This is a genomic window from Pseudomonas sp. UYEF17 (genome assembly GCF_040546125.1).
Lineage (GTDB): Bacteria > Pseudomonadota > Gammaproteobacteria > Pseudomonadales > Pseudomonadaceae > Aquipseudomonas > Aquipseudomonas putida_Z.
Genome location: NZ_JBEPNE010000012.1, coordinates 56834 through 114504 on the forward strand (window position 1 = coordinate 56834; position 57671 = coordinate 114504).

At 63.9% G+C, this 57671-nt stretch carries 48 protein-coding genes, 1 pseudogene and 1 riboswitch (2 of these 50 running past the window's edge); of the genes and pseudogenes, 20 read left to right on the forward strand and 29 right to left on the reverse strand.

The genetic code is table 11. The annotated features are described in order from the left end of the window. On the forward strand, positions 1-511 hold the 3' end of the coding sequence (locus ABIB24_RS17820) for an AhpA/YtjB family protein (protein ID WP_025340837.1). Its footprint begins 947 nt before the window's first position; the window shows 511 of its 1458 coding nt (coding positions 948-1458); its start codon lies off the left edge, out of view; its stop codon occupies positions 509-511. 160 nt (positions 512-671) lie between these two features. Here the strand turns inward: ABIB24_RS17820 and ABIB24_RS17825 are convergent, their stop codons facing one another. The 9 genes from ABIB24_RS17825 to ABIB24_RS17865 form a co-directional block, all read right to left on the reverse strand. Beyond that, positions 672-1382, reverse strand: coding sequence for a PqiC family protein (locus ABIB24_RS17825; protein ID WP_025340838.1), 711 nt, complete (start codon positions 1380-1382; stop codon positions 672-674). Positions 1383-1554: 172 nt separating this feature from the next. Further along, positions 1555-3813, reverse strand: a complete 2259-nt coding sequence (parC, locus tag ABIB24_RS17830; RefSeq protein ID WP_274078198.1) for a DNA topoisomerase IV subunit A — start codon at positions 3811-3813, stop codon at positions 1555-1557. Positions 3814-3823: 10 nt separating this feature from the next. After that, entirely contained in the window at positions 3824-4342 is a 519-nt protein-coding gene (locus ABIB24_RS17835; RefSeq protein ID WP_025340840.1) for a retropepsin-like aspartic protease family protein, read from the reverse strand. After that, entirely contained in the window at positions 4339-5325 is a 987-nt protein-coding gene (locus ABIB24_RS17840; RefSeq protein ID WP_025340841.1) for an esterase-like activity of phytase family protein, read from the reverse strand. The genes ABIB24_RS17835 and ABIB24_RS17840 overlap by 4 nt, the downstream gene beginning before the upstream one ends. Further along, on the reverse strand, positions 5322-7226 hold the full coding sequence (gene parE / locus ABIB24_RS17845; protein WP_015272020.1) for a DNA topoisomerase IV subunit B: 1905 nt from the start codon (positions 7224-7226) through the stop codon (positions 5322-5324). Before parE ends, ABIB24_RS17840 begins: the two co-directional genes overlap by 4 nt. Positions 7227-7261: 35 nt before the next feature. After that, positions 7262-7870, reverse strand: a complete 609-nt coding sequence (locus ABIB24_RS17850) for a YqiA/YcfP family alpha/beta fold hydrolase (RefSeq protein WP_025340842.1) — start codon at positions 7868-7870, stop codon at positions 7262-7264. Positions 7871-8145: 275 nt separating this feature from the next. Continuing rightward, positions 8146-8946 carry a 3',5'-cyclic-AMP phosphodiesterase gene (gene cpdA, locus ABIB24_RS17855; RefSeq protein ID WP_137162520.1) on the reverse strand — a complete coding sequence of 267 codons (801 nt, stop codon included), beginning with the start codon at positions 8944-8946 and terminating at the stop codon, positions 8146-8148. Positions 8947-9031: 85 nt separating this feature from the next. Then, positions 9032-9484: a DUF1249 domain-containing protein gene (locus ABIB24_RS17860; protein WP_016501905.1), complete on the reverse strand. Its 453-nt coding sequence runs from the start codon at positions 9482-9484 to the stop codon at positions 9032-9034. After that, positions 9475-10092, reverse strand: coding sequence for an NUDIX domain-containing protein (locus ABIB24_RS17865; protein WP_137162521.1), 618 nt, complete (start codon positions 10090-10092; stop codon positions 9475-9477). Before ABIB24_RS17865 ends, ABIB24_RS17860 begins: the two co-directional genes overlap by 10 nt. A 185-nt stretch (positions 10093-10277) precedes the next feature. On the opposite strand from ABIB24_RS17865, the gene ABIB24_RS17870 reads away from it, so the two are divergent. Continuing rightward, positions 10278-11024 (forward strand): RsiV family protein, encoded by a 747-nt coding sequence (locus ABIB24_RS17870; RefSeq protein ID WP_025340845.1) that lies wholly within the window; start codon positions 10278-10280, stop codon positions 11022-11024. Here ABIB24_RS17870 and cytX read toward each other — a convergent pair. Continuing rightward, complete coding sequence (gene cytX, locus ABIB24_RS17875) at positions 10993-12276, reverse strand: putative hydroxymethylpyrimidine transporter CytX (protein WP_274078199.1); 1284 nt, start codon at positions 12274-12276, stop codon at positions 10993-10995. The genes ABIB24_RS17870 and cytX overlap by 32 nt on opposite strands. Positions 12277-12449: 173 nt before the next feature. Next, a complete protein-coding gene (gene thiC / locus ABIB24_RS17880; RefSeq protein WP_025340847.1) occupies positions 12450-14330 on the reverse strand; it encodes a phosphomethylpyrimidine synthase ThiC in 1881 nt (626 codons plus the stop codon). Positions 14331-14484: 154 nt separating this feature from the next. Then, a riboswitch (TPP riboswitch) is annotated at positions 14485-14591 on the reverse strand. Between the two features lie 160 nt (positions 14592-14751). Here thiC and ABIB24_RS17885 point away from each other — a divergent pair. Beyond that, positions 14752-16188, forward strand: a complete 1437-nt coding sequence (locus ABIB24_RS17885; protein ID WP_025340848.1) for a TolC family outer membrane protein — start codon at positions 14752-14754, stop codon at positions 16186-16188. 60 nt (positions 16189-16248) lie between these two features. Here ABIB24_RS17885 and waaA read toward each other — a convergent pair whose 3' ends face one another. Together waaA and ABIB24_RS17895 are read right to left on the reverse strand one after the other, a co-directional pair. Then, positions 16249-17520, reverse strand: a complete 1272-nt coding sequence (waaA, locus tag ABIB24_RS17890; RefSeq protein WP_137162523.1) for a lipid IV(A) 3-deoxy-D-manno-octulosonic acid transferase — start codon at positions 17518-17520, stop codon at positions 16249-16251. 11 nt (positions 17521-17531) lie between these two features. Continuing rightward, positions 17532-18422: a LysR family transcriptional regulator gene (locus ABIB24_RS17895; protein WP_137162524.1), complete on the reverse strand. Its 891-nt coding sequence runs from the start codon at positions 18420-18422 to the stop codon at positions 17532-17534. An 87-nt stretch (positions 18423-18509) separates the two neighbouring features. Here ABIB24_RS17895 and ABIB24_RS17900 point away from each other — a divergent pair, with 87 nt between their 5' ends. The 4 genes from ABIB24_RS17900 to ABIB24_RS17915 all read left to right on the forward strand — a co-directional run bounded on the left by ABIB24_RS17900 (position 18510) and on the right by ABIB24_RS17915 (position 22045). Further along, positions 18510-18842, forward strand: coding sequence for a DMT family transporter (locus tag ABIB24_RS17900; protein WP_137162525.1), 333 nt, complete (start codon positions 18510-18512; stop codon positions 18840-18842). Positions 18843-19041: 199 nt separating this feature from the next. Further along, positions 19042-20217, forward strand: coding sequence for an NAD(P)/FAD-dependent oxidoreductase (locus ABIB24_RS17905; protein ID WP_137162526.1), 1176 nt, complete (start codon positions 19042-19044; stop codon positions 20215-20217). Continuing rightward, entirely contained in the window at positions 20214-21026 is an 813-nt protein-coding gene (locus ABIB24_RS17910; protein ID WP_013974470.1) for an aldo/keto reductase, read from the forward strand. Before ABIB24_RS17905 ends, ABIB24_RS17910 begins: the two co-directional genes overlap by 4 nt. A 50-nt stretch (positions 21027-21076) precedes the next feature. Continuing rightward, positions 21077-22045 (forward strand): metal ABC transporter ATPase, encoded by a 969-nt coding sequence (locus ABIB24_RS17915; protein WP_075046548.1) that lies wholly within the window; start codon positions 21077-21079, stop codon positions 22043-22045. 143 nt (positions 22046-22188) lie between these two features. On the opposite strand, the gene hldE is transcribed toward ABIB24_RS17915, so the two are convergent. The 3 genes from hldE to ABIB24_RS17930 form a co-directional block, all read right to left on the reverse strand. Further along, the gene (gene hldE, locus ABIB24_RS17920; protein WP_025340854.1) at positions 22189-23610 is read right to left on the reverse strand and encodes a bifunctional D-glycero-beta-D-manno-heptose-7-phosphate kinase/D-glycero-beta-D-manno-heptose 1-phosphate adenylyltransferase HldE; all 1422 of its coding nucleotides are present in this window, start codon (positions 23608-23610) and stop codon (positions 22189-22191) included. 130 nt (positions 23611-23740) lie between these two features. Then, complete coding sequence (gene msbA / locus ABIB24_RS17925) at positions 23741-25549, reverse strand: lipid A export permease/ATP-binding protein MsbA (protein WP_137162527.1); 1809 nt, start codon at positions 25547-25549, stop codon at positions 23741-23743. A gap of 15 nt (positions 25550-25564) precedes the next feature. Continuing rightward, the gene (locus ABIB24_RS17930; protein WP_085614726.1) at positions 25565-26740 is read right to left on the reverse strand and encodes an O-antigen ligase family protein; all 1176 of its coding nucleotides are present in this window, start codon (positions 26738-26740) and stop codon (positions 25565-25567) included. A gap of 101 nt (positions 26741-26841) precedes the next feature. Between ABIB24_RS17930 and ABIB24_RS17935 the strand changes: the two genes are divergently transcribed. Continuing rightward, positions 26842-27447, forward strand: coding sequence for a serine/threonine-protein kinase (locus ABIB24_RS17935; protein ID WP_015272032.1), 606 nt, complete (start codon positions 26842-26844; stop codon positions 27445-27447). A gap of 3 nt (positions 27448-27450) precedes the next feature. Here ABIB24_RS17935 and ABIB24_RS17940 read toward each other — a convergent pair whose 3' ends face one another. From ABIB24_RS17940 to putP, 9 genes are all read right to left on the reverse strand, one after another. Then, positions 27451-28542, reverse strand: coding sequence for a glycosyltransferase (locus ABIB24_RS17940; RefSeq protein WP_137162528.1), 1092 nt, complete (start codon positions 28540-28542; stop codon positions 27451-27453). Positions 28543-28575: 33 nt separating this feature from the next. After that, the gene (locus ABIB24_RS17945; protein WP_137162529.1) at positions 28576-29349 is read right to left on the reverse strand and encodes a glycosyltransferase family 2 protein; all 774 of its coding nucleotides are present in this window, start codon (positions 29347-29349) and stop codon (positions 28576-28578) included. 66 nt (positions 29350-29415) lie between these two features. Beyond that, entirely contained in the window at positions 29416-30372 is a 957-nt protein-coding gene (locus ABIB24_RS17950; protein WP_025340859.1) for a glycosyltransferase family protein, read from the reverse strand. A gap of 48 nt (positions 30373-30420) precedes the next feature. Then, positions 30421-31824 carry a PIG-L deacetylase family protein gene (locus tag ABIB24_RS17955; protein WP_137162530.1) on the reverse strand — a complete coding sequence of 468 codons (1404 nt, stop codon included), beginning with the start codon at positions 31822-31824 and terminating at the stop codon, positions 30421-30423. Then, positions 31821-32717 carry an antimicrobial resistance protein Mig-14 gene (locus ABIB24_RS17960; protein WP_354316956.1) on the reverse strand — a complete coding sequence of 299 codons (897 nt, stop codon included), beginning with the start codon at positions 32715-32717 and terminating at the stop codon, positions 31821-31823. The genes ABIB24_RS17955 and ABIB24_RS17960 overlap by 4 nt, the downstream gene beginning before the upstream one ends. Continuing rightward, complete coding sequence (locus tag ABIB24_RS17965; protein WP_137162532.1) at positions 32717-33847, reverse strand: glycosyltransferase; 1131 nt, start codon at positions 33845-33847, stop codon at positions 32717-32719. The genes ABIB24_RS17960 and ABIB24_RS17965 overlap by 1 nt, the downstream gene beginning before the upstream one ends. Further along, positions 33831-35588 carry a carbamoyltransferase family protein gene (locus ABIB24_RS17970; RefSeq protein ID WP_137162533.1) on the reverse strand — a complete coding sequence of 586 codons (1758 nt, stop codon included), beginning with the start codon at positions 35586-35588 and terminating at the stop codon, positions 33831-33833. Before ABIB24_RS17970 ends, ABIB24_RS17965 begins: the two co-directional genes overlap by 17 nt. A gap of 237 nt (positions 35589-35825) precedes the next feature. Then, positions 35826-36662, reverse strand: coding sequence for a 23S rRNA (adenine(2030)-N(6))-methyltransferase RlmJ (locus tag ABIB24_RS17975; RefSeq protein ID WP_025340863.1), 837 nt, complete (start codon positions 36660-36662; stop codon positions 35826-35828). 185 nt (positions 36663-36847) lie between these two features. Beyond that, entirely contained in the window at positions 36848-38326 is a 1479-nt protein-coding gene (gene putP, locus ABIB24_RS17980; protein WP_137162534.1) for a sodium/proline symporter PutP, read from the reverse strand. Between the two features lie 74 nt (positions 38327-38400). On the opposite strand from putP, the gene ABIB24_RS17985 reads away from it, so the two are divergent. From ABIB24_RS17985 to ABIB24_RS17995, 3 genes are all read left to right on the forward strand, one after another. Next, the gene (locus tag ABIB24_RS17985; RefSeq protein ID WP_274078203.1) at positions 38401-38589 is read left to right on the forward strand and encodes a hypothetical protein; all 189 of its coding nucleotides are present in this window, start codon (positions 38401-38403) and stop codon (positions 38587-38589) included. Between the two features lie 94 nt (positions 38590-38683). After that, entirely contained in the window at positions 38684-42637 is a 3954-nt protein-coding gene (gene putA, locus ABIB24_RS17990; protein ID WP_025340865.1) for a trifunctional transcriptional regulator/proline dehydrogenase/L-glutamate gamma-semialdehyde dehydrogenase, read from the forward strand. 292 nt (positions 42638-42929) lie between these two features. Then, positions 42930-43217: a hypothetical protein gene (locus ABIB24_RS17995; protein ID WP_354316957.1), complete on the forward strand. Its 288-nt coding sequence runs from the start codon at positions 42930-42932 to the stop codon at positions 43215-43217. 362 nt (positions 43218-43579) lie between these two features. On the opposite strand, the gene ABIB24_RS18000 is transcribed toward ABIB24_RS17995, so the two are convergent. Further along, positions 43580-44143, reverse strand: coding sequence for a hypothetical protein (locus ABIB24_RS18000; protein WP_354316958.1), 564 nt, complete (start codon positions 44141-44143; stop codon positions 43580-43582). A gap of 368 nt (positions 44144-44511) precedes the next feature. Between ABIB24_RS18000 and ABIB24_RS18005 the strand changes: the two genes are divergently transcribed. Next, positions 44512-46314, forward strand: coding sequence for an acyl-CoA dehydrogenase (locus tag ABIB24_RS18005; RefSeq protein WP_274078205.1), 1803 nt, complete (start codon positions 44512-44514; stop codon positions 46312-46314). A gap of 17 nt (positions 46315-46331) precedes the next feature. Here the strand turns inward: ABIB24_RS18005 and ABIB24_RS18010 are convergent, their stop codons facing one another. Genes ABIB24_RS18010 through ABIB24_RS18020 form a run of 3 tightly spaced genes read right to left on the reverse strand, consistent with a single transcriptional unit; the run spans position 46332 to position 49221 of the window. Continuing rightward, positions 46332-47252 (reverse strand): DMT family transporter, encoded by a 921-nt coding sequence (locus ABIB24_RS18010; RefSeq protein WP_025340868.1) that lies wholly within the window; start codon positions 47250-47252, stop codon positions 46332-46334. 2 nt (positions 47253-47254) lie between these two features. Beyond that, complete coding sequence (locus ABIB24_RS18015) at positions 47255-48214, reverse strand: 2OG-Fe(II) oxygenase (RefSeq protein ID WP_354316959.1); 960 nt, start codon at positions 48212-48214, stop codon at positions 47255-47257. Between the two features lie 26 nt (positions 48215-48240). Beyond that, a complete protein-coding gene (locus tag ABIB24_RS18020; RefSeq protein ID WP_025340870.1) occupies positions 48241-49221 on the reverse strand; it encodes a hypothetical protein in 981 nt (326 codons plus the stop codon). Between the two features lie 124 nt (positions 49222-49345). On the opposite strand from ABIB24_RS18020, the gene ABIB24_RS18025 reads away from it, so the two are divergent. The 8 genes and pseudogenes from ABIB24_RS18025 to yccS all read left to right on the forward strand — a co-directional run. Continuing rightward, positions 49346-50221 (forward strand): LysR family transcriptional regulator, encoded by an 876-nt coding sequence (locus ABIB24_RS18025; protein WP_025340871.1) that lies wholly within the window; start codon positions 49346-49348, stop codon positions 50219-50221. Then, positions 50215-50328: pseudogene (locus tag ABIB24_RS26910) on the forward strand (hypothetical protein); the annotation flags it as partial. The gene ABIB24_RS18025 and the pseudogene ABIB24_RS26910, both read left to right, overlap by 7 nt. 32 nt (positions 50329-50360) lie before the next feature. After that, positions 50361-51803: a TldD/PmbA family protein gene (locus ABIB24_RS18030; protein WP_025340872.1), complete on the forward strand. Its 1443-nt coding sequence runs from the start codon at positions 50361-50363 to the stop codon at positions 51801-51803. Continuing rightward, the gene (locus ABIB24_RS18035; RefSeq protein ID WP_274119849.1) at positions 51803-53122 is read left to right on the forward strand and encodes a TldD/PmbA family protein; all 1320 of its coding nucleotides are present in this window, start codon (positions 51803-51805) and stop codon (positions 53120-53122) included. The genes ABIB24_RS18030 and ABIB24_RS18035 overlap by 1 nt, the downstream gene beginning before the upstream one ends. A 127-nt stretch (positions 53123-53249) precedes the next feature. Beyond that, positions 53250-54677 carry a multidrug transporter subunit MdtD gene (gene mdtD / locus ABIB24_RS18040; protein WP_085587851.1) on the forward strand — a complete coding sequence of 476 codons (1428 nt, stop codon included), beginning with the start codon at positions 53250-53252 and terminating at the stop codon, positions 54675-54677. A gap of 112 nt (positions 54678-54789) precedes the next feature. After that, positions 54790-56127, forward strand: a complete 1338-nt coding sequence (gene dbpA, locus ABIB24_RS18045; RefSeq protein WP_230396947.1) for an ATP-dependent RNA helicase DbpA — start codon at positions 54790-54792, stop codon at positions 56125-56127. Positions 56128-56264: 137 nt separating this feature from the next. After that, positions 56265-57446 carry a BaiN/RdsA family NAD(P)/FAD-dependent oxidoreductase gene (locus ABIB24_RS18050; RefSeq protein ID WP_025340875.1) on the forward strand — a complete coding sequence of 394 codons (1182 nt, stop codon included), beginning with the start codon at positions 56265-56267 and terminating at the stop codon, positions 57444-57446. 221 nt (positions 57447-57667) lie between these two features. After that, positions 57668-57671: the 5' end (the start) of a YccS family putative transporter gene (gene yccS, locus ABIB24_RS18055; protein WP_286918120.1), read on the forward strand. Its footprint extends 2180 nt past the window's final position; only the first 4 of its 2184 coding nucleotides appear in the window; its start codon is at positions 57668-57670; the stop codon falls past the right edge of the window.

Here is a 57671-nt window from a genome sequence, read left to right on the forward strand (position 1 = left end):
GCGCACGCGCCTGACCGAACTGACCGAGCGCTACCGTGATTGCCTGGAGCACGCCGCCTCGCTCTACGACGGCGAAACCCACACACTCAACGACGGCAGCACCCTGGTGCTGTTCCACAGCCGCGACTGCGGCGAGGACTACCTGACCAACGCCATCTGCTGCGGCGAGCTGTTGCGCGCCCTGGGCCATGCCCTGCAGATCGAGGTGGCGGACAGCGGCATCACCCTGCAGCTGCAACTGGGCCTGGCCCTGGGCAACGACCTGCAAGGGCTGGAGCTGGTAGACCTGCTGATGGCCGAAAAGGCCCAGGACGCCCTGGCGCTGTCGCAGCACAGCCGCAACCTGTTGCTGGTGGAGCGGCAGATCAGCGATGACACGCTGATTCGCCAGCGCGCCCGCATTCGCCCGATTGCCAGCCCCGAGGGCGCCTGCTGCGTGGAGCGCCTGATGGAGCCCTACCCGTCGATGCTGGAGCGGCAGTTGGCGCGGATGCACGAACGCCGGGCCTGATACCGGGCTGGCCTCTTCGCGGGTAAACCCGCTCCCACAGGGGCCTGCGCCAACCTGTGGGAGCGGGTTTACCCGCGAAGAGGCCAGCACAGACAGTACAAAAACAGCAGATACGAAAAAGCCCGCATCGTTGCGGGCTTTTTCGTATCTGGCAGTTGGATCAGAACCGGTAGACTTCCATATCGGTTCGAATCGGCGCAGCCATCGGGATCTTGGATTTCTCCGGCGTCTTTTTCACCTGCACCGGAGCAGCCGGCTTTTTTGGCGACTCTTCGGCAATCGCCGGCTGGTTGGCCAGCGGCTTGACCGCAGTGCTCAGCTGTTCGGCCAGCTTCTGCAGCAACTGGCCCTGGGCCTGTACCTGCGACGCCTCGCTGCCCGCGTGTGGCTGCTCGAGGTGAACGATGCGATTGTCACGCACATGACCACGGCGGTCCAACAAGCGCCACTGGGCATCCAGGACGGCCGGCTGGTCCTTGCCCGAGTCCAGGCGAGTAATCGACAGCAGTACTTGTACATCGGGGTTGAAACCGGTCGCCGCCGGGGCCAGCACCACGCGCTGGCTGTCCAGGCGCCAGGCGAGTTGGCGCACCAACAGCTGGTCGATATCCGACGAAAGGCTGCCGGCCCAACGACCGTCGGTCGCCGAACTCAGGCTGCCATCGGCCTGACGTTGCAGGAAGGTTTCACGTTGCAGGTAATCGGCAACCGATACCGGGCCGAGCACCACGGCCATGCCCGCACTCTGCGAAGGCTGGCCAGGATCACCACTGTCGAGCTGGTACAGGGCAACCGGCTGGTGCATGGTGCACCCGCCAAGGCCCAGCAGGCCAGTCATCAACAGCGCAAATGGAAGGCGCAGAAATTTCATCATCCCATCCAGGCGGTCGCCAAAAGGCCAACCGCAGTGATACACATAGATTCAAACGGGCACACGGCCACGCCGGCACCGCAAGGGCCATATCATCCGCGAAATAACCGTCCGACTCCAGCATTTCTGCCCGGAACGACGCTGAAATTGCCGTTCCAGACATTTCAACCGGTTACGCCGGCACTTCCACCTGCAACCCATCGACCCGCTGGAACCCGCGTGGCAGCTTGCTGCCGCGCCGTCCGCGCTCGCCCTTGTAATGCTCCAGGTCGTCCGCTTTCAGAGATAGGGTACGCTTGCCGGCTTGCAATACAAGTGTCGCGCCATCGGCAATCACAGCCAGATCGGTAACAAATTCTTCACGGCTGGCTACCCGGTCGCCCGGCACCCCGATGATCTTGTTGCCCTTGCCTTTGCCCAGCTGAGGCAGGTCGCTGACCTTGAACACCAGCAGACGGCCTTCGGTGGTCACCGCCGCCAGCCAGTCCTGCTCGCGGTTGGCCACCGGGCGCGGGGTCATGACCTTGGCACCGTTGGGCAGGCTGAGCAAGCCCTTGCCGGCCTTGTTCTTGGCCTGCAGGTCTTCACCCTTGACCACGAAGCCATAGCCGGCGTCCGAAGCCACCACGTACAGCGCATCGTCGTCCGGCAACAGCACGCACTCGAAGGTGGCCCCCGGTGGTGGCGTCAGGCGACCGGTCAGCGGTTCACCCTGACCACGCGCCGACGGCAGGCTGTGAGCGGCCAGCGAGTAGCTGCGGCCAGTGGAGTCGATGAGCACGGCAAACTGGTTGGAGCGCCCGGCGGCGGCGGCCTTGAAGCCATCGCCGGCCTTGTACGACAGGCCGGTGGCATCGATGTCGTGGCCCTTGGCGCAGCGCACCCAGCCCTTCTCAGACAGCACCACGGTGACCGGCTCGGTCGGCATCAGTTCGTTTTCCGACAGCGCCTTGGCCTCGGCACGCTCGACGATCGGCGAGCGGCGGTCGTCGCCATAGTTTTCGGCATCCTTGATCAGCTCGCTGCGTACCAGTTTGCGCAGCTTGGCATCGCTGCCCAGCAGGGCGAGCAGTTTGGCCTGCTCTTTCAGCAATTCATCCTGCTCGCCGCGGATCTTCATCTCTTCCAGGCGCGCCAGCTGCCGCAGGCGGGTCTCGAGGATGTAGTCGGCCTGGATTTCGGTCAGGTCGAAACGGGCGATCAGGGCTTGCTTGGGCTGGTCCTCGGTACGGATGATGTGGATAACTTCATCCAGGTTGAGGAACGCGGTCAGCAAACCTTCCAACAAGTGCAGGCGCTTCTCCACCTTGTCCAGGCGGTGCTGCAGGCGGCGACGGACGGTAGTGGTACGGAACTCCAGCCACTCCAGCAGCAGCGCTCGCAGGTTCTTAAGCTGTGGCCTGCCGTCCAGGCCGATGATGTTGACGTTGACCCGGTAGCTGCTTTCCAGGTCGGTGGTGGCAAACAGGTGCTGCATCAGTTCATCGGCATCCACGCGGTTGGAGCGCGGGATGATGACGATGCGGCACGGGTTCTCGTGGTCCGACTCGTCACGCAGGTCGGCGACCATCGGCAGCTTCTTGGCCTGCATCTGCGCGGCGATCTGCTCCAGCACCTTGGCCCCGGAGACCTGGTGCGGCAGCGCGGTGACGACGATGTCGCCATCCTCGACGCGGTACACGGCGCGCATGCGGATGGAGCCGCGGCCGCTTTCGTACATCTTCAGGATTTCTGCCCGCGGCGTGACGATCTCGGCCTCGGTCGGGTAGTCCGGCCCCTGAATGTGCTCGCACAGCTGCTCGATGGTGGCCTTGGGCTCGTCGAGCAGGCGCACGCAGGCCGTGGCCACTTCACGCAGGTTGTGCGGCGGCACGTCGGTGGCCATGCCCACAGCGATACCAGTGGTGCCGTTGAGCAGGATGTTGGGCAGGCGCGCCGGCAGCACGGCGGGCTCCTGCAGGGTGCCGTCGAAGTTGGGCACCCAGTCCACGGTGCCCTGGCCGACTTCGCTGAGCAGCACTTCGGCGTAGCGCGAAAGACGCGCTTCGGTATAACGCATGGCAGCGAACGACTTCGGATCGTCCGGCGCACCCCAGTTGCCCTGGCCGTCGACCAGGGTATAGCGGTAGCTGAACGGCTGCGCCATCAGCACCATGGCCTCGTAGCAGGCCGAGTCGCCGTGGGGGTGGAACTTGCCGAGCACGTCACCGACGGTACGCGCCGACTTCTTGTGCTTGGCATCGGCATCGAGCCCCAACTCGCTCATGGCGTAGACGATGCGTCGCTGCACCGGCTTCAGACCATCGCCGATGTGCGGCAGGGCGCGGTCCATGATCACGTACATGGAGTAGTTGAGGTAGGCCTGTTCGGTGAAGTCAGCCAGCGAGCGGCGTTCCACGCCGTCCAGGCTGAGTTCCAGTGAGTCGCTCATGCGGGCCTCGTCATTTCAGGTTCTGGCGCAGCAGCATGGTGCCGCCGCGCTGGGTAAATTCAAGTTGTTTCAGGGCACTCATGCCCAGCAATACGGTCTGCCCATCCAGGCCCGGCACCACGATGGCGCGCACGTCCTGCAGGCGGATATCCCCCAGTTGCAGGCTGGCCAGGCGCGTGCGGTAGCCTTCGGTACGGCCGTTGGCGGTACTGAGCTGCACCGGGCTGCCACGCTCCAGGCCCAACTCGCGGCCCAGCGCCTCGGGGATGGCCACGTCGGTGGCACCGGTGTCGAGCATGAAATGCACCACCTGGCCGTTGATTGCGCCATCCATCACGAAGTGGCCCTGGCCGTTGCCCAGCAGGCGCACCTCGATAAAGCCTTCGCCATGCGACGACTGCACCTGGGCATTGGGGTTGCGCTGGCTGTCTTCCCATTGGCCGAAGAAACGCGTGGCAAGGAACAGCGCCGCCGCCCAGGCGACGATCATCAATACCTTGCCAGCCCGCTTGCCCGGTGCCTGGCTCATGGCTTGGCGCTCCATCCGCCTTCCGGCGCATCGAAGCGCCAGACGATCGGGCGTGCCTCGCCATCGGCGCGGGCGCCGTTGTTGTTGTCCACACCGATCCAGGCGCCCTTGGCATCGATCACCAGGGCCTCGGCCAGGCCGAACGGCTGTTGATAGCGGCGCGACTCGACCAGGGCATCGGCAGCGAACGACCAGCAGCGCTCGACCTTGCCACTGTCAGTATCCCGACGGCAGACCCGGTAGGCGTTGCGTTCGAGGGTGAACAGCTTGCCTTCGAACCAGGCAAGGTCAGCGAAGTCGCGCGACAGTGCCTGGGCATTGGGCATCTGCGCCGGCTGCATTTCGACGCCAGCCTCGCTCAGCAGCACGCAACTGCGGCCGCAGGTCCACACCGATTGCTGGCGCTCGATGGCCACCAGGCCCCGCCGCTCGCGCTCGGCGGCCAGCCACAGGCGGTCGCCCGCCGGGTTGATCGCCAGGCCTTCGAACAAGGCGTTGAAGTTCAGCAGCATGCCGCTGGCACGGGCCTGACGAACCATGGCCGGGTCGATCTTCAACCAGTCCGCTTCGCCTTCCAGCGGCAGTTGCAGCACCGCGGCATGCGCCTCGCTGACCAGGTACAGGTTACCCGCCTGGTCACAGCTGATGCCTTCGAAATCCAGCTCGCCGCCACGAATATACGACGCCGCCCAGTTGCGCGACTTCAGACCCCACGGCAGGCCACTTTCCGGCACCGCTGGCGGGGTGAAGGTGAGCGGCTGCGCGCGCCAGGTCGGGTTTTGCTGGTCGAAGCGGTAGATACGGTCGTCGTCGCGGTCGGACACGCCCCACAGCCCGCCCCGGCATTCCACCAGGCCAGACAGGTTGCCACCGCGCATGCCTTCGATCGGGTGCTCGGCGCTCAGCTTCAACTCTGGCCAGTTGCCCGCCAGGCTCGGCAGGGCAACCAGCGCCAGACAGGCAGCCAGAAGCCGCCGAATCAAACCATGACCTCGGCCAGGTTACCCTTGGTTTCCAGCCAGCTCTTGCGGTCACCCGCGCGCTTCTTGGCCAGCAGTTTGTCCATCAGCTCGCAGGTGGCCTGCACATCGTCCAGGGTCAGCTGCACCAGGCGCCGGGTGTTCGGGTCCATGGTGGTCTCGCGCAGCTGTGGCGGGTTCATCTCGCCCAGGCCCTTGAAGCGGGTTACCTGTGGCTTGCCGCGTTTCTTCTCGGCCACCAGGCGATCGAGGATACCGTCGCGCTCGGCCTCGTCGAGGGCGTAGTAGATTTCCTTGCCCAGGTCGATGCGGTACAGCGGCGGCATGGCCACGTACACATGCCCGGCCTCGACCAGCGCGCGGAAGTGCTGGACGAACAGCGCGCACAGCAGCGTGGCGATGTGCAGGCCGTCGGAGTCGGCGTCGGCAAGGATGCAGATCTTGCCGTAGCGCAGCTGCGCAAGGTCAGTGGCCCCCGGGTCGACGCCAATGGCCACGGCGATGTTGTGCACTTCCTGGCTGGCCAGGACTTCGCCACCGTCCACTTCCCAGGTGTTGAGGATCTTGCCGCGCAGCGGCAGGATCGCCTGGAATTCCTTGTCGCGTGCCTGCTTGGCCGAGCCACCGGCCGAGTCACCCTCGACCAGGAACAGTTCGGCGCGCATCGGATCCTGGCCGGCGCAATCGGCCAGTTTGCCGGGGAGTGCCGGGCCCTGGGTGATGCGTTTGCGTTCGACCTTCTTGCTGGCCTTCAGGCGGCGCCCGGCGTTGCTGATGGCCAGCTCCGCCAGTTGCATGCCCAGCTCTGGGTGGGCGTTGAGCCACAGGCTGAAGGCATCCTTGACCACGCCGGAAACGAAGGCCGCCGCCTCGCGCGACGACAGGCGCTCCTTGGTCTGCCCGGAGAACTGCGGGTCCTGCATCTTCATCGACAGCACGAAGGTGATGCGTTCCCAGACGTCTTCCGGCGCCAGCTTCACGCCGCGCGGCAGCAGGTTGCGGAACTCGCAGAACTCGCGCATGGCATCCAGCAGGCCCTGGCGCAGGCCGTTGACGTGGGTGCCGCCCTGGGCGGTAGGGATCAGGTTGACGTAGCTTTCCTGGATGCTGTCGCCGCCTTCTGGCAGCCACAGCAAGGCCCAGTCCACCGCCTCCTTGTTACCGGCCAGGCTGCCGCAGAACGGCTCGTCGGGCAGGCGCTGGAACTCGTTTACCGAGTCCACCAGGTATGAGCGCAGGCCGTCCTCGTAGTGCCATTCGACCTTCTCGCCGCTGGCCTTGTCCTCGAAGCTGACCAGCAGGCCCGGGCACAGCACGGCCTTGGCCTTGAGCACGTGCTTGAGGCGGCTGATGGAGAACTTCGGCGAATCGAAGTACTTGGGGTCGGGGCTGAAGTACACGCTGGTACCGGTGTTGCGCTTGCCGACCGAGCCGACCACTTCCAGCTCGCTGGCCTTGAAGCCATCGGCGAAGGTCATCTGGTATTCGTTGCCGTCACGTTTGACGCGCACGCGCACCTGGGTCGACAGGGCGTTGACTACCGAGATGCCCACGCCGTGAAGGCCACCGGAGAACTGGTAGTTCTTGTTGGAGAACTTGCCGCCGGCGTGCAGTTTGGTGAGGATCAGCTCGACCCCGGAAACGCCCTCTTCCGGGTGGATGTCCACCGGCATGCCGCGACCATCGTCGCTGACTTCCAGCGAGTGGTCGGCATGGAGGATGACCTGCACCGAACGGGCGTGACCGGCCAGGGCTTCGTCGACACTGTTGTCGATGACTTCCTGGGCCAGGTGGTTGGGGCGGCTGGTATCGGTGTACATGCCCGGCCGCTTGCGGACCGGGTCAAGGCCCGAGAGGACTTCGATGGCGTCTGCGTTATAGGCGCTAGCGCTGGGAGTGGCCATAGGGTCTCGTCGTCAGTCTGGTGAATGCAAAAAAGTCAAAATACAGAAAAATCGAGCGCTGCGTACTGCCCACGGGCAATGCCGGCGAAGGCCAGCAGTGCCGGCAGGCGCTCGGCGAAGCCCTGGAAGCTGTGGTCGCCACCGGCCTGGATGCGCAGGGCACAAGCACGGTAATAGCGCTCGGCGTGGCGATAGTCCAGGGTTTCATCGGCGGTCTGCAACCACACTTGATAGCGGCTGGCGTCCACCGGCGCTGGTACTTCCAGTTCGGCCAGGGCCTGCACATGATCGTGGGTCAGCTCCCAGGCTTCGCCGGTGTAGTGATTGTGCTGGGTGCCCAGGTAGCCGTCGAAATGCTTGTGCGGTGTTACCGCCGGGTTCACCAGCAGGGCCTTGAGGCCGTGGCGCTCGGCCAGACAGGTGGCATAGTAGCCGCCGAGCGAACTGCCCACCAGCAGTGGCGCGCCCAGCTCGGCGATGGCCGCTTCGAGCTGGGCGATGGCCTGCCGTGGGTGGTGGTGCAAGGCGGGCACCCGCAGTTGGGCCGACAGGCCCAGTTGCTGCATCACGGCCTCGAGTTGGCGCGCCTTGGTCGAAAGTGGCGAGCTGTTGAAGCCATGGATATAGAGGATGGAACCCGACATGCTGCCCCCGGAATCTGTGGCTTCGCGCCCGGTGATATGGGCGCAGGGACGCGCAGTGTAGCGCGTTCGCCGGGTTTTGACGCAGTGTCACGGGTTTCGCAACAATTTCTTCACCGAAGTCGCAACCACAGTTCCCTGTAGGAGCGGCCTTGTGTCGCGATGGGGCGCGAAGCGGCCCCAGGGTTTCAGCTGCGCCACAAATATTGCCGGGGCCGCTCTGCGGCCCATCGCGACACAAGGCCGCTCCTACAATTGAGCGCGTCTGCAGCCGCAGCTCAATAACCAGGGCTATCGAAGTCGAGCTTCACCTGGAAATCCAGTGCCCGCTCTACCCCGGTCTCCAACCGCCCGTCGGCGTGCAGGCGCAGCCAGCGGTATCCAGGCTGCTCCTCGCTCACTTGAAAATCCTCGCTACGCGCCGCGAACTGGATACAGGTCGACGGAGTGGCCAGCAGGCGCAGGCCGCCACGCACTTCATCCCATTCCTGGTGCACATGCCCCCACAGCAGCGCCCGCACCTGTGGATAACCCTCGACGATATCGAACAGCGCCTGGGCGTTGCGCAAGCCGATCGGCGCGATCCAGGCACAGCCGATATCCACCGGCTGATGGTGGAAGCACACCAGGCAATGCCGTTCACCCGCCTCTCGCAAGGCCGTTTCCAGCACTGCCAGCTGGTCATCCTCCAACAGCCCGTGCGTCGCCCCGGGTACGGCCGTGTTGAGCATGACGATGCGCCACGCACCGATATCGGTCACCGCCTGTACCAGCTCCGGCGCCACTTGCGCCATGACTCGGGCCTCGTCATGGTTGCCAGGCAACCAGCGGGTGGGCACGGCAAACGGTGCGGTCAGCTCACGGAATGCTTCATAGGACGCCACGCTGGCGTCCTGGGACAGGTCACCAGTGCACAGCAGCAGGTCGACTAGCGGTTGCTCCCGTCGCACCTGGGCCACTACATGGCGCAGGCTGTCACGGGTATTGAGGCCCAGCATGCTGCCGGCCGGGTCGGCGAACAGGTGGGCATCGGTCAGTTGCACCACATGCACGGGGCGCGATTGGTCTGGCTGCGGCAACGGCCGTCTCCTCGAACGGATTCAGCGCGAATTATGGCTGCACAACGGGTGCGAGCAAACACCCACGAACGACCTGCGTCACACTTCAGCGAACGCTCGCCAGTTCGTGACCACAAGCCAGGCAGTGGCTCAGCCATTCACCGAGGAACAGGTTGAGCTGGGCCTTTTCGTCCGGCTGGTGCATGGCCTCGTTCGGATACGGGTAGATGCTGCGCAGGCGCCGGGTGTGTTCGGCACTGACCACTTCGGCCATGCGCGCATCGTGGTACACCTGCACTTCCAGGTGCGGCACCGGCAACCACGGCAGGCTGTGCTCCTGGCGCACGTGCAGGGTGGTGGTGTACGGGCAGGCCAGCACCACGTCGAGCACCAGCACGCCAAGCATCTGGTCGCCCTGGGTCATGCCGATGCGGCGCGAGCTCTGGGTGGTGCGCATGTCGGGCAACAGGCGCATCAGCCGGGCGTAGTTGGCCTCGCAGGCTGCCTGCAGCCCGACCAGATCGACCCGATAACGCTCGCGCAGCAGGTTCACTTCCACATACCTCGTACTTCGTCACGGTTCAGCGCCAGCCATTGCAGGCCGATGATGGTCGCCGCGTTGCAGATGCGCCCGTCGCGCACCGCCTGCATGGCATCCTCGAACGACCACACGCGCACGCGAATGTCCTCGCCCTCTTCTTCCAGGCCATGCAGGCCGCCCGCCCCTTCGCTGCTGCAACGGCCGAGGAACAGGTGAACGTATTCGTCACTGCCGCCGGGCGACGGGAAGTAACGGGTCATCGGCCACAGGGCGCTGAAGGTCAGGCCGGCTTCTTCTTCGGCTTCGCGATGGGCCACTTCCTCGGGTTGCTCGTCCTTGTCGATCAGCCCGGCCACCATCTCGATCAGCCAGGGGTTGTCGACCTTGTCCAGTGCACCAACGCGGAACTGCTCGATCAGCACCACTTCATCGCGCAACGGGTCGTACGGCAGCACGCACACCGCATCATGGCGCACGAACAGTTCGCGGCTGATCTCGCGGCCCATGCCCCCGACAAACAACTCGTGGCGCAGGCGTAGCTTGTCGAGCTTGTAAAAACCCTGGAAGCAGTTGGCCCGCTCGATGATTTCGAAGCCCTTGGGCACTGAGTTCAACGCGTCTGACATGGAAATCCTCATTACCTCGAATACCGCATCGCGCCATCCTACTCTGCACGCCTGCCGGTTTCATCCCTTTCCGGCAACCGTTCGCGCACTCGGGACAGCGCGCCTTCTCTCTGTTAGCTTAGTGGCGAACTGAAGGCCGCGCAGACGGTCAAAGGCCGACTTTTCCCTGTTCTGCAAGGATCCTCATGACACTTGTCAAACTGACTTCCGTGGCTGTGCTGGCCCTGGCCCTGGGTGCCTGCCAAAGCCTGTTCACGCCCAACTACCGGGCGCCGCTCGAGGTCAAGCGTGATGCCTGGGAGCATGTCAAACCCGGCTGCAGCGAAAGCGACTGCCCGCTGGTGAACATCGACATGATCCACTTCCCGGCCTTGCCCAAGCTCGATGGCATTGTCGAGAAACGCCTGCTGCAACTGACCGAAGACAACCAGCGCGGCAACGCACCGACCAGCCTGCAAGCCTACGAGCAGCAGTACCTGGCCAGTGCCGACAAGCGCAACAGCAGCTACCTGCAGGCCAAGGTACGCGAGCAGCATGACGGACTGGTGATCATCGAACTGTCCAGCTACCTGGACAGCGGCGGCGCCCATGGCATGCCCGGGCGTGGTTTCATCAACTATTCGCGCAAGCTGGACAAGGTGCTGACCCTGCAGGACATGCTGGTGCCTGGCCAGGAAGACACCTTCTGGAAAACCGTCGAGGAGTCGCACCGCGCCTGGCTGATCAGCGTAGGCATGGACAAGGACGCCGAGTTCATCAAGACCTGGCCGTTCAAGCAGTCGCCGCACGTCGCCCTGACGTACGGCGCGGTGGTGGTCAAGTACGAGGTCTATTCCATCGCGCCCTACTCCATGGGCCACGTGGAGTTGAAGATCCCGTACCCACGCCTGAATGGCGTGCTCAAGCCCGAGCTGTTTCCCGGCCGCGGCTGAAGCTCAACAGCCCGTGCAGTAGCCCTGCCAGCAGCAATGCCGGCAGGGTCGCACCCAGGTCCGGCGCTTGCGCGGCGATCAGATGGTACGCGGCAACGCCCACCGCCCAGGCCAGCAGTGCCTGCCAGTGCAAGCCATGCACCTGTGCCGGCAAGCGGCGGCGACGGATCACGTAATGGTCCATCAATACCACACCGAACAACGGTGCAAACACCGAGCCGATCAGCAGCAGGAAGTTCTCGTACTGTGCCAGTGGCGCCAGCAAGGCGATCAGCGTGCACAGCACGCCAATGGCCAGCGCCAGGTGCTCGACCTTCAGGCGCACCAGCACACCGGTGGAAACGGCTGCCGAGTGAATGTCGGCAAAAGCCTTTTCCGACTCGTCCAGCAGAATCAGCAGCAGTGGAATGCCCATGCCGGCGCCCGCGAGGGCCAGCAGCAGGGCGTTGGCTTCGCCACTGCCGGCGAAGGCCAAGGTGTAGCCCACGCCCAGGCTCATCAGCCAGGTGTTGCCGATGAAGTAGCCCACCACCGTACCGCCGAATACATGTTTGCCGTTACGGGCAAAACGCGAGTAATCCGCGATCAGCGGCAACCAGGACAGCGGCATGGCGATGGCGATGTCGAAGCCCACGGCCAGCGACATCGAACCGTCACCGGCACGGTCCCACAGTGCCGCCAGGTCGGCCTTGGCGAACAGGTTCCAGGTCAGCCACAGGCAAGCGCCCAGCAGCAGCCAGATGCCCCAGGTGCGCAGCACCTTGCGCACGAACGCCAGCGGCCCACCGACCGCGAGCAGAGTGGCCAGGGCGCCGAAGCACAGGGTCCAGAGCATAGGGCTGTTCCAGGCGCTGGCTTCGCCGAACGCCCGCGCGCCCAGCAGGCTGGCGGCATCGCGCATGACGATGATCTCGAACGCGCCCCAGCCCACCAGTTGCAGCAGGTTGAGCATCGCCGGCAAACGCGCACCATGGCCACCCAGGCTCAGTTTCAGGGTGCCCATGGCCGACAGGCCGGTATCGCTGCCGATGACACCGGCAGCCCCCAGCAGCAGCACACCCACACCGGTGCCCAGGGCGATAGCCAGCACCGCGCCGGCAAGGCCCAGGCCAGGGGCCAGCATGGCGCCGACCTGCAGCACCATCAGGCCGATGCCGAGGGAGAACCATAGCGAGAACAGGTCGCGGGCGCCGAAGATGCGCTGGGCGGTGGGGACCGGGTGGTCGGGGGAGAATTGGCTGGGGGTGGTCATGCTTTGACACTCGGCAAGGTATTGGATTGGACGCGGTCGCTGTAGGAGCGGCCTTGTGTCGCGAAAGGGCCGCAAAGCGGCCCCAGGTTTTCAGCTTCGCGGCTGAAATTGCCGGGGCCGCTTCGCGGCCCATCGCGACACAAGGCCGCTCCTACAGGGGTCAGCGCTGCGACTTAGACTTTGTGATACAGCTGGCTGCCTTCCTGGCGGAACCGCTCGGCCTGCTCACGCATGCCTTGCTCGACCGTCACATCCACGGTTTCGATCTTGGCGGCGTATTCGCGCACTTCCTGGGTGATCTTCATCGAGCAGAACTTCGGCCCGCACATCGAGCAGAAGTGCGCGACCTTGGCCGATTCCTTTGGCAGGGTCTCGTCGTGGTAGGCACGGGCAGTGTCCGGGTCCAGGCCGAGGTTGAACTGGTCTTCCCAACGGAACTCGAAGCGTGCCTTGGACAAGGCGTTGTCACGAATCTGCGCACCTGGGTGGCCCTTGGCAAGGTCGGCGGCATGAGCGGCGATCTTGTAGGTGATGATGCCGGTCTTCACGTCATCCTTGTTCGGCAGGCCCAGGTGCTCCTTGGGCGTGACGTAGCAGAGCATGGCGCAACCGAACCAGCCGATCATCGCCGCACCAATGCCCGAGGTGATGTGGTCGTAGCCAGGAGCGATATCGGTGGTCAGCGGGCCGAGGGTGTAGAACGGCGCCTCGTCGCAGCACTCCAGCTGCTTGTCCATGTTCTCCTTGATCAGCTGCATCGGCACGTGGCCGGGGCCTTCGATCATGCACTGCACGTCGTGCTTCCAGGCGATCTTGGTCAGCTCGCCAAGGGTTTCCAGCTCACCGAACTGCGCGGCATCGTTGGCGTCGGCAATCGAGCCGGGGCGCAGGCCGTCGCCCAGCGAGAAGCTGACGTCGTAGGCCTTCATGATTTCGCAGATTTCGTCGAAGTGGGTGTACAGGAAGTTTTCCTTGTGGTGCGCCAGGCACCACTTGGCCATGATCGAGCCACCACGGCTGACGATGCCGGTGACGCGCTTGGCGGTCAGCGGCACATAGCGCAGCAGCACACCGGCGTGGATGGTGAAGTAGTCCACGCCCTGCTCGGCCTGCTCGATCAGGGTGTCGCGGAACAGCTCCCAGGTCAGGTCTTCGGCCACACCGTTGACCTTTTCCAGGGCCTGGTAGATCGGCACGGTACCAATCGGCACCGGCGAGTTGCGGATGATCCACTCACGGGTTTCGTGAATGTGCTTGCCGGTGGACAGGTCCATGACCGTGTCCGAACCCCAGCGGATGCCCCAGGTCAGCTTGGCCACTTCTTCCTCGATCGAGGAGCCCAGGGCGCTGTTGCCGATGTTGCCGTTGATCTTCACCAGGAAGTTGCGGCCGATGATCATCGGCTCCACTTCCGGGTGGTTGATGTTGGCCGGGATGATCGCGCGGCCACGGGCGATTTCCTGGCGAACGAACTCTGGGGTGATTTCTTTCGGGATGTTGGCCCCGAAGCTGTGACCGGCGTGCTGCTCGTCGAGCAGGCCCGCGGCGCGTGCCTCTTGCAGCTTCATGTTTTCGCGGATGGCCACGTATTCCATCTCGGCGGTGATGATGCCCTGGCGGGCATAGTGCATCTGCGAGACGTTGGCGCCCGCCTTGGCACGGCGCGGGTTGCGCACGTGGGCGAATCGCAGCTTGGCCAGTTCGGCATCGTTCAGGCGCTGCTGGCCGAAGTCGGAGCTCAGGCCGGCCAGGCGCTCGGTGTCACCGCGTGCCTCGATCCACGCCGAACGCACGTCGGCCAGGCCTTTTCGCACGTCGATGACAACGTTGGGGTCGGTGTACGGGCCGGAAGTATCGTAGACCAGCACCGGGGCATTGGACTCGCCACCGAAATCGGTCGGGGTGTCGTCCAGGCTGATTTCACGCATGGGCACGCGGATGTCCGGGCGTGAGCCTTCGACATACACCTTGCGCGAACGCGGGAACGGTTGCACGGACTGCTGATCGACTTGTGCCGATTCGCTGAGGTTGATCGCTTTTTCTTGTTTGGTCATCACAGGCTCTCCAGACGGCTTCCTAGCAGTGGAATGTCGGGGTGAACCTGAAAGGCGCGGACGCACCCTTGATGAGTGCAGTGCCGGATATGGGGGTGCCTGAAGCTGCATGCAGCTGCGACATTCCCGGACCTGGCACAAGAGGCTCCCCGGGAAGGTGAGCAATCTTGTTCCCTACGCAGGCGCTAACCTGATCAGGTTCAACGGGATCCGCAACTTTGCGATCTCAGCCTTTGCTTCAAGGCACCCCGACAAGAACATGCGCAGTCTAGACTGGAGTGGTCGGCAAAGCCAAGCAGGTAAATGCGCGGATGATGAAAGGCACCCCGAGCGATTGTTGCCGGGTGCGCATGGCACTACACTGGCCCGTCGCTCGATACTCAACAGTTCAGTAATTCAATTTCGTACAAGGATTGCCTCTATGCTGCGCAAACTCTCACTGGCAATAGCCGTGTCTTGTGCGTCCAACGGAGTGGTCTGGGCAGCGGACGTGCCCACTACAGTGAAAACCGACCTGGTCAGCGTCTATCAGGAAGCGGTCGACAACAATGCTGACCTGGCTGCGGCCCGCGCCGATTACGGCGCCCGCCGTGAAGTGGTACCGCAGGCTCGCGCCGGGTTGCTGCCCAACCTTTCGGCCGGTGCCGAAATGCTGAACACCCGCACCAAGCTGGACGAACCATCAGCCACCAGCAACCGCAGCGGCAATACCTGGAGCGCGACCCTGGCGCAGCCTATCTTCCGCGCTGACCGCTGGTTCCAGTTGCAGGCGGCCGAGGCGGTCAACGAACAGGCAGCGCTGGAGCTGTCGGCGACCGAACAGAACCTGATCCTGCAAACCGCGCAGAATTACTTCGCCGTGCTCCGTGCCCAGGACAACCTGGCTGCGACCAAGGCCGAGGAAGCTGCCTTCAAGCGCCAGCTGGACCAGTCCAACGAACGATTCGACGTCGGCCTCTCCGACAAGACCGACGTGCTGCAATCCCAGGCCAGCTACGACACGGCCCGGGCCAACCGGATCATTGCCGAGCGCCAGGTACAGGATGCCTTCGAGGCCCTGGTGACCCTGACCAACCGGGAATACACGTCGATTCAAGGCGTGGTTCATACCTTGCCGGTGCAGGTCCCTACGCCCAACGACGCCAAGGCCTGGGTCGAAACCGCCGGGCGCCAGAACCTCAACCTGCTGGCCACCAACCACGCGGTCGTCGCTGCCGAGGAAACCCTGCGCCAGCGCAAGGCCGGCCACGCGCCGACCCTGGACGCAGTTGCCAAGTACCAGAAGGGTGACAACGACAACTTCGGTTTCACCAACCCCGCGCCGGCCCCCGTTTCGCGCTATAGCGGCGACGTCGAGCAGACCAGCATCGGCCTGCAGTTGAACATCCCGATCTACAGCGGCGGCCTGACCAGTTCGCAGGTGCGCGAGGCCTACCAGCGCCTGAGCCAGAGCGAGCAGCAGCGTGAAAGCCTGCGCCGCCAGGTGGTGGAAAACACCCGCAACCTGCACCGCGCGGTAAACACCGACGTGGAACAGGTGCAAGCGCGCAAGCAGTCGATCATCTCCAACCAGAGCGCGCTGGAAGCCACCGAGATCGGCTACCAGGTGGGTACCCGCAATATCGTCGACGTGCTTGACGCCCAACGTCAGCTGTACACCTCGGTGCGCGACTACAACAACAGCCGCTACGACTACATCCTCGACAACCTGAGCCTGAAACAGGCGGCCGGCACCTTGAGCCCGCAGGACCTGCAGGACCTCAAGCGGTACCTGAAGCCAGACTACAACCCGGACAAGGACTTCCTGCCGCCGGACCTGGCGGCTGCAGCGGCGAAGAACTTCGAGCGTCGCCCCTGAAAGTGCTGGACCAAGGCCGCTCCTACAAGGACCGCACCATTGCTGACATCTGTTTAGAACTCAGCTGATGAGTTTGCCCAGGCCATCGAGCAAGCGCTGCAATGCGCCCTCGTTGGCCCGCATTACCGCCCTGCCCGCCTCGCCCATGCGCTGTGCATCCTGCGGCAACTCGACCAGCCGCCGCACCGCTTCGGCCAGCCCGTCGGCATCGTCCACCTGCTGCAACGCCCCCGCCTCGCGCAGCATCGCGCTGATTTCGAGGAAGTTGAACACATGCGGCCCCATCAGTACCGGCAAGGCCAGCGCCGCGGGCTCCAGCGGGTTGTGCCCGCCGGTCGCCACCAGGCTGCCACCGACGAAGGCAATGTCGGCCAGGGCATAGAGGAACAGCAGTTCGCCCATGGTATCGCCGAGCAATACGCGAGTCTGCGCATCAACCGGCGTGCCGGCAGAGCGCCGCACGGTGGTGAACTGTTCGCTGCACAGCGTATGCACCGCTGCGAATCGCTCGGGGTGGCGCGGCACCAGGATCAGCAGGGCATCGCCATGCACCTGCAACAACTGCCGATGTGCCTGCAGGATCAACGCATCTTCACCTTCGTGGGTGCTGGCGGCGATCCACACCGGGCGCTGTTCGGCCCCCCATTGTTCACGCAATGCCTTGGCACGCGGCAACAGTTGCTCATCGATCTTCAGGTCGAACTTGATCGAACCGGTGACCTGCACGCACTCCGGACGCGCGCCCAGGTCACGGAAGCGCTGGGCCTCGGTTTCGGTCTGCACGGCAATCAGGCTCATCTCGGCCAGCATCGGCCGGGTCAGCCTGGCAAAGCGCCCATAGCCACGGGCCGAGCGCTCAGACAAGCGTGCGTTGGCCAGCGCTACTGGAATGCCGCGCTTCGCACACTGGTGAATGTGGTTGGGCCACAGCTCGGTTTCCATGATGATGCCCAGCTTCGGCTGCACATGGTCGAGAAAACGCCCTGCCGCCCAAGGCAGGTCGTAGGGCAGGTAGCAATGCTGCACGCGAGGTTCGTCAGCGAACATGGCGCGAATGCGCTCTGAACCGGTCGGGGTCATGCAGGTAAGCGTGATCGGCAATTCCGGGTAGGCCTTGAGCAAGGCGCGCACCATCGGTGCCGCCGCAATGCTCTCGCCCACCGACACGGCGTGCACCCAGATGCCGCCCCGGCGCATGGCCGGCAGCCTGAAAGCAAAGCGCTCGCCGATGCGTTGGCCATAGGCCGGCGCCTTGCGCGCGCGCAGGTACAGGCGCAGCGCAACCAGCGGCAGGCCCAGGTGAAACAACAAGGTATAGAGAGTTCTGTTCATGGCCGCGGAGTTTACCCGATCGCGCGCAGGTGCACCGCAAAGCGCTCGGCCAGCCACTGCGCGGCAGGCCCCAGTGGCTCGTCGCGGCGCCAGGCCAGTTCCACCACCAAGGCCGGTGGCCGCCACTCGCTGTCCAGTTCGACCATGTGCGCCTGGTAGGTCGGGTACTGCACCACGTGCCGCGGCAGCCAGGCCCAGCCCAGGCCGCGCATCAGCAGTTCGGCCATGGCATAGAAGCTGTCGGCGCGCCACACCTGCGGGCTGATCGCTTCGCCGCCGGGGTAGCCGCTTTGCTGCGGGGCAATCAGCAATTGTCGGTGGCGCGCCAGTTGCTGCCGGGTAACCCGGCCTTCGCCGGCGAGCGGGTGGCCGACCGCGCACACCGTGACCATTTCCACACTGCCCAGGGCGCGCCGCTCCAGCGAGGCCGGGATGCTCTCGTGGTGGAAGAACAGGCCAAGATCAGCGCGCCGCTCCACCAGCTTGCGCGCCACATCGCCCTGGGCACCGCTGGCCAGTTGCACCTCCAGGAACGGGTAGCGGCTGGCCAGCTCGTCGAGGCTGTCGATGACCGGCTGGTAGGGCATGGCTTCGTCCTGGGCGACCCGCAACAAGGCCTCCTGCCCGCGCATCAGCGCCAACGCACGGCCATCCAGGCGCTCGCACTGGCGCAACAGTTCGCGGGCATCTTCCAGCAGGGCGCTGCCGTTCTCGGTCAGCTTGGGCTGCCGGCCACTGCTGCGCTCGAACAAGGTGACCCCCAGGTCGGTTTCGAGCAAAGCGATCGAGCTGCTGATCGCCGACTGGGCCTTGCGCTGCTCGCGGGCCACGGCAGAGAACGAGCGCAGTTCCGCAACGCGCAGGAAGGTACGCAACTGTTCAAGGTTCCACTGCTCGGCCATCGACCTATCTCCAATAGTGATAGGTAATGACTTTACCCCATCCAGGTTACGTCTAGAATGCCCGACCAGTTACCGGAGGATCCCGCCATGAATGCCTACACCTACCTCGCCATCGCCATCTGCGCCGAAGTCATCGCCACCGCTTCCATGAAAGCGGTGAAAGGCTTGAGCACGCCCGTGCCGTTGCTGCTGATGGTGGTTGGCTATGGTATTGCGTTCTGGATGCTGACCCTGGTGGTGCGCAGCATTCCGGTGGGGATCGCCTATGCCATCTGGTCGGGGCTGGGGATTGTGTTGATCAGTGTGGCGGCGCTGGTGATCTATGGGCAGAAGCTGGATGTGCCTGCGATGCTGGGGATGGCCATGATTGTGGGTGGGGTGGTGGTGATTCAGCTGTTTTCGAAGACTGCTGGGCATTGATGTTTGCCTGATGGATTTTGGGGCCGCTTCGCGGCCCTATCGCGACACAAGGCCGCTCCTACAGGGACCGAGGCATGCGCGGGGCCTGTAGGAGCGGCCTTGTGTCGCGATAGGGCTGCGCAGCAGCCCCAGGAACGCAAAGCCCACATCGGCCCGACCCTGTATACTTGCCAGCTGTCCCAGTCTTCGAGGTACCGCCATGCCATCCGCCATTTCCACTGACGTGCTGATCGTCGGCGCCGGGGTCGCAGGCCTCTGGCTAAATGCCCGCCTGCGCCGGCTGGGCTACTCGACAGTACTGGTGGAACGCGCCAGCCTTGGCGGCGAGCAGACCATCAAGTCCCAGGGCATCATCCATGGCGGCACCAAGTACGCCCTGCACGGTGCCCTGACAGGCGCCTCGGAAGCCATCGCCGACATGCCGCGACGCTGGCGCGAAGCGCTCAGCGGCAGCGGCGAGCTGGACCTGACCCGCACCCGCCTGCTGTCCGACGCCCACTACCTGTGGTCACCAGGCACCCTGGCCGGCAACCTAACCAGCTTCTTCGCCAGCAAGGCCGTGCGCGGCCGGGTCGACCAGGTGAAGGGCGAGCAACTGCCGCCGGCGCTGCAGGACCGCGCCTTCAAGGGCAAGGTCTATCGCCTGGCCGAACTGGTCATCGACGTACCCAGCCTGCTGGCCAACCTGGCCGAACTGGCAGGCGACAGCCTGCTGGCCGGTGAGCGCATCGAGCCACTGCGCGAGGGCGACGACCTGGTCGGCCTGCGCGTCGACGAGCGCGACATCCGCGCCCAGCGCATCGTGCTCAGCGCCGGCGCCGGCACCGAAGAGCTGCTGCATGCCCTGGGCCTGAACCAGCCAGCCATGCAGACACGCCCGCTACATATGGTGATGGCCAAGGGTGCCAACCTGAAACCGCTTTACGCCCATTGCCTGGGTGGCGGGCCAAAGCCACGGGTGACGGTTACCACCCACCCCGCCGCCGATGGCCAGTGGGTCTGGTACCTGGGCGGCGACCTGGCCGAAGCCGAAGGCGTTGCCCGCGAGCCGGCTGCGCAAATCGCCGCGGCACAGAAAGAGATCGCCAGCCTGCTGCCATGGGTCGACCAGAGCCAGGTGCGCTGGGCCACCCTGCGGGTCAACCGTGCGGAACCGGCGCAATCGGGCCTGGTACGCCCGGACAACGCCTTCCTCGCCGACCAGCAACGCCTGCTGGTGGGCTGGCCGACCAAGCTGGCCCTGGCACCGGACTTCAGCGACCGGGTCATCAGCCACCTGGAGCGCGACGGTATCCGCCCACAGGCACAGGCCGACCTGGCCGACCTGCCACGCCCACCGCTGGGCGTACCGGCCTGGGAGCAACTGCTGCCATGAGCCTGCCGACCCTTCACGACTTCCATCGCCCCTTGGGCAGCACCGGCTTCAAGGTTTCGCCGCTGGGCCTGGGCACGGTCAAGCTGGGCCGCGACCAGGGCGTGAAGTACCCCACCGGCTTTACCATCCCCGGCGATGACGAAGCCCGCCTGCTGCTGGCCCAGGCCCGCGAGCTGGGCATCAACCTGATCGACACCGCCCCGGCCTACGGCCGCAGCGAAGAGCGCCTGGGCCCGCTGCTGCGCGGCCAGCGCGATGAATGGGTGATCGTCAGCAAGGTTGGCGAAGAATTCGACAATGGCCAATCGCACTTCGATTTCAGCGCCGCCCACACCCGCCGCTCGGTGGAGCGCAGCCTGCGGCGCCTGGAAACCGACCGCATCGAGCTGGTGCTGGTGCATTCCGACGGCAACGACCTGGCGATCCTGGAACAGCAGGAGGTCTACCAGACCCTTGCCGAGCTCAAGCAGGAGGGCAAAATCCTCGGCTTCGGCCTGTCCGGCAAGACCGTCGCCGGCGGCCTGAAGGCGCTGGAGCAAGGCGACTGCGCCATGGTCACCTACAACCTCAACGAACAGGCAGAACGCCCGGTGCTGGACTACGCTGCCGAACACGGCAAGGCCATCCTGGTGAAGAAGGCCCTGGCCAGCGGGCATATCTGCCTGGCCCCGGGCGTTGACCCGGTGCAGGCCAGCTTCGAGCTGCTGTTCGCCCACCCGGGCGTCAGCAGTGCTATCGTCGGCACCATCAATCCGTTGCACCTGGCCCACAATGTGGCCACCGTCGCCCGTATCCTGGGCCAGCATTGAGTTGCCCCAGGCCCTCGGGCCTGGACTGACCCGACGCAAGGAGGAGCCTCGTGGCGCGAACGCTGATCCGCAAGAACCCGAGCAACTTCAAGACACTGCCGCTGCATGTCGAGGCCACGCCCGAAGGGCTGATCTACCAGAGCATCGGCATGCCGCTGAACTTTGCCCAGATCCAACAACGGCGCAAGGCCATCCAGTTGCCCGACGTGCAGCGCTTCGTGATCGAACTGGCCAACCTGGGCGTGTCGGTGCGGCTGACCCTGCATTGGCAGAACCGCGATTATTGGGTGCTGGTACGTCAGCGCCGGCAAGACCGTGGCGATGTGGTGCTGAAACTGATTTCCGGCTATGTGCCGGCGCAGGAGCTGAACCTGCCATTGCACACGGCCGTGCAGGAAGTGGCCGAGGAATGCCTGCTGGAAACCCCGGAAGGCTGGCTGGGCGGGCGCTTCAACGACACCTGGTTGCCGGTGCCCTACGCTGCCGCCCTGCACTACCGCGAAACGCCGCACTTTGTGCTGGCCCCGGAGTCCGGTGCCGCGCGCCCGGTGCACTGCGGCAAGCTGATGCTGCTGGAACGGCCACGGGCGTATGTGCACCTGCCCACCGCCTCGCTGCAACTGATCTACGACATGCGCCTGCAGGTACCCCGGGACGCCAAGAAGCTCAGCCTGTTCCACGTTGATGAGCGGCTGGAGGGCGACCAACTGGTGGCGCGGCTAAACCGCAAACGGCCAGACCTGTACCTGATGCCACTGAAGGACGGCCAGCCACTGGCTGAGCTGTATACCGTGAAGAAGGATGAACTGGTGCCGGCGAGCACACGCGGGCTGTACCTGGCCGAAAGTTTTGCCCGGCAGGAGGGCTGGGTGGTCACGGACGAGCGGGTGCGCTGGAAGGACTGGGTGAAGCAGCAGGGGTTGGTGGAGAACAAGCCGGTACGGGCATCGCACCTGCAGCGGTTTGGCGACAAGGCGCGGGAACTGCTGGAGCGGGCGCGTACTTCACTGCACAAATAAGATTCCGAGGCCTGCGCCGCCCCTGTAGGAGCAGCCTTGTGCTGCGAAGAGGCCGGTAGAGCCAAAGAAATACTTTTGCCCTACCGGCCTCTTCGCAGCACAAGGCTGCTCCTACAGGTAATGAGGCAGCCTCAGAGGTTCGATCAGTTCTTGCGAATCTTCTCGACGATCGCAGTGGTCGAGCTGTTCTCGACCAGCCCCAGCACCTTCACGGTACCGCCATAGGCCTTGACGATATCGGCACCCACCACCTGGTCGATGCCATAGTCGCCACCCTTGACCAGCACGTCCGGCTTGACCTGGCTCAGCAGGTTCTCCGGCGTGCCCTCGGGGAAGCTGATGACCCAGTCCACTGCCCCCAGCCCGGCCAGTACGGCCATGCGCCGGTCGACGCTGTTGATCGGCCGGCCCGGCCCTTTCAGGCGGCTGACCGAGGCATCGTCGTTGACCGCGACGATAAGGCGATCGCCCTGGGCCCGCGCCTGCTCCAGGTAGGTGACATGCCCGGCATGCAGGATGTCGAAGCAGCCGTTGGTGAAGACGATCTTCTCTTTGTGCGCCCGCGCGTCGTCGATGGCCAGCAGCAGTTGCTCCAGGCCCAGCACGCCGCGCTCGGAGCCTTCCTCACGCTGGATCGCCCGGCGCAGCTCGGGGGCGCTGATCGCAGCCGTACCCAGCTTGCCGACCACGATGCCCGCCGCCAGGTTGGCCAGGGCCACGGCGTGGGGCAGGTCCTCGCCGGCAGCGATGGCCGCGGCGAGGGTGGAGATGACGGTATCACCGGCACCGGTCACATCGAACACTTCACGCGCCCGCGCCGGCAGGTGCAGCGCCGGCTGGCCGACGCGCAGCAGGGTCATGCCGTGCTCGCCACGGGTCACCAGCAAGGCGCCAAGGTCCAGGTCCTGCAGCAGCTGCAGGCCCTTGGCGACCAGCTCGGCCTCATCGACGCAACGGCCGACGATGGTCTCGAACTCGCTGAGGTTGGGGGTGATCAGGCTAGCGCCACGGTAGATGGAAAAGTCCTTGCCCTTGGGGTCGGCCAGCACCGGAATGCCCTTGGCCCGCGCCGCCTGGATCAGGCTCTGGTGGTTTTTCAGTGCGCCCTTGCCGTAGTCGGACAGGACCAGCACCTTGACGCCCTCGAGCAGGCTGTCGACCTCTGCGCCCAGCGACAGCGGGTCGGTGGCGAACGGTTCTTCGAAATCGATGCGCAGCAACTGCTGGTGACGGCTCATGACCCGCAGCTTGACGATGGTCGGCTGGTGCGCGATGCGCTGGAACACCGAGCGCACGCCTGCAGCCTGCAGGCTGTTGGCCAGGCTGTCGGCGGCCTCGTCCTGGCCGGTGACGCCAATCAGCGAAGCCGGCGCGCCCAGGGCGGCGATGTTCAAGGCAACGTTGGCCGCGCCGCCGGGGCGATCCTCGATCTGATCGACCTTGACCACCGGGACTGGCGCTTCAGGCGAGATACGCGAAGTACCGCCATGCCAGTAGCGGTCGAGCATGACATCGCCGACCACCAGTACCGGGGCTTGATCGAAACGCGGCATGGACAACTTCATGGGCAACCCATATGGAAATAATGAACAGGGGCAGGATATTAGCACAGGGTAGACGACGGCTTTATGGCCAGATCACCCCAGGAAAATTCCCGTGACAATCGGGGCCGCGATGGCCCCGATCAACGAGGGGTCAGGTGATATCGGCCTTGGCCGGCTCATCCAGGCCCATGGCATGCAGGCGGGCATAATGGCCATTGGCCGCGAGCAGCTCGGCATGGGTGCCGCGCTCGACCAGCCGGCCCTGGTCCATGACCAGGATCTGGTCGGCCTTCTCGATGGTCGACAGGCGGTGGGCGATCACCAGCGTGGTACGGCCCTGCATCACATGGTCCAGGGCAGCCTGGATATGCCGCTCGGACTCGGTATCCAGCGCCGAGGTGGCTTCGTCGAGGATCAGCAGCGGCGCATTCTTCAGCAGTGCCCGGGCGATGGCCAGGCGCTGGCGCTGGCCGCCGGAGAGCAGCACGCCGTTTTCACCCACTTCGGTATCGAAGCCTTTTGGCAGCCGGTCGACGAACTCCTTGGCGTAGGCATCGGCCGCAGCGGCTTCGATGTCGGCGCGCGGGGCGCCGGCCAGGTCGCCATAGGCTATGTTGTTGGCCACGGTATCGTTGAACAGGGTGACATGCTGGGTCACCTGCGAAACGTGACGACGCAGGTTGCGCAGGCGATAGTTCTCGATCTCCACGCCATCGAGCAGGATCTGCCCCTGGTCGTGGTGATAGAAGCGCGGGATCAGCGCCGCCAGGGTCGACTTGCCGCTGCCGGAGCGGCCAACCAGGGCAATCATCTGGCCCGGCTCGGCCACGAAGCTGATATCGCTCAGCACCTCACGCTCGGTGCCCGGGTAGGTGAAGCTCAGGTTGCGCACTTCCAGGCGCCCTTCCACCCGCTCCTTCTCGACGGTGCCGCTGTCCACTTCAGGCGCTTCGTCCAGCTGCTCGAAGATGCTCTCGGCACCGGCCAGGCCCTTCTGGATGGTCGAGCTGACTTCCGAAAGCTGACGAATCGGCTTGGGCAACAGGCCGGCGGCGGTGATGTAAGCCACCAGGTCACCGGCAGTGGAATCACCGCGCAGGAACAACACCAGGAACATCAGCGCGGCCATGGCGGTGTAGATCACCAGTTGCAGCATCGGCGTGTACAGCGAGCCGGTCTTGGTCATTTGCAGCTGCTTGTCGGTGTTGCTCTGGCTGGCCTTGCCGAAACGCTGCTGCTCGTAGGCCTCGCCGCCGAAGCTGCGCACCACGCGGTAGCCCTGGATGGTTTCCGAGGCGACGTGGGTGACGTCGCCCATGGCCACCTGGATCTTCTTGCTCTGCTTGCGGAATTTCTTGCTGGCGACGCTGACCATCACTGCAATCACCGGCAGGATGGCGACCATCACCAAGGTCAGGTGCCAGTTCATCCACAGCAGGTAGCCGAACAGGAACACCACGGTCAGGCCTTCGCGGATCACCACCTTGATCGCATCGGTGGCGGCACCGGTGACCATGGTCACGTTGAAGGTAATGCGCGAGATCAGGTGCCCGGAGTTGTGGTTGTCGAAGTAGCGGTTAGGCAGCACCAGCAGCTTGTTGAACAGTTCCACACGCAGGTCGTGCACCAGGCACAGGGAAACCTTGGCCAGGAAGTAGTTGCCGAGGAACGAGCCCAGGCCCTGCCACGCGGCGATCAGGATGATCAGCAGCGGCACAGCCTGCAGCAGTTGCAGGTCGCGCAGGTAGGGGACGTTGGGGAACAACACCGCTTCGGGGTTGCTCAGCCCATCGACGAAATATTTCAGGATCCCGGCCAGCATCGGCTGGGTCGATGCAAAGATCACGAAACCGATGATGCTCAGCAGGAAAATGCCGACATAGGGTTTCACATAGCTCAGCAGCCGGAAGTAGATCTTCAGGCTGGAGGTGTGTTCCGCCGGTCGCGGTGTTTCGGCCATTATCAAGCTCGCTGTTCAGGTTGAACCGGAAATTTTACCACAGGCATCATTTTCGGCACGCCCCCATGGCAGCAACATGGCCAGGCCCACGGGCAGCCAGCTGATGAACCATTCGGCACGTGGCGTACCAGTAAGGCTGGCGGCATCGAACTGCATGGCCAGGGTGGAGTACACCCAGAAACCAAGCAGGATCTTGCCGAACAGCGTGCCGCGTGCGCGGACGATTTCGCCCAGGGTGTACAGCCACACCATGACCCACAGCAGCATGCCGGGCAGGCCCATCTCCACTGCGATGTGCGTGAACATGTTGTGGGTATGGTCGAAGTGCTTGCCCACTGCACTCACGTCGTAGGCAGCGCCCAGGCCAAGGCCGGTCCAGGGATGCGCGGCGATCATGTCGACCACGGCATGGAATATTTCCGGCCGGTAGGACGAACCGCGCTGGGCGATCAGGTCGTACACGAGATAGAAGGCCAGGCCGGTGGCGATGGCCGCCAGCACGGCAAACACCCGGCTGTGGCGGTCACGGAACCACAGCGGGGCCAGGATCACGGTGAGCACCAGGGCCAGGATTGCCCCACGGCTCTGGCTGAGCATGGCAAACAACCCCAGGCACGCCAGCGCTGCCAGCCACAACAACTGCAGGCCACGTTGCCGCGGCGGCTCGTAAAGCAGGAAGAGCACGGCCGCACCGATGACGTAGGCGCCCAGGATCGGGTGCGATATCTCGCCGATGCCCTCCAGGCGGGCCAGCAAGGGCATGCCCAGCACGCCGTAGAAATGGATGACCGAGACCAGCGCGGCAACGGCCAGCAAGGCGCTACCGGCCAGCAGCAGCTGACGAATGCGGGCCTGGCCAAGCTGGCCCAGCAGAGGGAACGCCAGCAGGAATACCAGGATGTAGAGCAGGCGCTTGGCCTCGCGCCCCGGGTTTTCTGCGGCCGACCAGACCAGGCTGAGCCCGCTCCACGCCAGCAGCAACAACACACTCCCCCACAAGGCCGGCTGACGCCGCCAGGCCTGCACTATTACTTGCCTTGCGGACCACGCCATTACCAGCGTCGGCAACCACAGGAACAGCACCAGGCCTTGCTGATAGACCTTGTTGCTCGGTGCCAGGGCAATCGCTGCCAGGAACCAGACCAGACCAAACCCCAACCAGGCTTGCGCCCAGTTTTTTTGATACAACATCCTTTCCCCCGATGAATCAAAGACACCACCCAATGGTGCTACAACATTATTTTCGGCATTATTGCCGGTCATTCTGTTCGCCCGACGACAAGGCTCTATTCATGCAATGCTCCCGGCTCCCCCAGGTCGACTTCGATCAGCTGACACAAGGCGCACAGGTGCTTGAGGCAGATAGCCATGGCGCCAAAGTCTACCTGCTCGCGGATGGTAATTTCCTCAAGGTTTTTCGTAGGAAGCGGCTGATTTCATCTGCACTGCTGCGCCCGTACTCGCAGCGCTTCGTCGACAACGCCGCACGCCTTGCACAACTGGGCATCCCCACCCTGGAGGTGATCAGCCAGCACAAGCTCGACCTGCCAGGGCGTACCGCCGTGCTGTACCGCCCGCTGCCAGGGCGCACCTTGCTGCAGATGTCGCGCGATGAGGGTTTCAGCTGGGACACCTACCTGCCGCGCCTGATCGAACTGATCCGCCAGCTGCACCGCAGCGGCGTGTACTTCCGCTCGTTGCACCTGGGTAATGTGGTAGTCACCCCCGACCAGCAACTGGGCCTGATCGACGTGGCCGACATGCGCTTCCTGCGCCCGCCGCTGTCGGCGCGCATGATTCGGCGCAATGTGCAGCATATGGTGCGCTACATCGAGCGGGAGAACCTGGGCGACCGCTTCCCCCTTGCCGCTTTCGAGGCAGCCCTGCTGGCGCGTTGAGCGTCAACTGCGCAGCAGGCTCTGCGAGCCGTTGCAGAATGCCTGCCAGGCCTGCTCCGGCGCCAGCGCCTGGCGCTGCCGGGCGGCTACCGCCGGGGCACTGAGCGCCGCACAACGCTCGATCGCCTCGGCCCAGGCATTTTCATTGGCAACGGGCAGGTAGCCACCGGTGTCCTGCAACTGCTCGCGGAACACCTGCAGGTCGCTGCACACCACCGGCACGTCGGCCATGACCGCCTCCTGCACCACCAGCCCCAGGCCTTCGGAGCGCGAAGGCACCAATAGCCAGTCGAATGCCCGATACAGCTGCTGCAGGTCGTCTCGGTGACCACTCAGGTGAACACGACCAGCCAGGCCAAGCGCGTCGATACGAGCCTGCAGCACCGCACGCAGAGGGCCTTCGCCGATGATTGCCAATTGCAGGTCCGACTGGCGCGCACTGGCCTTGGCGAACGCCTCGATCAGCATCTCGAAACCTTTGCTCTCCACCAGCCGCCCGACCGCGCCCAGCATCACCCCTGCTACCGGTGGCAATTGCAGGGCCTGCCTGGCCGCATCCCGGCTCAACAACGGTTCGGCGAAAGCCAGTGGATCAAGGGCCATGCGCAAGGTTTGCACCGGCCTGCCCAGGTCGTGTTCGAGTGACGTGGCAAGTGTCTGCGAAACGGCGGCGATGCTCAGCCGCTCGGCCGGGAACATGCGCAGCAGGCGAACGTCGCTGGCACTCAGGCGCGTCTTGCCGTGGAACAGCACCTTGGCACGCACCTGCGGAACCTGCTGCAACAACGGCAACACCAACCGCGCCACACCGACACCGTCGAGCAGCACGACTTCAGCCTGGGCCTCGTTCAGCGCCTTGCGCAAGCGCATGCGCAACCATGGGCGCAACAGGCGCCAGAAGTGCCGCCCTTTCAACGCCCGTGACGGCATATGCCACTCCCGGGTCGAGCCAAGCCCACAGCAGAGCCCGCTACCCAGCAGCAGCCAGTTACTGATCCGGGCATCGGCCCCCGCGTGCGACAGCACCTGCCGATGCACCTTGTGGATGGACATGTACGGCGTTCCACCCGCCCACATCATATTGACGATGTTCATGGGCCCTCTCCCGCTCATGTCAGGTGGGACACTTCATTGAACAAAAATGGTGATTCCCATGCCAATCACGGCACCCGCCACCAGCGTCAATGCCAACTTTATCCGATCACGTTTACGACGTTTGGCCTTGCGCTCCACTTCGATGGGCAAGGTCACGTGATTACCAAATCCAGTGTGCAATACTGCATCACCCTCCAAGGTGACCGCTGTCAGGTTTAACTCAGCATAGCGTCGGGAAAGTGCCTTCTCTCCAGCATAGGCGGCAAATGGCGCGCAACGCTGGTAATCGCTCAAACGACGCAGCCCGGGGTTGAGCGAAAACGCCTGCCACTCGGCCTTGTCGGACAGCAGCGGGTAGCAAGGCACCCCGGCGATCACCTTGCGATCGCCCAGGTGGATGTAAGGGCTGTGAACGGCCAGGTCATGGGCATGGCTGCGCAGCCACACCTGCAACAGGTCGGGGCTGACCTCCAGGATGGCCCGGGAGTCTTCGACGAAGCCCTGGCGATAGAAGTGCCAGTCGTCCTCGCAGTGAAAGATGTAGGGCGTCTTGACGTGGCTGTAGGCCAGGTCGATAGACGGCAGCTGGCCCAGCTTGGGCCGGTTGACGAACACCTTGCAGTGCGGTTTCCAGTGCTCAGGCACAGCGGCATGCACGGCATCGTCACCGGAGTCTTCGGTGATGAATACTTCGCGAATGGGCGCGGTATTGTAGCGATCGAAACTCTCAAGGGTATCTTTGAGCAGATCGAACCGCCCACAACTGGTCACGACGAGCGTGACGTCACTCTCATTTGAAAAGCGCACCGGACTCCCTCCGCATTGCGACTATCGACTTTCAACGCCCGCTCCGCAGGCGCGAAAGTTCTTTTGTTAGATGCCCAGCTTCAGGCGCAGCCGCTGCCATGCAGACAACGGCGGATGGGGCCTGAGCGCCGGGCGCATGTGGTCGACGATGCTACGTCCAACTGCGCCGAAACTGAAACGGGAAACCGCCAGGTGGCGGCCATTTTCTGCAATCTGCCGGGCAAGTTCAGGTTCCGCACGCAAGTGGCGGAGCTTTTCCTGGAGGGTCGGGATGCTGTCATAGAACACCACGTTGTGCATGTCCTGCAGGCCCAGCGCGCGGTTCTCTTCCTCGCCCTGGTCATACGCCAGCAACACACAGCCACAGGCCATGGCTTCGAAGTTCTTGATCATGTATTCGCCCATGCCGACGTCGGCACTGACGAAGAAGCGGATCCGGTTGAGCGTGTTGCAGTAGTCCTCACCCGACTTGGTACGGGTCACTACCAGGTTCTCGACCCGGCCCAGCTCGTCCAGCAATGCCTTGCGGCCGCTGTAGGCCACGCTGTTGGTGCTGCCGACGAAGGCCAGTTCGATGTCGCGCTCACGCCCCTGGTCGGCCAGCAACTGCTCGTCGTAGCCCTTGGGCACGAACACGGCGTCGAAACCTTCCTGGCGCAAGCGCTCGCTGACCATGTAGCCGGAGCTGATCACCCGCGCCCAGGGCAGCTTGCGGTAATGGGCGCTGAACTTGCCGGTGTATTTGCACGGGATGTAGTTCTGGTAGGCATCGTGCTCGAGGATGACCAGGTTCGGCACGGTACGGATGAACGCCGCCTGGCGGATTTCCTGCTTGAAACGCAGGAAGAAGACAATGCGGTCATAGCGCTCGACCTGCACTTCACGCTTGAAATAGCGGCGCAGGTTGCGCTGGTCTTCGCTGGTCAGCCAGCGCAGGTCGCACTCGCAGTTGGCCGCGACGCCATCGTACAGGCGGTCGAGAATCGCCCGCTGTTCCTTCTGCACCAGAAATAGGACTTTCATTGGGTTCCTTGGGCGCTCTGCGCCATCGCAGTCAACCATGGGGCGCGGCTACAGCTCACGCCGCCAGAACAGTTCATGTCGGCGCACGGCCTTGCGGAAGAATTCGTTCTCGCCGTAAGGCGACGGCCGCCGCCCGGCCAGCCAGCGCTGCAACAAGCGGCGCAGGCGGCGCTTGAACGGCGCCGGCGGCTGCAGGTCGTGCATCATGCCCAGGGCCATGGCCTTGTCGCGCTGGGTTGCCAGGTCCAGTACCAGGCTGCAAGGTGCCCACGCCTGGGCGGTGCTCAGCTGCGGCGGCAAGGCCACGCCATCACCACTGTCGCCCATCGGCCAGCGGTCGTTGTCGTGCAGGTGGTTGGCGTAGCACAGCAGGGTTTGCGGCTGCCAGGCCAGGCCTTGCAGGGCTTCCAGCACCGCTGCCTGGGCACATATGTGGTCGGGGTGCGGGTCGAGCTGCGGGTGCGGCATCACCAGCACCTCTGGCCTGGCCATTTCCAGCAAGGCCCGCAGGTCGGCCAGCAGGTTGCGCCAGGTCGGCGCGCCATCGCCGTCGGCCGGCAGCGGGAACGGGTTGAACCGGCGGAATACGCGAATGTCGGCGAGGTCGGCCTCCCGGGAAGCGGCCGGCTGGTCTGGCGCAGCCTGCATGGCAGGTAGTTGCAGGCAGAAGTAGCCCAGCTGCACGCAACGCGATTCCGCCACACCGGCCCAGCGTGGCACGGCGATACTGTCCCAGGCCCGCAGGCGGCCCTTCAGGCGCGCGGCCTCGGCCTTTGCCAGGCCCATCTGCTGATAGTGTTCGGCCTCGATCTCACCGGCGGTCAGGGTCACTACCCAGGTTTCGTCGGCCTGGCTGTAGAGCCCGTAAGCGGCCAGTTCGGCATCATCGGCATGCGGCGCGATCACCATCACCCGGCGCCGTTGCAGCTCGACCGCCGGGGTTATCCACAAGCGCGGCTGGCCCGACAGCCGGCAATGCCGGCCACGCAGGCGCAACGCGCCAGCCTGCAGAGGTGCGGCGAGGCCGGTCAAGTTGAGGAAGCGCACGCCATCGACGCCGCGCTCGAAGGTTTGCCGATCGGCCTGCTCGCCAGCCATCAGCTCGACCTGCGGGTCGAGGAAGCGCCCCAGCCAACTGCTTTTTACCCGCAGCTCGAGGACCAGGGTTTCGTTGCCCAGCAGTGCGCAGTCAGCCTTGAGCAGGCCGCCGTTCAGGCTGGCAGGGGCTTGCCGGGTCTGCTCGCCGAAGTCGTAGGCGTAGTCCTCGCCTGGCGCATAGAACAGGTGGTCGGCAAACCAGGCTTCATGGGCCGCCCACAGCAGCGGCAACAGCAGCAGTGGCAACCACCACCAGCTGAACACACCTACGGCCACCAGCGCTACCAGGCCCGCCAGCAGGCCCAGGCGCTTGTTGCGCCGGTGGCGCTTGAGCAGCTGCTGCTTGCGACTCACGCCTGATACACCGGCACGGGGTTGCACCAGCGGTCCTTGTACTCGCGGTCGGCACGGCCGAACGAGAACCGCAGCGGCTTGTTGCGCGCACGAGCGTCTTCCCAGGCGGCCTGGGTATTGAGGAAGCTCAGCACGCTGCCGGGGCTGAAGGCCTTGGTTTCAGGGTCGACACCGCCATTGATGTACTCGACGCTGATCCATTCCGGCGCTTCGACACGGTAAACCAGCTGGATGGCTATCGGCTTGCCGTCCAACAGCAGCACCGAGCCGATCAGCAGCTCGCGCAGGCGTTCCAGCACCTCGGCCATGCGCTCGGCACCGGTGGCAGGGAAGCCCCAGCGGCGCAGGAACAGGTCGCAGTACATGCTGGCGATTTCCTGCGCGCTGAAGTCGCTGATCGGGCGCACCACACCGCCCGCCTCTTCCAGCAGGCGCAGTTCGCGGCGCTGGTTGTAGCGGAACTTCTTCGACAGGTCTTCGTGGGCGCGGGCCATGGCCAACTGTTCCTTCTGCGCCTTGAGGCCGCTGAAGCGCCCCTGGTTCAGTTCGGACAGGTAGCGCGCGGCATGGCGCAACGGTGCAGCGGCATCGGCCGCCGCCGGCAGGATGATCTCGGCATTGCCCAGGTCGAACAGGGCCTTTTTGCCGACACGCTTGAGCACATCCTTGGACAGCGCAAGGTGGCGCCCCCAGGTGGGGATGGCGGCCTTCAGCTCGCCGGCCTGGTGCCAGCCCAGGTAACGCACCGGGATCTGTGCCAGGTCCGCCAGCTGCTCGACCACCAAAGGATGGGTGGCGACACTGCCACCAAAGTGGGCCCATGCCTCGGCGTAGGCCTTGGCGTCGATAACTTGCCAACCGCGTTCGCGGAAGACCTGGATACGGTTGAGCATCAGGCCTGCCCCACCAACGCACGGACTTGCGGCAGCTGCCAGAAGGCCTCGCGCACCGCCTGGTCGGAGAAGCGCTCACGCAGGCGCTGCAGCATGTGCTCGGCACAGGCCTGGCGCTGCTGCCCATCGAGCACGGCCATGTGCTTCAGGCCCTGGGCCAGTTGCCCGGCATCGCCCAGCGGGAACAGCACGCCAACACCCTCGACCACTTCGCGAGCACCACCACAGGCCGTGGCCAGTACCGGTACACCGGCGACCATGGCTTCGAGCAGGACCATGCCGAACGGCTCATGGTCGGAGCTCAGGGCGAATACATCGAACGCCTGGAAGTAACGGCGCGCATCCGGCACCTGGCCAAGGAAGTCCACTTGCCCGGCAATGCCCAGCTCGGCGGCCAGGGCCTTGAGCTTGGCTTCCAGGCGCCCCTTGCCAAGAATTGCCAGGCGGGCGCCCGCCGGCAGCCCCGGTAGCGCTTCGGCAAAGCCACGCAGCAGGGTGGCCTGGTCCTTGTCCGGGTGCAGGCGCCCGACGTTACCGACAATCCACGCCTGCGCATTCAGGCCCAAAGCCCGGCGGGCCTCGGCGCGTGGCACCAGGGCCGCTTGCAGGGCGTCGATGTCGATGCGGTTGTACAAGGTCTGGATACGCTCTGCCGGCCACTGCGGCAGACAGCGGCGCATGTCGTCACGCACTGCATCCGACACGCCCAGCAAGCTCAGGCGTTTGCTGAACAGGTTGGCGAAGATGCGTCGCCCCTTGCGCTCGTAGTCACCGAAAGCATGGTGCACGCCGATCACCGGCAAGCTGGTGCCCAGCAACGCCACGTAGATCGGCTTGAAACGATGGGCAATGCAGAAGGCGAAATTGCGCTCGGCCGCGATCCGCCGCAATGCACGGATGGCGCCGAGTTTCAGGCCGCGCACGGCCTTGGAGCTGAACTCCAGGAACAGCACCTCGTCCGACGCGCAGCCAGCCGCTACCTGCGGGTCGGCGGCGCCGGTGAGGAACACCGTGGTGACCTGGTAACCACGCCCCTGGAACAGGCTGGCGTACTGACGGGCGCAGTCCAGGAACGGCCCGTCATAGCCATGGCAGAACTGCAGGATGCGCGGTTCAGAGCGGCTGGTCATACGGGGCCGCGCCGTCCTTCACAACCAGGATGTCTTCCATGATCAGGTACTGCAGGTCCGAGCCGAAGAACATGTTCAGGGCGTCGGTCGGCGAGCAGATCATCGGTTCACCACGGCGGTTCAGCGAGGTGTTCAGCGACACGCCGTTGCCGGTCAGGTCTTCCAGCGCTTTCATCATGTCGTAGTAGCGCGGGTTGTACTCGCGCTTGAGCACCTGGGCACGCGAAGTGCCGTCCTCGTGGACCACTTCCGGCACGCGGGTCTTCCACTCTTCAGCCACTTCGAAGGTGAAGGTCATGAACGGCGCCGGGTGGTCGACCTTGATCATTTGCGGGGCGACGGTGTCGAGCATCGACGGGCAGAAAGGTCTCCAGCGTTCGCGGAACTTGATCTGCTCGTTGATGCGGTCGGCTACGCCAGGCACGCTCGGGCAACCAATGATCGAACGGCCGCCCAGGGCACGGGGGCCGAACTCCATGCGGCCCTGGAACCAGGCCACCGGGTTGCCATCGACCATGATTTTGGCGATGCGCTGCGACATGTCGTCGAGCTTGCGCCACTTCGGCGCGTTCGGGTGACGGGCGCAGGCAGCGATCACGTCTTCGTTGGAGTACGAAGGGCCGAGGTAGACGTGTTCCATCTTCTCGACCGGCACGCCACGGGCGTGGGAAACGTAGGCGGCAGCACCCACCGCGGTACCGGCGTCACCGGAAGCAGGCTGGACGAACAGCTCTTTCAGGTCTGGGCGGGCGATGATCTTCTGGTTGAGCTTGACGTTCAGCGCGCAACCGCCAGCAAAGGCCAGCTTGCCGGTTTCACGCAGGACGTCGCCCAGGTAGTGATCGATCATCTGCAGGGCGATCTTCTCGAACAGCGCCTGCATGCTGGCCGCGTAATGGATGTACGGCTCGTCGGCGATGTCGCCTTCGCGCTTGGGGCCCAGCCATTCGATCAGCTTCGGCGAGAAGTAGAAGCCCTTGCCCTTCTCTTTATAGCGGCGCAGGCCAATGACGTTGGCGTATTCGGTGTTGATCACCAGTTCGCCGTTTTCGAAGCTGGCCAGGCGCGAGAAGTCGTACTTGCTGGCGTCGCCATACGGCGCCATGCCCATGACCTTGAACTCGCCATCGAGCATCTCGAAGCCGAGGAACTCGGTGATTGCGCCGTACAGGCCGCCCAGCGAGTCCGGGTCGAAGAACTCCTTGATCTTGTGGATCTTGCCGTTTTCGCCGTAGCCAAAGAAGGTGGTGGCGTATTCGCCCTTACCGTCGATGCCGAGGATTGCGGTTTTTTCCTTGAAGCCCGAGCAGTGGTAGGCACTGGAGGCGTGGGCCAGGTGGTGCTCGACCGGCTCGATCTTGACCTTTTTCGGGTCGAAGCCCAGTTGCTCCAGGCACCAGACGATCTTCTTGCGGTAGCGCTTGTAGCGACGGTTGCCCATCAGGATGGCGTCGAGGGCGCGGTCCGGGGCGTACCAGTAGCGCTTGGCATAGTGCCAGCGCGCCTTGCCGAACAGGCTGATCGGCGCGAACGGGATGGCTACCACGTCGACGTCGGATGGCTTGATGCCTGCCTGTTCCAGGCAGAACTTCGCCGACTCGTAGGGCATGCGGTTCTTCGCATGCTTGTCACGCACGAAGCGCTCTTCTTCGGCGGCGGCAATCAGTTTGCCGTCAATGTACAAGGCCGCGGAAGGGTCATGGCTAAGGGCGCCGGACAGGCCAAGAATCGTCAATGCCAAGGGATTAGCCTCTTCATTCGGTAGAAATGCGCCAGCGGCCTCTTGGGCGGGTGGCGGCTAAAGGGCGGGATTATAACGCAAACATCAGGAACTGCGCGGTCGTTGTAGGAGCGGCCTTGTGTCGCGAAAGGGCCGTGCAGCGGCCCCAGGCTTTCAGCTTCGCAGCAGAAATTGCCGGGGCCGCTTTGCGGCCCTTTCGCGACACAAGGCCGCTCCTACAAGGGATCGCAGCGCAGCTTATTCAGCGATCAGCCAGTCCATGCGGAAGCTGCCGGCGGTTTGCGCCAGCTCTTTGGCCAGCCATGGCAGCAGCTCCTTGAGCTCTTCTTCCAACCCCCACGGCGGGTTGGCGATGGCCAGACCTGAGCCGTTGAGCCCCTGCGGGCTGTCCTGGTGGTGCACATACAACTCGACCCGCAGCAGTTTCGGTGCGCCGGTGCTGGTCAGGTCCTGGTAGAAGCGGGTCAGCGAACGCTGGTCCTTGATCGGGTACCAGATGGCCGCGACGGTCTGGCGCATGCGACTGATCGCCTCTTTCATGGCGGTAGTGCAGCGCTTGAGCTCGTCAGCCTGCTCGAACGGCGGGTCGATCAGCATGATCGCGCGCTTTTCCTGCACGGGCAGCAAGGCCCGCGGCACATGCCAGCCTTCGCCCAGGTGCACGACCACGCGTGGGTCTTTCTTCATGTTCTCTTTGAGCAGCGGCCCGTCCTCGGGATGCTTCTCGTTGAGCAGGGCGCGGTCCTGCTGGCGCATCAGGCGGCGGGCCAGCTCGGGCGAACCAGGGTAGTAGCGCAGCTCGCCATCGGCATTCAGGCGCTTGATGATACGCAGATAGTCGTCGGCCATGGCCGGCAGGTCATCGCGATTCCACAGGCGGGCGACACCCTCCAGGTACTCGCCGGTGCGGGTTGCCTGGTCGCCCTGCAGGTCGTAAAGACCGAGCCCTGCATGGGTATCGATGTAGGCGAACGGCTGCTCCTTGCGCGACATCAGGGCGATGAGGCGGGTCAGCACGATATGTTTGAGGACGTCGGCGTGGTTGCCGGCGTGGAAGGCGTGACGATAGTTCATGGCAACTCCTGCGGGGGTGGCAAGTTTACCTTGCCTTGCAGGCGGAGTCAGGCCTGGCTGCTGATCGGCGGTGACCTCTTCGCGGGTAAACCCGCTCCCACAGGCACCTCACAGAATTTGAGTTCTGTGCAATCCCTGTAGGAGCGGGTTCACCCGCGAAGCAGGCGCCGCCGACTCAACGGGTATTACTTGTCAGCGTGATACGCCGCATCAGCAGTCTCGAAGCGCTTGACCATTGCCTGCGACGGGCTGCCCAGCTTGCTCACCACGAAGATGGCGATGCTGGCGAACAGGAAGCCCGGGATGATTTCGTACAGCCCGAGGGTGTCGAAGTTCTTCCACAGGATCACGGTCAGTGCGCCCACCACGATACCGGCCAATGCGCCGTTACGGGTCATGCCTTTCCACAGTACCGAAATCAGCACCACCGGACCAAAGGCAGCACCGAAGCCGGCCCAGGCGTAAGCCACCAGGCCCAGCACGCGGTTTTCCGGGTTTGCGGCCATGGCGATGGCGATCAGGGCGACGGCCAGCACCATCAGGCGGCCGACCCACACCAGCTCGACCTGCGAAGCGTTCTTGCGCAGGAACGCCTTGTAGAAGTCTTCGGTCAGGGCACTGGAGCAAACCAGCAGCTGGCAGCTCAGGGTACTCATCACCGCAGCCAGGATGGCCGACAGCAGCACACCGGCGATCCACGGGTTGAACAGGATCTTGGCCAGCTCGATGAACACCCGCTCGTGGTTCTCGCTGACCGGGCCTGCCAGGTCAGGATGCGCCGAGAAGTAGGCGATGCCGAAGAAGCCCACGGCGCAGGTACCGACCAGGCAAAGGATCATCCAGGTCATGGAGATACGACGGGCGTTGGCGATCGACTTCACCGAGTCGGCAGCCATGAAACGCGCCAGGATGTGCGGCTGACCGAAGTAGCCCAGCCCCCAGCCCATCAGCGAGATGATGCCAATGAAGGTGGCGCCCTTGAACATGTCGAAGTGGGCCGGGTTGACCGCATCGATGGCAGCGAAGGTGGTATCGAAGCCGCCAGTGGAGATCAGCACGATCACCGGAGTAAGGATCAGCGCAAAGATCATCAGCGAAGCCTGCACGGTATCGGTCCAGCTCACCGCCAGGAAGCCACCGATGAAGGTGTAGGCGATGGTCGCAGCAGCACCGGCCCACAGGGCGGTTTCGTACGGCATGCCGAAGGTGCTCTCGAACAGACGGGCACCGGCAACGATGCCGGAGGCGCAGTAGATGGTGAAGAACACCAGGATCACGATGGCCGAGATGATCCGCAGCACGCCGCTGTTGTCTTCGAAGCGGCTGGAGAAGTAGTCCGGCAGGGTCAGTGCATCGCCGTTGTGCTCGGTCTGCACGCGCAGACGGCCAGCGACGAACAACCAGTTCAGGTAGGCGCCGACGGTCAGGCCGATGGCAATCCAGGCTTCGGACAAGCCGGAGAAATAGATGGCGCCCGGCAGGCCCATCAGCAGCCAGCCGCTCATGTCGGAAGCGCCGGCGGAAAGCGCGGTGACCACGCTACCCAGGCTGCGACCGCCAAGGATGTAGTCGGAAAGGTTATTGGTGGAGCGATAGGCGGCGAAGCCGATCAGCACCATTGCCGCGATATAGACCACGAAAGTGATCGTTAGTGGATTGCCCATGCGTGTGCCCTGGCGTTTGTTTTTATGTCATGCACAACCGCAGCCATGGCGGTTGCACCCAGGCGGCGAATCGTATGCAACAACGCAAAGCGGGTGCAACCATTTTTCATTTGCAAGTTGCACCTTCTCGTGCATTTTCAGACAAAACTGATTTTTTGCTCCTTTTTGGAGCAAAAAGCCCGCTTTTCAGAATAAAACTCACCGAAAACGACCCTTTTCCGAGCATGGAAATGACGGTCGGACGAGTTGCACCTTTTCCATGAAAAATTCGGGTTGCACCTGGTTGCACCCGAATTGTCCTACAGCTACTCTTGGCGTCAGCTTAGGCCACAACCGTGGCAATAACGAGGATAAGAAATGGCGACGACCACCCTTGGGGTCAAACTCGATGACCCGACCCGTGAGCGACTCAAGGCAGCTGCGCAGTCGATTGACCGCACCCCGCACTGGTTGATCAAGCAAGCGATCTTCAACTACCTGGAGAAGCTCGAGGGTGGTGCCACCCTGACCGAACTCAACGGCCATGCCAGCAACCTGGCCGACGACGCCGGTGAGGTCCAACCTGACCACAGCCACCAGTGCTTCCTCGAGTTCGCCGAGAGCATCCTGCCGCAGTCGGTGCTGCGCTCGGCGATCACCGCCGCCTACCGCCGCCCCGAGCAGGAAGTGGTACCGATGCTGCTGGAGCAGGCGCGCCTGAGCGCCCCGCTGGCCGAAGCGACCAACAAGATGGCCGCCGGCATCGCCGAAAAACTGCGTAACCAGAAGAGCGCTGGCGGTCGTGCCGGCATCGTTCAGGGCCTGCTGCAGGAATTCTCGCTGTCGTCCCAGGAAGGCGTGGCACTGATGTGCCTGGCCGAAGCCCTGCTGCGCATCCCCGACAAAGGCACCCGTGACGCGCTGATCCGCGACAAGATCAGCACCGGGAACTGGCAGCCGCACCTGGGCAACAGCCCGTCGCTGTTCGTCAACGCCGCCACCTGGGGCCTGCTGCTGACCGGCAAGCTGGTATCCACCCACAACGAATCCGGCCTCACCTCCTCGCTCACCCGCATCATCGGCAAGAGCGGCGAGCCGATGATCCGCAAGGGCGTCGACATGGCCATGCGCCTGATGGGCGAGCAGTTCGTCACCGGCGAAACCATCGCCGAAGCCCTGGCCAATGCCAGCCGCTTCGAGTCCAAGGGCTTCCGCTATTCCTACGACATGCTCGGCGAAGCCGCACTGACCGAGCACGACGCACAGAAGTACCTGGCGTCCTACGAACAGGCCATCCACTCGATCGGCAAGGCCTCCCATGGCCGTGGCATCTATGAAGGCCCGGGCATCTCGATCAAGCTGTCGGCGCTGCACCCGCGCTACAGCCGCGCCCAGTACGAGCGCGTGATGGAAGAGCTGTACCCGCGCCTGCTGTCGCTGACCCTGCTGGCCAAGCAGTACGACATCGGCCTGAACATCGACGCCGAAGAAGCCGACCGCCTGGAGCTGTCGCTCGACCTGCTCGAGCGCCTGTGCTTCGAGCCTTCGCTGGCCGGCTGGAACGGTATCGGCTTCGTCATCCAGGCCTACCAGAAGCGCTGCCCGTATGTGATCGACTATGTCATCGACCTGGCCAAGCGCAGCCGCCACCGCCTGATGATCCGCCTGGTGAAAGGCGCCTACTGGGACAGCGAAATCAAGCGCGCCCAGGTCGAAGGCCTGGAAGGCTACCCGGTCTACACCCGCAAGGTGTACACAGACGTGTCCTACGTCGCCTGCGCCCGCAAGCTGCTGGCCGTGCCAGAAGCCATCTACCCGCAGTTCGCCACCCACAACGCCCACACCCTGTCGGCCATCTACCACATTGCCGGTCAGAACTATTACCCGGGCCAGTACGAGTTCCAGTGCCTGCACGGCATGGGCGAGCCACTGTACGAGCAGGTGGTCGGCAAGATTTCCGAAGGCAAGCTGAACCGTCCGTGCCGCGTCTATGCACCGGTCGGCACCCACGAAACGCTGCTGGCCTACCTGGTGCGTCGCCTGCTGGAAAACGGCGCCAACACCTCGTTCGTCAACCGCATCGCCGACCACTCGATCTCCATCCAGGAACTGGTCGCCGACCCGGTCGCCAGCATCGAGCGCATGGGCACCCAGGAAGGCAGCATCGGCCTGCCGCACCCACGCATCCCGCTGCCGCGTGAACTGTATGGCAGCGAGCGAGCCAACTCGGCCGGCATCGACATGGCCAACGAACACCGCCTGGCATCGCTGTCCTGCGCCATGCTGGCCACCGCTCACAACGACTGGAAAGCCACGCCACTGCTGGCCTGCGCCGCCAGCGAAAGCGCAGCCGCACCGGTGCTGAACCCGGCGGACCACCGCGACGTGGTCGGCCATGTTCAGGAAGCCACGGTCGCCGACGTCGACAACGCCATCCAGTGCGCACTGAATGCAGCACCGATCTGGCAGGCCACTCCGCCGGCCGAGCGCGCTGCCATTCTGGAGCGCACCGCCGACCTGATGGAGGCCGAAATCCAGCCGCTGATGGGCCTGCTCATCCGCGAAGCGGGCAAGACCTTCGCCAACGCCATCGCCGAAGTGCGTGAAGCCGTGGACTTCCTGCGCTACTACGCGGTGCAGGCACGCAACGACTTCAGCAACGACGCCCACCGCCCGCTGGGCCCGGTGGTGTGCATCAGCCCATGGAACTTCCCGCTGGCGATCTTCACCGGCCAGGTAGCCGCAGCGCTCGCAGCCGGCAACCCGGTGCTGGCCAAGCCGGCCGAGCAAACCCCGCTGATCGCTGCCCAGGCCGTGCGCCTGCTGCTGGAAGCCGGCATCCCTGAAGGCGTGCTGCAACTGCTGCCAGGCCGCGGTGAAACCGTCGGTGCCGGCCTGGTGGGTGACGAGCGCGTCAAGGGCGTGATGTTCACCGGTTCCACCGAAGTGGCCCGCCTGCTGCAGCGCAACGTCGCCGGCCGCCTGGACAACCAGGGCCGCCCGATCCCGCTGATCGCCGAAACCGGTGGCCAGAACGCGATGATCGTCGACTCCTCGGCACTGACCGAGCAGGTAGTGATCGATGTGGTGTCCTCGGCCTTCGACAGCGCCGGCCAGCGTTGCTCAGCACTGCGCGTGCTGTGCCTGCAGGAAGACTCCGCCGACCGCGTGATCGAAATGCTCAAGGGCGCCATGGCCGAAAGCCGCCTGGGCTGCCCGGACCGCCTGGCCGTAGACATTGGCCCGGTGATCGACGCCGAAGCCAAGGCCGGCATCGAGAAGCACATCCAGGGCATGCGCGAGAAAGGTCGCTCGGTCTACCAGGTGGCCATTGCCGATGCTGCCGAGCTCAAGCGCGGCACCTTCGTCATGCCGACCCTGATCGAGCTGGAAAGCTTCGACGAGCTCAAGCGTGAAATCTTCGGCCCGGTGCTGCACGTGGTGCGCTACAACCGTCGCAACCTGGACCAGCTGATCGAGCAGATCAACAACTCCGGCTACGGCCTGACCCTCGGCGTGCACACCCGCATTGACGAGACCATCGCCAAGGTGGTGGAAACCGCCAACGCCGGCAACATGTACGTCAACCGCAACATCGTCGGTGCAGTGGTGGGTGTGCAGCCGTTCGGTGGTGAAGGCCTGTCCGGCACCGGCCCGAAAGCCGGCGGCCCGCTGTACCTGTACCGCCTGTTGTCGACCCGCCCGGCCGACGCGATTGGCCGCCACTTCCAGCAGCAGGACGGCGAAGGCAAGCCTGACCGCGCCCTGCACGAACAGCTGATCAAGCCACTGCATGGCCTGAAGGCCTGGGCCGAGAGCAACCAGCTGGCCGACCTGGCCGCGCTGTGCAGCCAGTTCGCCAGCCAGTCGCAGAGCGGCATCGCCCGCCTGTTGCCAGGCCCGACCGGCGAGCGCAACAGCTACACCATCCTGCCGCGTGAGCACGTGCTGTGCCTGGCCGACAACGAAGCCGACCTGCTGGCGCAGTTCGCCGCAGTGCTGGCCGTTGGCAGCTCGGCGGTATGGGCGGACGGCGAGCCGGGCAAAGCCCTGCGTGCCCGCCTGCCGCGAGAGCTGCAGGCCAAGGTCAAGCTGGTGGCGGACTGGAACAAGGATGAAGTGGCGTTCGACGCCGTGATCCACCATGGCGACTCGGACCAGCTGCGCGGCGTGTGCCAGCAGGTGGCCAAACGTGCCGGGGCGATCGTGGGTGTGCACGGGCTGTCCAGCGGCGACCACCAGATTGCGCTGGAGCGCCTGGTGATCGAGCGGGCAGTGAGTGTGAACACTGCTGCTGCCGGTGGTAATGCCAGCCTGATGACCATTGGCTAACGCTGAGGGTTGTTAACGAAAAAGGAGAGCTTCGGCTCTCCTTTTTTTTATGGGGGCTGGGGTTGGGCTGACAGGTGTTCATTCAACCTGAAGCCAAACCCTCATTGCCCCCTGATAATTCTCGAGTGCCTGGCCGGGCCTATTCGCGGGCGCGCCCGCTCCCACAGGATCACCACAAGCTTCATGACTTGCACCGTACCTGTGGGAGCGGGCATGCCCGCGAAAGGGCCGGCTCAGGCGACACATCATTAAGCCTCAGTGCGAAGTTCGCGACCTAGATTAGGATCTTCGAGTGAATCTGCGTTCAGGGGTGGATCAGGAACTATCACCACCTGCTGTCAAGCAAGAGGGTGGCAGCGGTGCATGGGTAGAGAAATCCAAAAAACCCGGTGCACGCCGTTACCCGCGCTTTCGCCAGAGCCACAATAGGCACCAGCCTTTCCCTGCCTCCGAAGTCAGCATCAGCCCAATCCACACCGAGTTACTGATACTGGAAGCCAGCATCGGCAACAACAGGATTATGGATATCGACGGAACGATAAAAAAGATGCGAAAGGGGATCTGCACCATCGCCAAGTAGACAGCTAACCGGCAACGCATAAGAAACAACCCGCAGGTCGCTATCAACGAAAGCTGCAGAATCAGGCCTAGCCAGACGATTAGCTCTAGCCCTCCTCCCCAGACCTGCATGTTGCTCAATGCATCCTTGAAATCCGTCCAGAAAGGTATGGCACCTCGCTCCGTACTGCGGAAGACATAAAAGCAGATGTAGAACGCGTCCATGCCTCCCCAAAACAGGAAAGCGATCGCATGCCAGCTCAAGTTCGAGTTCTTCAATATGCTCCCTCTTCGAACCACGCCGGAATACCGAGCTTCGTAGGGGCGGCCTTTCGCCGCGAAAGGGCCGCAAAGCGGCCCCGGCAAATTCTGCTGCGACGCTGCTCAAACCATGGACGAAAGTGTGATCAAAGCAAACAGCTGCGCTGCTGTAATTACGGCAGCCAGCAGCATCCACAACCAATTGGCCAGCGTGAAACGGCTGTTGGCCACCCCTGCCTCATCCCCCGCGCTGAAATTCGCGCCTTTCTGCATAGGCACCAGAATGACCAACCAAGCTGCTTGAATGACTACACCCGCAAAATACGCCGCCCACAACTGATCATCCAGAATCACACTGGCAGCCACCCAGGCAGCACACATACCGTAGTAGCCCAGCGTGAGCCCCAGAATGGACCAAGGGTAGGTTCTGCCTGACTCGCGAATATGATCATTCACCCTTCTCAATAACGGGTAGATGAAGAACACTGCAAAAGCGCTTCGCCAGAATGGGCTGACCTTTTCTCCTGTCCTCACTCCATGCAGCTTCCAGCTCTGATAAAAGCAATACAGCCAGTAAAAACCAAGGGTGAAGAAGGTCATTAGGCCAAACTTCAGGGGCGAGACTACGAAGAAGGGAAATTGCTTGCCCTCGAAATCATTCAAGTCGTTCTTGTGGACATCACTCATCAGAAAAGCCTCATTGCGAACACCAAAGCACGCATTCAAGGCCAAATGGCATTCGATCCGCAGTAGTCCAGTTCCGCTCTGACTTGTAGGAAACGTCTCTACATTTTCCTGCGCCTGTTCCGGTCCTTTCGCGGGTAAACCCGCTCCTACAGGTGCAGCGTTGATGGCTGCGGCTGCGCAGTACTTGTGGGAGCGGGTTTACCCGCGAAAGGGCCCGAACAGGCAAAACAACAACTGCCCCCGCGTGAGCTGTGCGACCAACCACCAGACATCCCGGTGTTCTCAACCCATATCACCCAAACCTATTAACCTGTCCCCCACCCCACCACCCTCCTACACTCGCAGCATCCCGCCTCAGGACCGCGACCATGCCCGAGACCCTGCTCAGCCCCCGCAACCTCGCCTTCGAACTCTACGAAGTCCTCGACGCCGAGGCCCTGACCCAACGCCCGCGCTTCGCCGAGCACAGCCGCGAAACCTTCGATGCGGCGCTATCAACTGCCCGCACCATCGCCGAAAAGTTCTTCGCCCCGCACAACCGCAAGGCCGACGAAAACGAGCCGCGCTACGTGGATGGCCGCGCCGAACTGATCCCCGAAGTGAAACCCGCCGTCGACGCCTTTCTCGAAGCCGGCTTCCTCAACGCCAACCGCGACTTCGAAGTCGGCGGCATGCAGCTGCCGAGCCTGGTCTCGCAGGCCTGCTTCGCCCACTTCCAGGCCGCCAACGCCGGCACCACGGCCTACCCGTTCCTGACCATGGGCGCGGCCAACCTGATCGAGAGTTTCGGCAGCGATGAACAGAAACGCCTGTATCTGCAGCCGATGATCGAAGGCCGCTACTTCGGCACCATGGCCCTGACCGAACCCCACGCTGGCTCGTCACTGGCCGATATCCGCACCCGTGCCGAACCTGTCGGTGACGGCAGCTATCGGCTCAAGGGCAACAAGATCTTCATCTCCGGTGGTGATCACGAGTTGTCGGAGAACATCGTGCACATGGTGCTGGCCAAGCTGCCGGATGCTCCGCCCGGCGTGAAGGGCATCTCGCTGTTCATCGTGCCCAAGTATCTGGTCAGCGAAGATGGCAGCCGTGGCCCGCGCAACGATGTGCTGCTGGCCGGGTTGTTCCACAAGATGGGCTGGCGCGGCACCACCTCCACCGCGCTGAATTTCGGCGACAACGGCCAGTGCGTCGGCTACCTGGTCGGCCAGCCGCACCAGGGCCTGGCCTGCATGTTCCAGATGATGAACGAGGCACGCATCGGTGTCGGCATGGGCGCAGTGATGCTCGGCTACGCCGGCTACCTGTATTCGCTGGAATACGCCCGCCAGCGCCCGCAGGGCAGGCTGCCGGACAACAAGGACCCGCACAGCCCGGCAGTGCCGATCATCGAACACACTGATGTAAAACGCATGCTGCTGGCACAGAAGGCCTACGTGGAAGGCGCCTTCGACCTGGGCCTGTATGCCGCGCGCCTGTTCGACGACACCCAGACTGCCAGCGACGGCAGCGCCCGCAAGCAGGCGCAGGAGCTGCTCGACCTGCTGACCCCGATCGTCAAGTCCTGGCCCTCGGCCTTCTGCCTCAAGGCCAATGAACTGGCGATCCAGATCCTCGGCGGCCACGGCTACACCCGCGAATACCCGGTGGAGCAGTACTACCGCGACAACCGCCTGAACCCGATCCACGAGGGTACCGAGGGTATCCAGTCGCTCGACCTGCTCGGCCGCAAACTGGCGCAGAACAATGGTGCCGGCCTCAAACAGCTGATCCGCCTGATCGCCGCCACCGGCGAAAGCGCCAGCCACCACCCGAACCTCGACCCACTGCGCCAGCCGCTGGAGCAACTGGTCAACCGCCTGCAAGGTGTGACCCTGACCTTGCTTGGCGACCTGGCCGAAGGCAAGGTCGCCGGTACCCTGGCCAACTCCGCCCTGTACCTCAAGGCCTTCGGCCACTGCGTGATCGGCTGGCGCTGGCTGGAGCAGGCGATTCATGCCGAGCTTGGCCTGCTCAAGGGCAACCCTGCCGACCGCGACTTCTACCTCGGCAAGCTACAGGCCGCGCGTTATTTCCTGACCTGGGAAGTACCGGGCTGCCATAATGAGCTGGCATTGCTCGGGGCGCGCGACGACACCTGCCTCGCCATGCAAGAGGAGTGGTTCTAGACAGCACCTGTGAAGAATCACTGAGTACACTTGGCGGGCGATGCCGAGCTGCGGGGGTTGCGAGCAATAGCGATTCCTGCAGCGACTACCGCAATGCCCAGGTAGGCTGTCCAATGAATCGCGTCGCCGAACATCAACGCAGCCCATAACAATGTCACTGGCGGTTCCAGATAAACCAGCGCCGACACGCGGGTCGCGGTCAGCTTGGTCAGCAATATCCACAGGCTCAAATAGGCGATGAACGTTGAGAACAGTGTCAGCCAGGCGACAGCCACCCAGGCCTGGGTGCTGGCAGGCACTTCGATCAAGCCCAACGGCAAGCCTGTAGCGGTGAGCAACACCAGCGTCGCGGTCGATTGCAGAAACAGTGGCATCAGCAAACCGTCCTTGCTGTGGTCTGTCTCCAGAACCGATTGCCGTCGCTGGTAAAGCGTGGCGATGGACAGCGTGATGGCAGCGATCAGCGGCAGAGCGTACAGCCAGAATTCAAGCCGGGCTGTCGACAGGCTGTACTCACCCAGAATGACTACGCTGACGCCCGCAAACCCAAGCACAAGCCCCAGCCACTCCTGCCGGCCACTGCGTTCACCGTGGTCCCTGCTGCTCATCGATGCCGTGATCAATGGCTGCAAGGCGCAAATGATGGCAGCAATACCCGCCGGCAGGCCGCCGCGGATGGCGATGTAAACGCTGACCAGGTAGGCAAACTGGGCCAGAAAACCGATCACGGCGTTGTAACGTATCTGCGCCCACGACAGTACACGCAGTCGGTGCAAGACAAAGGGCAACAGGCAGATGCAGACCAGCAAAAAGCGCCAGAACAGCAGGTTTATTGCACCAGCGTCCTCCGTGCCCAGCCGGGCGCCAATGAAGCCCGAACTCCAGGAAAGGACAAAAATGACTTGCAGCAGGATCAGGTATGGCGCACTGCTTGGCATATTCACGCCCCTATGTGATGCAATTCCTCGAACGTAATCGGCTGGATGCCTATACGTGCGTATTGTCGAGCAGCTGATCGCTGCAGGGCCCAGCGCAACCCCAACCAGTTGGGGATGGTCGCGGGAATGCCGTCGTCGGAGGCTAGGTGCCAGAAGCGGTTGGAGTCGTCACCGAAGTAAGGGCAATGGAAGGACAACACCAGTGACATGCGCCGCCCGCTGAGCACCGGGCGAACGCCGTGGAACAGGCGGCTGCCATAGATGAACAAGGCATCGCCGGGCTCGTCCAGGCGTGCGGTTTCGAAGGTGCGGTAATCCAGAGCATCAAAGGTATCGACAGTACCGTTGTGGAACAGGAACTCGCCACCGCTGTAATCGGCCGGCCCCGACAGCACGATGTTCAGCACATAATTGGTGCCGTCCGTATGCCACATACCCAGTTGCTGCTGTTGCTCGACAGGCTTGGGGTAGTAGTAGTTGATCTGCGAGCGGGCATTGAGCATGGGGTAAGGCACGAGCGGCACGCCAGCGATGCGCGAGATGGCAAGCAGGAATGAGCGACTGCACATCATGTCGTTGATGAACGACGAAAGCCCCGTCACCCCTCGTGTGCGCCGGGAAATGATCCAGTCGCTGTCGCCCGCCCCTTCCTCCAGGCGGGCGCAGATGTCTTGCAAGGCCGCGACGCCCTCGAGCGTGAACAACCGATGGACGACAGCGACCCCCGTGATGGCATCTACCGCAACTTTCGAGTGTGGGCTTCGGCTATAACCCAGTTCCCCCAGCGTTCGGGTGTCCGTGACGGTGGGCCCTTGTCGTCGAAGCAGATCATCCCGCCAGGCAACCTGCTCGCCCAGGCAGATCGACGAAGCTCGCGGCGTGCGCTTCAACGTTGACTTGAGCGCCAGCTTCACGCGGCCTACGCCGCGCTCGAACAAGGGTAAGGTATCTGAGTGGTTCATGAAGTGTCAGTCCCTGTTGGTGGTCGCTACTGGAGGTACTTCGCGATTTGATAGCGCACCGAGCCGTCCCCACTGGCGAACTCGTCTACCACACTGCAGTTGCAGTGCCGGGCTCTGATGCGACGGAACTGTTCGGGCGTGTATTTGAGGCAGATGTTGGTCAGCAGGTACCCATGTTGCCGCAGGCGCTGCACAGGCTGCAGGGTCACGGCCACATGGACGGATTCATCCAGAATTCGTAAAGGCACGAGGATGGCTTCGTGCTCGCCCGACGGGGTAAAGCCTTGTTGCAGCGCAACCATTCGAGAGAACTGCAGCATGTTGGGGTTGGCGTAGAACTCAAGAATGGGCCGCTCCAGGCCTTCTTCGTAGACCTGCATTTCCGAAAGAATGTAGGTGGTCTCACCGGCAAGGTTACGGATCAGTCTACCCGTGCTCACGGGCAGCTCATTACCCTCCTGAAAACCAAGCAGTGTGATCAGGGTGAGCTCTTGATCATGACGCAAAGCTTCATGAGTAACGGTACGATAATCAGCGGCGATGTAATTGAAACTGCCTTCGGCTTGCACGATGGGACGCACAGCATCGCTCATCGCGGGTTCCGAGGTCTGGTTGATATCGATGGCGGTGTAGCGGATGGAGCTTGAAGTCTGGGCTATTCGCTTCAGCAAGCAGGTGCTCTTGATCGGCTCGGGGCCCAGCTCGACGTAGTGCAGTCGGCGCCCACTGCTCAGCGCCGCCAACCGCTCGGCAACACTGCCGATGACACTTTTGAGCGCACCCTGCCCCCGTGCGTCGGCACAAAGCCCGTCCTCGCCCACGCCTTGTTCATTCAAGGCGCGCATGAGCAGAAATATTTCGTGGTTAAAACGATTCCCGCCTTCGGGGTGGAGCTCAGGCTGGTCCAGGGTCGAGTACTTCTCATGGTTCTCGACAGTCCATAGCCGCGAGTTCTGGTACGAGGGGGTGCGCACGAGTGCATCTACAACGAAGTCGTTCAGGCTCATCCGTATCATTCCTTTGCAATTTCGGGGGTAGCTATGCCTTGCCCACACAGTAAGAGGGGGTATAAAGCCTGTACAGTTGATTAAATCGAAGCGCTGGTTCGATCCGGCTAAATCAGGTGGTTCAATGGGGAAAGGCCTCGACATCAACGTACTCAGAACCTTCCAGGCAGTAGCCCGGCTGGGCCGCTTCAAGGATGCCGCCGACTATGTCCATCGCAGCCCATCGGCGGTGACGACGCAAATACAGAAGCTGGAGGAACAGATCGGGCAGCAGCTGTTTGCTCGCAGCAACCAATCAGTAGAACTGACCCCGGCGGGTCGACACCTGCTGGTTGAAGCGACACGTTTTCTGATGGCCCATGACAGGCTGCTGGCTACGTTGTCGCCCCAGCAGATGACCGGCAAGGTCCGCCTTGGGGTACCAGACGGATATGCAGCCAGCCTCATGAGCGATTTCCTGCCAGTTTTCGTAGCCAGTAATCCGAAGCTGGAACTGGAGGCCGTAGCGCGGTCCAGCGCAGAGCTCATCGAGCTGTTTGCGCGACAGCGCCTGGACTTGGCAGTGGCGGTCAGCAGTGAGGCCTGTGAACAAGGGGAGTGGCTTCGCTCGACCAGACCTCGCTGGGCTGCGGCCCCTGGTTTCCACTACGACCCTGGCCGCCCCTTGCCGCTGGCACTGCAACTGAAGGGCTGTCCGTACAGGGAGGCAGCCTTGCAGGCACTGAAGGTACACGGCATTGCGTACCGTATCCTGCTGGAAAGCGCCAACTGGCATGCGGTACTAGCCTGCATGAGGAGCGGCCTGGCAGTCGGTATTGTCGAGGGGCTGGACAGTGGTGATACATCACTTGCGTACGTGGAAGGCATGGGCTTCCCCGCGCTCGCCGAGCATCACGTCTACCTGCTCACGGACACCACTCACCATGTTGCGTCGCATCTGAACGAAATGTTGAAGGCCACCATCCGCAAGGATGGACCTGCAACACCAGGCCCTTGCTGACCGCACTTTATTTCCTGACCTGGGAAGTACCTGGCTGCCATAATGAGCTGGCATTGCTCGAGGCACGCGACGACACTTGCCTCACCATGCAGGACGAGTGGTTCTAAGGGGGAGCCACCGTGTACACGGAGGCTTCCACATGTTCGATACCAGCGCCCTGCTGCGCCAGCGCTTTGCCGCGCTGCGCAGTACGGCCGAGTTGTTTTCCCTGCGCCATGTGAAACAGTCGCACCAGGCTCTGTCGGTTCGCCGCAACGTCGCGGAACCACCCTTCTTCAGCCAGGACGAGGGCGCCATGCTCACCGTGCGGGTGAATGGCGTGGAAGCCTATGCCGCCACCGCCGACCTGTCCCAGGCCGGCCTGCAGCGTGCCCTGGAGCACGCCGAGGCACTGGCCCGCCAGATCGCCCGGTACAACCTGCTGGACCTGCGCGAGCAACCGGTGACCAGCGCACGCCACGACCACATTTCGCCCAACTTCGACCAACCCGTGCCCAACCTCGCCGACTGCCTCGGCCTGCTCGCTGCCGAATCGGCCAGCGTGCCCAAGGACAGCCGCCTGGTGGACTGGCAGGCCAGCCTGGGCCTGAGCCTGGTCGAGCAGACCTACCTGAACTCGGCCGGCGCCGAGCTGCGCCACGCCCAGCGCTTCCTGTTCCCGGGCCTGGGCGTGACCGCCAGCGATGGCCAGGACAGCCAGAGCCGCAGCCTGGGCCGCGACAACTTCGGCCAGCAGGGCGGCTTCGAGATCATCGAGCGCTGTGGCCTGGTCGGGGCTGCCCGCCGGGTGGCCGACGAGGCGCTGCAGCTGCTACTGGCACCGAACACCCCCAGCGGCCCGCGCGACCTGCTGTTGATGCCGGACCAGATGATGCTGCAGATTCACGAATCCATCGGCCACCCGCTGGAGATGGACCGCATTCTCGGCGACGAGCGCAATTACGCCGGCACCAGCTTCGTCAAGGCCGGTGACTTCGGCCACCTGCAGTACGGCTCCGCGCTGCTCAACGTGACCTTCGACCCGACCATCGGCGAAGAGCTGGCCAGCTACAGCTTCGATGATGACGGCACCCCGGCCAGCAAGCAGTTCCTGATCCGCGATGGCCTGCTGCTGCGCCCGCTGGGTGGTGCGCTGTCGCAGTTCCGCTCCGGCCTCGACGGCGTGGCCAACAGCCGCGCCTGCGGCTGGAACCGTGCGCCGATCGACCGCATGGCCAACCTCAACATCGAGCCGGGCGACCAGAGCCTGGATCAGCTGGTGAAGGGCATCGAGCACGGCATCCTGATGCGCACCAACCGTTCCTGGTCCATCGACGATGCGCGCAACAAGTTCCAGTTCGGCTGTGAATGGGGGCAGTTGATCGAAAACGGCGAGCTCAAGGGCATCGTCAAGAACCCCAACTACCGCGGCATCTCCGCGCAGTTCTGGCGCAACCTGGCGGCGGTCGGCGACAGCAGTACCTTCCAGGTGCTGGGCACGCCCAACTGCGGCAAGGGCGAACCCAACCAGGTGGTGCGGGTCGGCCACGCCTCGCCGGCCTGCGTGTTCCGCCAGATCGACGTATTCGGAGGAGACGCCTGATGAAACACGCTTTCGAAACCCTGGTCGGGGATGTACGCAAAGCCCTGCAGACGGGCGAACAGTTCACCCTCGGCTACAGCGCCGAACAGTCGCAATTCGTGCGTTTCAACCATGCCAAGGTGCGCCAGGCCGGCACCGTGAACCAGGCCGGCGCGCAACTGCGGCTGATCCGCGATGGCCGCCAGGCAGAGCAACAGGTGACCTTGAGTGGTGACACGCAACTGGATAGCCAGCGCCTGGTCACGGCCCTGGAGCAACTGCGCCAGACCTTGCCACTGCTGGCGGTCGATCCGTACCTGCGCCTGGATGAAAGCGCCTGGCACAGCCACAGCCAGCAGGAGCAGCCGCTGCCCGAGCTGAGCGATGTGCTGACCTTGCTCGAGCGCGAAGCCGGCGACCTGGACCTTGTCGGCATCTACGCCGCCGGCCCCATCTGCCGGGGCTTCGCCAGCTCGTTCGGGGCCTTCGGCTGGCACCAGGCCAACAGCTTCAACTTCGACTGGAGCCTGTTCCACGAAAACGGCGAGGCGGTGAAGGCCAATTATGCCGGGCAAGTGTGGAGCGCCGACGACTTCACTGCACGCCTGAGCCAGGCGCGGGAGCAGCTGGGTTTCCTTGGCCGCCCTGCCGTCACGCTGAAACCTGGCAGCTACCGTGCCTACCTGGCCCCGGCGGCCATGGACGAAATAGCCGGCATGCTGTGCTGGGGCGGCTTTTCCGCACAGGCCCTGGCCACTGGCAACAGCGCCCTGCAGCGCCTGTACAACGGCGATGCGCGGCTGAGCCCGCTGGTGAGCTTCACCGAGCAGGTCAGCGGTTCGCTGAGCCCGGCGTTTTCCGATGAAGGCTCGCCGCGCCTGGATGTGCCGTTGATCCAGCAAGGCGAGGCCCGGCAGCGATTGATCAGTGCGCGCAGTGCGGCCGAGTTCGAGCTGCTGGCCAATGGCGCCGATAGTTACGAGTCGCCGTGTGCGCTGAGCCTGGCAGCAGGTAGCCTGCCGAGCGAGCAGATCCTGGAGCGGCTCGGTACCGGGCTGTACATCAGCAACCTGTGGTACCTGAACTATTCCGACTTGCCGGCGGCACGCATGACCGGGCTGACCCGCTTCGCTACCTTCTGGGTGGAGAACGGGCAGATCCAGGGCCCGGTGAGCACCATGCGCTTCGATGACAGCCTGTACAGCTTGCTAGGTAGCCAACTGGAGGACCTGACAAGCGAGCGCGAGATGATTCTGTCGACCAGTACCTATGGACAGCGCAGTACCGGGTCGAGTCATTTGCCGGGGGCACTGGTCAAAGGCCTGACCCTGACATTGTGACTGGACTTACCGGCCCTTTCGCGGCTAAAGCCGCTCCCACAGGATCTCCACTGCCCTTGAGTGTGGTGATATCCCTGTGGGAGCGGGTTCACCCGCGAAGAGGCCGGCACTGACAAACGAGGAAGTCATGCCCGAACGCACCCCGCTGGACCCTGTCACCGCCCGCTGGATCCCTTGGGTGGTGGCCATCGCCTTCTTCATGCAGTCCCTGGACGGCACCATCCTCAACACTGCACTGCCAGCCATGGCCCGCTCGCTGGCCGAAGACCCGCTGCGCATGCAGGGCGTAATCATTGCCTACATGCTCACCGTGGCCCTGCTGATCCCCGCCTCAGGCTGGATCGCCGACCGCTTCGGCACCAAGCGCATCTTCTTCAGCGCCATCCTGCTGTTCAGCTTCGGCTCGCTGCTGTGCGCCGCCGCCAACAGCCTCGGTTTCCTGATCTTTGCCCGTGTCGTGCAAGGGCTGGGCGGTGCGCTGATGCTGCCGGTCGGTCGGCTGGTGGTCCTGCGCGCCTACCCGCGCACCGAGCTGGTGCGCATCATGAGCTTCATCACCATCCCCGGCCTGCTCGGGCCGCTACTGGGCCCTACGGTTGGCGGCTGGTTGGTGGAAATACTGAGCTGGCACTGGATCTTCCTGCTCAACCTGCCGGTCGGCCTGATCGGCTGCTACGCCGTGTGGAAGTTCATCCCCGACCTGCGCGGCGCCGAGCGCACCACGTTCGACGGGCCCGGGTTCCTGCTGTTTGGCGCAGCGATGGTATTGATCACCATCGCCATGGAAGGCCTGGGCGAACTGCACCTGCCTCACCTGCGGGTGATGTTGCTGCTGTTCGCCGGCATGGCCTGCCTGGCGGCCTACTGGCTGCGCGCCGGGCGCGACCCAGAGCCGCTGTTCTCGCCCAGCCTGTTCCGCGTGCGCACCTTTGCCATCGGTATCCTCGGCAACCTGTTCGCCCGCCTGGGCAGCGGCGCCCTGCCGTTCCTGGTGCCGTTGCTGCTGCAAGTGGCGCTGGGCTACTCGCCGGCCCAGGCCGGCATGAGCATGATCCCGCTGGCGGCTGCGGCGATGCTGGCCAAGTCGATTGCCCGACCACTGATCGAACGCTTTGGCTACCGCATCATCCTCACCGGCAACACCCTGCTGCTGGGCCTGCTGCTGGCCAGCCTCGGGCTGGTCGACGAACAGACGCCCTATGCCGTGCTGCTGATTCAGCTGGGCCTGCTCGGCGCGGTCAACTCGATGCAGTTCACCGCGATGAACACGGTAACCCTGATCGACCTCGACGACGCCAGCGCCAGCAGCGGCAACAGCCTGCTGTCGGTGGTCGCGCAGCTGGCCCTGAGCCTGGGCGTGGCGTGTGCGGGTGCATTGCTCGGCGGCTTTACCGCAGCCGGCAGCGCCGACGGCGTGGAAACCACCTTGGGCGCATTCCAGCTGACCTTCGTCACCATCGGCGTGATGGCCATGCTGGCGGCGGCGATCTTCCTGCAACTGTCGCCGACGGACGGAAGGCGTGCCCGTCGTCCGGAACAACACATGGAGTCGTAGGGCGAATGGCCACGAGGCTGGTAGACTGTGCGGCATTTTTCGCTTCGCAACGCAGGCCCGCCTCGTGACCACCGAATCCACCGCCTTTGCCACCTTGCCGCTGTCCACTGCCATGCTGGCCAACCTGGACGCCCTCGGCTATGCCTCGATGACACCAATCCAGGCCCAGAGCCTGCCGGTCATCCTCAAGGGCCAGGACCTGATCGCCCAGGCCAAGACCGGCAGCGGCAAGACCGCCGCCTTCGGCATCGGCCTGCTCAACCCGATCAACCCGCGCTACTTCGGTTGCCAGGCGCTGGTGCTGTGCCCCACCCGCGAGCTCGCCGACCAGGTGGCCAAGGAGCTGCGCCGCCTGGCCCGCGCCGAGGACAACATCAAGATCCTGACCCTGTGCGGCGGCGTTTCGCTGGGCCCGCAGATCGCTTCGCTGGAGCACGGCGCACACATCATCGTCGGCACCCCAGGGCGCATCCAGCAGCACCTGGACAAGGGCACCCTGGTGCTCGACGGGCTGAACACCCTGGTGCTGGACGAAGCCGACCGCATGCTCGACATGGGCTTCTTCGATGCCATCGCCAGCATCATCGGCAAGACCCCGTCGCGCCGCCAGACCCTGCTGTTCTCGGCCACCTACCCGGCCGGCATCAAGCAACTGGCCGCCGACTTCATGCGCAACCCGCAACAGGTCAAGGTCGAGAGCCTGCACGCCGACAACCAGATCGAGCAGCGCTTCATCGAGATCGACCCGCAACAGCGCCTCGAGGCCGTCACCCGCGTGCTCGGCCACTACCGGCCGCAGTCCTGCGTGGCGTTCTGCTTCACCAAGCAGCAGTGCGAGGATGTGGTCGCCCACCTGACCGCCAAGGGCATCGTTGCCCAGGCCCTGCATGGCGACCTGGAGCAGCGCGACCGCGACCAGGTGCTGACCATGTTCGCCAACCGCAGCAGCTCGGTGCTGGTGGCTACCGATGTGGCCGCGCGCGGCCTGGACATCGATGGCCTGGACATGGTCATCAACGTCGAACTGGCACGTGATGCGGAAATCCATGTGCACCGTGTGGGCCGTACCGGCCGTGCCGGCGAGAAAGGTATTGCGGTCAGCCTGGTGGCACCGGCCGAAGGCCACCGCGCCCAGGCCATCGAAGACCTGCAGAAGAGCCCGCTGCGCTGGGACCAGCTGGACAGCCTGAAGCACAAGGGTGGCGAGCCGCTGCTGCCGCTGATGAGCACCCTGTGCATCGCCGCCGGGCGCAAGGACAAGCTGCGCCCCGGTGACATCCTCGGGGCGCTGACCGGTGATGCCGGCATCCCCGGCAAGCAGGTGGGCAAGATTGCGATCTTCGATTTCCAGGCGTTCGTGGCCGTGGAGCGACCGCTGGCCAAGCAGGCCATGCAGCGCCTGAACAGCGGCAAGATCAAGGGGCGCTCCCTGAAAGTCCGTATCGTCTGACCTAATTTTGGGGCCGCGTTGCGGCCCTTTCGCGACACAAGGCCGCTCCTACAGGGGATCGCAAACTCCTGTAGGAGCGGCCTTGTGTCGCGAAAGGGCTGCAAAGCAGCCCCCAGCAATCCTGAAGAGGTAACACCGTGCACTCCACCGACGTGATCATCCTCGGCGCCGGCGCCGCCGGCCTGATGTGCGCCCAGCTCAGCGCCCGCCGTGGCCGCCGGGTACTGGTGCTCGACCACGCCAACAAACCGGGCAAGAAGATCCTCATGTCCGGCGGCGGCCGCTGCAACTTCACCAACATGTATACCGAGCCGGGCAACTTCCTCTCGCAGAATGCACACTTCTGCAAGTCGGCCCTGGCCCGCTACACCCAGTGGGACTTCATCGAGCTGGTGTGCAAGCATGGCGTGGCCTACCACGAGAAGAAGCTCGGCCAGCTGTTCTGCGACAACAAGGCCAGTGACATCCTCGACATGCTGCTGGCCGAATGCGATGAGGCCGGCGCCGAGATCCGCATGCACATCAGCATCGAGCAGATCGAGAAGACCGAAGGCGGCTACCTGCTGCAGACCAGCGGCGGCCAGTTCGCCTGCCAGTCGCTGGTGATCGCCACCGGCGGCCTGTCGATCCCGACCCTGGGTGCCACCGGCTTCGGCTACCAGGTGGCCCGCCAGTTCGGCCACACCCTGCTGCCGACCCGCGCCGGGCTGGTGCCGTTCACCATCACCGAGCCCCAACTGAAGGCACTGTGCACCGAGTTGTCCGGCACCTCGCTGGATTGCACAGCCAGCTGCAACGGCACCAGCTTCCGCGAGAACCTGCTGTTTACCCACCGCGGCCTCAGCGGCCCGGCGATATTGCAGATCTCGTCGTTCTGGGAGGCCGGCGACACGGTCGAGATCAACCTGCTGCCCGACCGTGATGCACTGACCTGGCTGCAACAGATGCAGGCCGAACGCGCCAACGCCGAGCTGAAGACCGTGCTGGGTGAGGTGTTTACCCGCAAGCTGGCCAACCTGCTGGCCGAGCAGTGGTTCGAGTCCAGGCCGATGAAGCAGTACACCCCGGCGGAACTGGCACAGATCGCCGAAAAGCTGGCGAACTGGCAAGTGGTGCCGGCCGGCACCGAGGGCTACCGCACTGCTGAAGTGACCCTGGGTGGCGTGGATACCCGCGAGGTGTCGTCCAAGACCATGGAATCGCTGAAGAGCCCCGGGCTGTATTTCATTGGTGAAGTGCTGGATGTGACCGGCCACCTGGGCGGTTTCAATTTCCAGTGGGCCTGGGCCTCCGCCAACGCCGCGGCGCAGTTCGTGTAGAGTAGAATCCATTCAGCAGCACGGAATGCTTCTTGCTGGCCCGTGCTGGGAGTGCCGAAATTCGCATGGGGCTGCCATGCAGCCCATTCGCGGCACAAGGCCGCTCCTACAGGGGACGCGATCGACTGTAGGAGCGGCCTTGTGCCGCGAATGGGCCGCACAGCGGCCCCAATGACACGGCCTCGAACGGTATTTCTCTGATCACTGCCTAGCAGGCCATCATGT

What these genes read in the sequence shown, in the direction of transcription:
- ABIB24_RS17975 (WP_025340863.1), bottom strand. Translation starts at nt 36,662, where the DNA reads ATGAACTATCGTCACGCCTTCCACGCCGGCAACCACGCCGACGTCCTC.
- ABIB24_RS17930 (WP_085614726.1), bottom strand. Translation starts at nt 26,740, where the DNA reads ATGTTGTATCAAAAAAACTGGGCGCAAGCCTGGTTGGGGTTTGGTCTG.
- cytX (WP_274078199.1), bottom strand. Translation starts at nt 12,276, where the DNA reads ATGACCACCCCCAGCCAATTCTCCCCCGACCACCCGGTCCCCACCGCC.
- ABIB24_RS17895 (WP_137162524.1), bottom strand. Translation starts at nt 18,422, where the DNA reads ATGGCCGAGCAGTGGAACCTTGAACAGTTGCGTACCTTCCTGCGCGTT.
- mdtD (WP_085587851.1), top strand. Translation starts at nt 53,250, where the DNA reads ATGCCCGAACGCACCCCGCTGGACCCTGTCACCGCCCGCTGGATCCCT.
- putP (WP_137162534.1), bottom strand. Translation starts at nt 38,326, where the DNA reads ATGGGCAATCCACTAACGATCACTTTCGTGGTCTATATCGCGGCAATG.
- ABIB24_RS17965 (WP_137162532.1), bottom strand. Translation starts at nt 33,847, where the DNA reads ATGACCAGCCGCTCTGAACCGCGCATCCTGCAGTTCTGCCATGGCTAT.
- parC (WP_274078198.1), bottom strand. Translation starts at nt 3,813, where the DNA reads ATGAGCGACTCACTGGAACTCAGCCTGGACGGCGTGGAACGCCGCTCG.
- ABIB24_RS17885 (WP_025340848.1), top strand. Translation starts at nt 14,752, where the DNA reads ATGCTGCGCAAACTCTCACTGGCAATAGCCGTGTCTTGTGCGTCCAAC.
- ABIB24_RS18005 (WP_274078205.1), top strand. Translation starts at nt 44,512, where the DNA reads ATGCCCGAGACCCTGCTCAGCCCCCGCAACCTCGCCTTCGAACTCTAC.
- ABIB24_RS18015 (WP_354316959.1), bottom strand. Translation starts at nt 48,214, where the DNA reads ATGAACCACTCAGATACCTTACCCTTGTTCGAGCGCGGCGTAGGCCGC.
- ABIB24_RS17870 (WP_025340845.1), top strand. Translation starts at nt 10,278, where the DNA reads ATGACACTTGTCAAACTGACTTCCGTGGCTGTGCTGGCCCTGGCCCTG.
- ABIB24_RS18030 (WP_025340872.1), top strand. Translation starts at nt 50,361, where the DNA reads ATGTTCGATACCAGCGCCCTGCTGCGCCAGCGCTTTGCCGCGCTGCGC.
- ABIB24_RS18025 (WP_025340871.1), top strand. Translation starts at nt 49,346, where the DNA reads ATGGGGAAAGGCCTCGACATCAACGTACTCAGAACCTTCCAGGCAGTA.
- ABIB24_RS17850 (WP_025340842.1), bottom strand. Translation starts at nt 7,870, where the DNA reads ATGTCGGGTTCCATCCTCTATATCCATGGCTTCAACAGCTCGCCACTT.
- parE (WP_015272020.1), bottom strand. Translation starts at nt 7,226, where the DNA reads ATGGCCACTCCCAGCGCTAGCGCCTATAACGCAGACGCCATCGAAGTC.
- ABIB24_RS18020 (WP_025340870.1), bottom strand. Translation starts at nt 49,221, where the DNA reads ATGAGCCTGAACGACTTCGTTGTAGATGCACTCGTGCGCACCCCCTCG.
- ABIB24_RS18000 (WP_354316958.1), bottom strand. Translation starts at nt 44,143, where the DNA reads ATGAGTGATGTCCACAAGAACGACTTGAATGATTTCGAGGGCAAGCAA.
- ABIB24_RS17825 (WP_025340838.1), bottom strand. Translation starts at nt 1,382, where the DNA reads ATGAAATTTCTGCGCCTTCCATTTGCGCTGTTGATGACTGGCCTGCTG.
- ABIB24_RS17940 (WP_137162528.1), bottom strand. Translation starts at nt 28,542, where the DNA reads ATGAACATCGTCAATATGATGTGGGCGGGTGGAACGCCGTACATGTCC.
- ABIB24_RS17950 (WP_025340859.1), bottom strand. Translation starts at nt 30,372, where the DNA reads ATGAAAGTCCTATTTCTGGTGCAGAAGGAACAGCGGGCGATTCTCGAC.
- ABIB24_RS17985 (WP_274078203.1), top strand. Translation starts at nt 38,401, where the DNA reads ATGCAACAACGCAAAGCGGGTGCAACCATTTTTCATTTGCAAGTTGCA.
- hldE (WP_025340854.1), bottom strand. Translation starts at nt 23,610, where the DNA reads ATGAAGTTGTCCATGCCGCGTTTCGATCAAGCCCCGGTACTGGTGGTC.
- ABIB24_RS17905 (WP_137162526.1), top strand. Translation starts at nt 19,042, where the DNA reads ATGCCATCCGCCATTTCCACTGACGTGCTGATCGTCGGCGCCGGGGTC.
- ABIB24_RS17835 (WP_025340840.1), bottom strand. Translation starts at nt 4,342, where the DNA reads ATGAGCCAGGCACCGGGCAAGCGGGCTGGCAAGGTATTGATGATCGTC.
- ABIB24_RS17960 (WP_354316956.1), bottom strand. Translation starts at nt 32,717, where the DNA reads ATGCTCAACCGTATCCAGGTCTTCCGCGAACGCGGTTGGCAAGTTATC.
- dbpA (WP_230396947.1), top strand. Translation starts at nt 54,790, where the DNA reads ATGCTGGCCAACCTGGACGCCCTCGGCTATGCCTCGATGACACCAATC.
- thiC (WP_025340847.1), bottom strand. Translation starts at nt 14,330, where the DNA reads ATGACCAAACAAGAAAAAGCGATCAACCTCAGCGAATCGGCACAAGTC.
- ABIB24_RS17900 (WP_137162525.1), top strand. Translation starts at nt 18,510, where the DNA reads ATGAATGCCTACACCTACCTCGCCATCGCCATCTGCGCCGAAGTCATC.
- ABIB24_RS17910 (WP_013974470.1), top strand. Translation starts at nt 20,214, where the DNA reads ATGAGCCTGCCGACCCTTCACGACTTCCATCGCCCCTTGGGCAGCACC.
- putA (WP_025340865.1), top strand. Translation starts at nt 38,684, where the DNA reads ATGGCGACGACCACCCTTGGGGTCAAACTCGATGACCCGACCCGTGAG.
- ABIB24_RS17935 (WP_015272032.1), top strand. Translation starts at nt 26,842, where the DNA reads ATGCAATGCTCCCGGCTCCCCCAGGTCGACTTCGATCAGCTGACACAA.
- waaA (WP_137162523.1), bottom strand. Translation starts at nt 17,520, where the DNA reads ATGAACAGAACTCTCTATACCTTGTTGTTTCACCTGGGCCTGCCGCTG.
- ABIB24_RS17865 (WP_137162521.1), bottom strand. Translation starts at nt 10,092, where the DNA reads ATGTCAGACGCGTTGAACTCAGTGCCCAAGGGCTTCGAAATCATCGAG.
- ABIB24_RS18035 (WP_274119849.1), top strand. Translation starts at nt 51,803, where the DNA reads ATGAAACACGCTTTCGAAACCCTGGTCGGGGATGTACGCAAAGCCCTG.
- ABIB24_RS18010 (WP_025340868.1), bottom strand. Translation starts at nt 47,252, where the DNA reads ATGCCAAGCAGTGCGCCATACCTGATCCTGCTGCAAGTCATTTTTGTC.
- msbA (WP_137162527.1), bottom strand. Translation starts at nt 25,549, where the DNA reads ATGGCCGAAACACCGCGACCGGCGGAACACACCTCCAGCCTGAAGATC.